The organism is Gilliamella sp. LMG 34362, assembly GCF_984569125.1.
This window is the reverse complement of the sequence record NZ_OZ474902.1, coordinates 863,737-921,407: the sequence shown is the minus strand read 5'-3', so window position 1 is coordinate 921,407 and position 57,671 is coordinate 863,737. Positions and strand designations below refer to the sequence as shown.

Below are 57,671 nucleotides of genomic sequence, written 5' to 3'. Positions count from 1 at the left end.
CTTGCCACCATATTCACGCCAAAAAAGCCAGATTTGAGTGTGTTTAATTGCAGATAGTTAGCATCAATAAATTTTTTCATGGTTTTACTATAAAAACCATATCGAATAGACCCCCCAATCAATACCGCTTGGTAATTAGCAAGATCTATATGGCTATTTGGTAATAACTCAATCAAATCACAATCGCATTTACCAGCAAGCTGTGTTTTTATTCGCTGCATAATTTTAAGGGTTTGCTTTTCGTGAGTGGTATAAAGCAATAAAACCTTGATAATGCTATTCATAACAATGCTTCCTTTTATTAAAACTCTTGGTAAATATCAATAATTCTTTTTTTAGGATAAAAATTAACAATTTCGGGGTGATTTCATGGAAAACTTTGATTATAGTATTAGCCTTATTTAACCAGACCGGAACTGATTATGGCAATTTCACCTCCAAAACGTAGTGCTATTATTTTGGCGGCAGGAAAAGGCACACGGATGTATTCCAACCTACCTAAAGTTTTACATAAAATCGGCGGTAAGCCGATGTTACAACATGTTATTGATACAGTTCAACAACTTAATACTAATCGCATCAATATTGTTTATGGGCATGGCAAAAACGAACTTGAAAAATCGTTACAAAATCAGCCGGTGCAACTTGTTTATCAAGCAGAACAATTAGGGACAGGACATGCGGTACAACAAGCTATCCCTTACATTCAAGATGATGAAGATATCTTGATTTTATATGGCGATACGCCACTTATCTCAGTTGAAACTTTGCAAAATCTTATTGCTAGTAAACCCAAACAAGGTATTGCCTTATTAACAGTGATTTTAGATGACCCAACTGGCTATGGTCGAATCGAACGCAAAGATGGTAAAGTTGTGGCTATCGTTGAACAAAAAGATGCCAATGCCGAACAACAAAAAATCACCGAAATTAATACTGGTATTATGCTAGTTACAGGCAAATTACTTAAGCAGTGGTTAGCGCGTTTAACCAATAACAATGCGCAAAAAGAGTATTATTTAACCGATATTATTGCCTTTGCACATCAAGATGGTTATGAAATTTTAACTTCACATCCAATAAAGCAATTTGAAGTTGAAGGCGTCAACAATCGATTACAGTTAGCAACTTTAGAACGCCATTATCAACAGTATCAAGCCGAGCAATTGTTACTTGCTGGAGTAACTTTACTTGATCCAGCCCGTTTTGATCTACGTGGAAAATTAACTCATGGTAAAGATGTCATCATTGATACAAATGTGATTATTCATGGCGATGTGACATTAGGAAATAATGTCATTATCGGTGCAGGTTGTATTTTGAAAAACTGTACCATCGCCGATAACAGCGAAATTAGTCCATACTCGGTGATTGAAGATTCGATTATTGCTCAGCACTGTACTATCGGACCATTTGCCAGAATAAGACCGGGCAGCAAACTAGATGATCATGCCCACGTTGGTAATTTTGTTGAATTGAAAAAAGCTCATCTTGGCCATGCAACCAAAGCCGGACATTTAAGTTATTTAGGTGACAGTGAAATTGGCAGTAATGTCAACATTGGCGCTGGCACAATTACCTGTAATTATGATGGTGCTAATAAATTTAAAACAGTTATCGAAGATGATGTTTTTGTTGGATCTGACAGCCAACTTATTGCCCCAGTCAAAATAGGTAAAGGAGCAACTATTGCGGCTGGCACAACAGTTACTAACGATGTCAACGACAATGAATTAGTGGTTAGTCGTGTAAAACAAAAACAACTTGCGGGTTGGCAAAGACCAACGAAATCGAAAGAGGGATAAACGATGTGTGGTATTGTAGGTGCAATCGCTAAGCGTGATGTCGCAGATATTTTATTAGAAGGACTTAAGAGATTAGAATATCGGGGTTATGATTCTGCCGGACTTGCTATTATTTCACCAACAGGTGAATTGCAGCGAATAAGACGGGTAGGAAAAGTACAAGCGCTTAAAGATGCGGTAAACGAACAACCAGTTGCCGGTTCAACCGGTATAGCCCACACTCGTTGGGCAACACATGGTGAACCAGTTGAACATAATGCACACCCACATATATCCGACTTTATTGCCGTTGTGCATAATGGCATTATCGAAAATTTCGAACCACTTCGTGAAAAACTTATCGCGAAAGGTTACCAATTCCGTTCAGAAACAGATACTGAAGTCATTGCCCACTTAATTCATGACATCATCAGCACTGAAGAATGTTCCTTATTAGAAGCTGTGCAAAAAGCCATTCCACTCTTACGAGGTGCTTATGGTACAGTAATTATGGACACTCGAAATCCTGATATCTTAGTTGCCGCACGTTCTGGTAGCCCACTTGTTATTGGTTGTGGCATTGGCGAAAACTTTATTGCCTCAGATCAACTGGCTTTATTACCGGTAACTCGGCAGTTTATCTTCTTAGAAGAAGGTGATATAGCGCTTGTCACTCAACGTTCAGTAACGATTTATGACAAAAATTTTAATCAAATAAATCGCCCTTGCATTGAATCAGATGCCAAATATGATGCTGGCAGCAAAGCTGGTTTTAACCATTACATGCAAAAAGAGATTTATGAACAGCCGAATGCGATTAAAAATACCTTAGAAGGTCGCATGGCTCATGGCAAAGTAGATTTATCAGAACTAGGCCCAAATGCAGAAAATATTCTCAAGCAAGTTGAACACATCCAAATTGTTGCCTGTGGCACAGCTTATAATGCAGGCATGGTTGCTCGTTATTGGTTTGAATCCTTAGCCGGCATTCCTTGTGATGTGGAAATTGCCTCGGAATTTCGTTATCGAAAACCAGCTCGTCGCAAAAACAGTTTATTTATCACCCTATCACAATCCGGGGAAACTGCCGATACCCTTGCTGCTTTACGCTTAGCTAAACAGAACAATTACCTAAGTACTCTTGCGGTATGTAATGTGGCAGCATCGACTTTAGTTCGAGAAGCTGATTTGGTTTTACTAACCAAAGCTGGCGTTGAAATTGGTGTCGCCTCAACCAAAGCATTTACCACACAATTAACGGTATTATTACTGTTAGTGGCTAAGTTAGGCCGACTTAATGATATGGCAGAAATCACTGAACAAGCAATCGTCCATGCATTACAAACTTTACCAAACCGTATAGAACAAGTATTAATGGCCGAACCTGTAATCAAAAAACTTGCTGGTCATTTTGTCGATAAACATCATGCACTATTTTTAGGTCGTGGCGATGAATATCCAATCGCTATAGAGGCATCATTAAAGCTAAAAGAGATCTCCTATATTCATGCCGAAGCTTATGCAGCTGGTGAATTAAAACATGGGCCTTTAGCATTGATTGATGCAGATATGCCAGTTATTGTTATGGCGCCAACGAATGACTTACTTGAAAAACTCAAAGCCAATATTGAAGAAGTGCGTGCCCGTGGTGGTCAACTTTATGTGTTTGCTGAGCAAGATGCTGGTTTTGTTAGCGACGATACTATGCATATTATTAACTTACCCCATATTGAAGAACTTACTGCACCAATCTACTACACCGTACCGACGCAATTACTTGCTTACCATGTTGCCCTAATTAAAGGTACCGATGTCGACCAACCACGTAACCTAGCAAAATCAGTAACAGTGGAGTAATTTATTAGATTAAATGTGAGGACTTGCTTTAATAGTATGTTTAGCCAAAGTTCTCACATTTACTTATTAAAACCTCACAACAAGCATTTATAGTTTATAAAAATATTTGCATAGCTTCTCTTACTAATGAATTGCTAGTTGTTTAAATAGTTATCTTAACTTTATTGCCACCTTTCATCTAAAATGACTAAACTCTTTTTTATAATGTTGTTAGCAATAATAGATAATATTTTAAATATCAATAAAATAGTTAATTTATTCTCAATAAGGAATAAATTAACATTAATTAAGTTTTATTAAATTGGATTGATAAAAATAGAGTAACTATTAACTTTTACTAACTATTATTTAATAAAATTTATAAACTCATAGGGTTATTGAGCAAATTGATTTTTCATTCTAACCTGAGATTATGCCACACTGTTTTTTTTGCGGAAAATAAAATATAAAATAAATGCAACAAACATCAATACTACATGATATTTAACAAAAAATAGATAAGTATCAATTCCTGAATTTGCGGCTACAGAAGCTAATACTGGAGACAAAAATGCTGTGCTAAAGATATTAATAGCAAAAATAGCACCAGAAATAGTTGGTTGCTTAACGAATGTAATTAATGCTAATAAACTACATAACATGGCGATAAGTATACCAAATATAGGAATAAAAATAGATATTATAGCGAAAATTAATCCAACAATTGATAGTGCTTTCATTTTACCTCTATTCAAAAAGATGCTTAATTAAAATCTATTAATTAAATAATTTATTATAAAATTAATCTGAAACCAAAGCCTGTGCATATTAACAAATTATGGTATAGAGATAAACATTTCCACTTGTCCTAATTAAATATTGTGTTTCAAATGCAAAATATACATTATGCTAAAAGTCACATATTTTTTAAAAGTACTCATTGATGATTAACCGTAAGTTTATGATTTAAAAAGCTAGCGAATAATACAATAATTGATTAACACTACATGATTTACATATAGTGTCTAAATTTGTGTATTAAGGGGTGACACATGCAACACGACGTATATAATTCGGACTAGCATCATATAAAACTGGACGACCATATCCTGAAAACACTAATAAACCTTTACCATAATCATTAGAATTTAATGCTGTACTTTTAGTCCAGTAATAATAAGAGTCCCAATTAGTAGAAGGATAACCTGAACATAAACCATTTGTATATTTATCTTTACCTATAATACTAGCTCCATTCGCTAAACAACCCCATTCATTAAATAATCCGCCAATCCACCTCGCGTTATCTTGATAACTTAATTGACGCGCAGACTTATCGCCTTGTCCAGGAAAACCATTCGACCAACCAACATTAGTTTCATTAGCATTAGTAAAGTCATTTACATCAGGCAATCTATAATTGACGCCTAATTTTTGACAATAATTGATCGCTGCCATCTGATTTTCATATTCAACTTCAGGTTGCACTATGTACCAACGCATTAATCTAAATTCGTATAATAACTGACTTTTCGCTTTATCGGCATAAATTTTAAATGTAACAGGTTTAAAATCTTTATTTGTCGAATCGAATTTTGGTCCATTTAAAGTTACCTTTACAGCTGGCTCAATACCTTTATTCCAATGAGTTCCAACAAATTTACCTTTTGTGTTTTTAGAGCCTGCTCTCCATTTACTTGCAGACCAGTAACTTGTTTTGCCTGCATTTAGAACTAGACTTATGTTACTATTCTCATCAGATCTAATAATATTACCATTTATCTCTACCACTTTTTCAGGGATAATGCCGGCTAAAGTCAAATAAAAATACAGACCATCAGCACCAGTAGATGGAAAATTATTTTTAGTTATACTTGATTGACCAGAATAATTTCCACTATTAGAAGGACTAAATACTCTATAACCTTGGTAATTTGTCCAGGTTGTTCCATCATAAAATCCTGGTTCAAAACCTGAATGATAGACTATATTAGGTTGGGCATAACATACAAAAGCTTGTTCAGCATTAGGTTTGATATAATAAGTATGGTTTCCATCACTAAATTCACTATAATTTGGTAACCCATATTTAGTTTTAATATAACCATTGGTTGTATTTATAATAAGCTTATAGATACCATTACAAGGATTAAGTTTCATTTTAGGGTTATTTTTGACTAAATCAGTGATATCTCGCTCCTCTATTTTATATGGATATATTGGACTTGATTGATAATTTTTCCATTTAATCGAAATATTTCCGGTTACTTTTGCACCACTATCACCATCTTCATCAATAAAATAATTATAAGGTTCATCAATAAGAGTATTAAGGTTTACATTTGGATAGTTATTATTTCCTTTGTTTGCCAAAGGTACGATAGTTTGTATATTTTCAAATGTATCAGCTGTATTGGGTAAAATTATTGGATTATCTTCACTAGATACATCTTTACTTGGCCTAATAATTGTATTATCAGATAGAGTTATGCCAAGCAATGAATCTGTATCATTAATTTTAGTAATTCCATTATCAAAAGTTAAATACGGCAAATGTCCATGAATTGATTTTACTGATGATGAACTCAAAGCATTAACATCATTAACATTTATTGTTAATGATAAAGTGATAGCAACAAACAAAATGATTAATGATGTAACAATAATATTGCAGAGTTGTTTATTAAAAATTAGCATAAATAGATTTCTTGATAAGAATTTAAATTATAGATAGCATTTGAACAACTATCTTTTGACATAACAATATAGTTAATTATTTTAACTATTTGTTTTATTTATAAAAATTATATGTTTTTTGTTATAAAGCAAAAAATTATAAAGAAATAAGCATTATTTAGCAAACCTTGTTCGAGAGGATTTTGTTAAGAATCGTAAGCATAAGCAAAAGATATTTTCGATGTTTTAACTTTATATCTATTATTTGCAAATTTTTTATTCTTATTATTTTTGTTTATAGATTGTTTAATTTGACCATTTCCCACAATTGCAATTAGTCGGTATAATGCCTGCAATTTTATTGTTAAGTGGATTATGCATGAAAACGCTATTTGCCAGCACCTCTCGCGGGCTTGAAGAGTTATTAAAAAAAGAGTTAGAAAATATTGGCGCGATAAATTGTAAAGTGTCGCAAGGTGGTGTCTACTTTGATGCTGCTCAATCAACCATGTACCAATCATTATTATGGTCGCGTTTGGCTTCTCGGATCCTATTACCTATTGCCGAGTTTGATATCTATAGTGACCTAGATCTCTATTCATGTGTGATGAATATCAAATGGAACGATATTTTTGCAGTCGATAACTCATTTATTATCAACTTTGTTGGCGTTAATGACTTTATCCGTAATAGCCAATATGGAGCGCTAAAGATCAAAGATGCAATTGTTGATCATTTTATGCGTCAAACCAATCAACGCCCAAATGTTGCCAAACAAAATCCAGATATTCGTTTACATGCTTATCTAAATAAAAATCGAGTTACCTTATCATTAGATTTAAGTGGTGAAAGCCTACATCAACGTGGTTATCGTCAGCAAACAGGTCAAGCACCGTTAAAAGAGAACTTAGCTGCAGCAATTATTCTCCGTTCAGGCTGGCAAACAGATGAACCTCTTATCGATCCAATGTGTGGTTCAGGAACCTTACTAATTGAAGCTGCGATGATGGCCTCTAATATTCCACCTGGACTTTTACGTAAACAGTGGGGATTTTTTGCTTGGCAAGGATTCAACCCAACACTTTGGAATGATTTACTCTTTAAAGCTAAGCATAATGTCCAAAAAACAAAAACTACTTTTATCGGTTATGACAATAATCCTATGGTATTAGAACGTGCCAAACAAAATGCTATCTATGCTGGTGTTGGTGATTTAATTACTTTTACTTTGCAGGACGTAACCCAATTAACCAATCCACTTGATCGTAATATACATGGTATGATCATTAGTAATCCACCTTATGGTGAACGGTTAGAAAGCGAGCCAGCTTTAGTTGCTTTGCACTCAGCCCTAGGTCGACAAATTAAACAACAGTTTGGGGGGTGGCGATTATCGTTATTTAGTGGTACACCACAACTATTAGATTGTTTACAAATGCGGGCTGATAAACAATTTAAAGCCAAAAATGGACCTTTAGATTGTGTACAAAAGAATTACTCAATTGCTGATCGCCAATCTGATCAACCACTCACTAAGCAAAATTTACCCGCAGCCGATTTTGCCAATCGTTTACGTAAAAATTGCCAAAGATTTGAAAAATGGGCTAGTCAAGAACAACTTGAATGTTATCGTCTTTATGATGCAGATTTACCTGAATATAACGTGGCAATCGATCGTTACAAAGACAAAATTGTGGTACAAGAATATGCTGCACCAAAAAATATTGATCCACAAAAAACTCGACAAAGACTTTTTGATATTATCAATGCGACCATGTCTGTACTAGAACTAACCGCTGATCAGCTGGTACTAAAAACTCGCGAAAAACAGAAAGGTAAACAACAATATCAAAAACTCGGACAAAAACAGGATTATTTTTTAGTCCATGAATATCCAATTAACAATAAACAAACACAGTTTTGGGTTAACGTAGTGGATTATTTAGATACTGGATTATTTTTGGATCACCGCTTAGCCAGAAAAATGATTGGCCAAATGAGTGCCGGAAAAGACTTTTTAAATCTATTTGCTTATACAGGTAGTGCTACAGTTTATGCTGGTCTTGGTAAAGCTAAATCGACCACAACTGTTGATATGTCTCGTACCTATTTAGAATGGGCTGATCGCAATTTAAAACAAAATGGCTTAACCGGTAAAAATCATAGATTAATACAAGCAGACTGCTTGCTCTATTTATCTCAAGCAGATGAACAATTTGATCTGATTTTTATCGATCCACCAACATTTTCTAATTCTAAACGAATGAACGATACCTTTGATGTTCAGCGTGATCATCTAAAATTAATGAATGATTTAAAACGTTTACTCAGACCAAATGGTGTAATAGTATTTTCAAACAATAAACGTGGGTTCAAAATGGATGCCGATGGTATGCAAAAACTAGGGCTAACCTTTCAAGATATCACCGATAAAACTTTATCGCTCGATTTTAAACGCAATAAACAGATCCACTGCTGTTTTATTGTTAAACATCAATAATAAATAAAATACCGCCGCAAGGCGGTAACTTCTTACCTCTTTTATTATTACTTAAATCAAATTGATCTTTGCAATCTACTATTGATTATTCTGCTTGTTTTAATTAATATGATAAAATAGTTAAACAACTAATGAACTATTAAACTATAAATCAAAAAAAGTTAGTTTACACATAGGCCAATACATTAAACATATACATTGACAGTCCTATTTTAGCTAAGTATAGCAAAGCAAAAGGTTAATAAAATGCAAGAAAAAACGGTCAATTCATCAGCTATTATTATTTTAACTTCATTAGGATTTTTCATGTCAATGATAGATTCAATGATAGTCACCACGGCTACTACCGCAATACGGAATAATTTTCAAATATCAGTTAATTTATTACAGTGGTTGTTGAATATTTATAATATAACCATAGCGGCATTATTACTTGTTGGTGTCTCACTAGGCGAAAAAATAGGCAGAAAAAAAGTCTATCTTGTTGGTATCGCTATTTTCACTATCGCTTCCATATTTTGTGCTTTATCGAATAATATTATTGAATTAATCATTTCTAGAATGATACAAGCTGTTGGTGCTTGTGTTATGACACCAATGTCAATGGCTATTTTAACCCATTCATTACCCGCAAATATACGTGGAAAAGCATTGGGAATATGGAGTGGTATTGGTGGTTTAGCGCTTATTGTTGGGCCTGTTTTAGGTGGGTTTATTGTCGCTACATTATCTTGGCAATGGATATTTTGGATTAATTTACCTATAGGTATAATAACAATCTATTTTGCCCATATATTATTACCTGAAAGCAAAGGCAAAGAAGATAAATTGAACTTTACTGATTTTCTACTTATCACCATCTCTTCAGCGGGAATAATATGGTCATTATCAGAGATAACGACACAAACCTCGCACGTTATAACGACTATTACCGGCTTATCTTGTCTAGTACTTGGTATTTTATTTATCATTAGACAAAAAATGACTACTACCCCTATGATTCCGTTGATATTATTTCATTCAAAAGTATTCACTAACGGTAATATCGCAACTTTTTTATTATATGCATCTATGTTTGGCGTATTATTCTTTTTACCTCAATATTTCTTAGTATTTGAAAAAACTAATCCACTGATAGCTGGGTTACAATTATTACCATGGACAGCAACATTAGTAGTAATAGCACCATTTGCTGGCAACGCAGTAGATAAATTTGGTGAAAAGATTATTGCAACATTAGGATTATTTTTACAGGGAATAGGTTATTTGCTAATTATTCTTTTAGTTAATGTAACTAATTCATATATAGCTATGGCAATACCTTTAATGATCGCCGGTATGGGACTTTCAATGGCTGGACCAGCTCTGCAAAAATCAGTGTTAAGTGCTGTCGAGCCAATATATTTAGGGAAAGCATCTGGAATATACAATATATTTCGCTTATTTGGTGGTGCCATAGGTACAACAATATCAGTAATTATATTCAATATTTTTGGCGGAATAACTAATTCGACAGCTTTTGCCCACGGATTCGATGCGGTACTTATCACAACAGGAGTGATATCATTATTAGGAATAGTTTTTTCACTCAAATTAACGAAAAGGCGCAAATTATAATAGTTAATAAACCTCCAGTAGTAAACTCAAGATTAAATCAACATTTAAATATATTAAAGACTATCAAAAAAGCCTGTAACATATTTATCAAATGTTGATTTATTCAGTCCTATATATTTTTCTCTAGCACTTTTTCTTACATTAATTAATTCAGCTTGTTGCAATAACCTAAAATGATAAGTTCCCGAAGGTTTACTGATACCAACCACTTGGCCTATTTCACCACAAATGACCTCCGTTCTTATGTTTTTTAAGTATTTAATTATTTCAATTCTAACTGGATCAGAGAGTGCTTTGAAAATAAGCACCATTTTTTCATTTAGTTTGTTGTCAATTGAATTATTATTCACAATAGGTTAGGTATAAAGTTTAATTATGAGTGAAAACGATTATAGCATGTGATAAGTTTATTCACCTTAAAAAACTCCTTTGCTAAACGTTTCTAGTTTGGTGGATTTCGAGCGTTATAACTTTAACTAATTTTAATCTACCTACACGGCAGTGAACTGATATAGCTAAATGTCCTGCAATTTATCAGTTTTCTAAACTACCTACACGGCAGTGAGCTGATGCAGAAATGCAAGATGCAAAAGAAGAATTTTCTAAACTACCTACACGGCAGTGAGCTAGAACATTATACACAATAAACATTGTTCAGAAAAAGAATAATAATCAATTTGTAACTAAAAACCCTTTTTTTACACCTATTTATAACCATATGATTTTAAATGAATTATAAATATCAATAAAAAAAGGGGTGTCTGCCAATGATATCTAGTTGTAGGCAACACATTATTTCATTTATCAATATGGTTTTTGGAAGTAACCTGTTTTCTTAATTTTTTCTAGGCAATCATCATAATTATTGTCCAGAAATTGCTTTTCTTTAAGCGTATCACGCTTATCTGTTGCATAATTTAGTATAGTGTCTACAAATTATTACCAACGACATTACGAATTTCTGGAATTGTGTTTTGGGGGTCCCCGTTTGCTTTTAAATCGAATAATAATTCCCCCAAAACATAATAACTATGAAAATTAGAGCTAGCAGTTACGCCATTCTGAAAATTTATATCCTTTAACTCATCAGTTGCAACTTGCTCATCGTTAGCAAACGAATTTAATGAAATAAAAGTTAAAACAACTATTAAATAACATAATACTTTTTTCATAACATTTCCTTATTTTTGGGCAATGGTATGTTAGTCATAAAATTTGAGCAATAAAAACTATAATAAACTTACATTGATATAGCTCATCATTAGCGGCGATGTCATCAACTAATTCAAAATTCATATCGACGATTACATCAAGCTCATCTGTAGCTATACTGATGATACAATGTCTACCGGCTATAGTTTTTAATTTAAGTACACAGTTTTCTGATTATATTTTTTAACTCTTGGCTCCTCTTTTACACTCATATTAGTGTCAACATACCAATAATATGTTTCCATATTTTTTCAAGACATAAAGAAACCGCCAGAAGGCGGTTTGTTTGAATGTAATAGCTATCCACACTGCAGTGAACCACTCGGTTGGCAATAACATATATATTTATTTGATTTTTAATGGTTTTATTCCAATTAGAAAAGAGTTAGCCATTATAGTATTTTGGCTTTGTCACCCCATTTTCAAATATTTTATTTAAGTATAAACTTAGATATTATTTTTTTGCGCCACTGTAAATAACGGCTTAAATCAAACTCTCCAAGTATTTGAAATCCCCACTCAGTTTCAACCGCATTTGGAAAACGCTTTGTTACACTTGTTATGGGAATACCACAACTTATGACAACTTGATGATTCATTTTCTTTATCGCTTTAGCTCTTAACTTTAAATCATAGTGTAATAATTCAGTAACTATATAGGCTGACTGATTGTATAAACCACAAAATAGTCCACTATCTTTAATAAAACTAATCTGATTTGTTTGCTGACTGAATTTTAATTTCTGCTGTATATCCATAAGGTAACCTAAAGCATACTTATTAAAAAAACATTAATTGACTATATTTTATACGATTTTCGAATCTTATAGTGCAATGCACCTTAAGATTCGAATCCTTTTTTCCATTACCCTTTTTCGTTCAATTTAATTTTTCTAAGGTATAACACACGCTGTTCGATTCTGATTGCCATTAATAGGACTAGTACCTAAGTCACCATCCCCCGAATCGATTCTTATAATTTCCGTATCGTTCTTCACAAAATCAGTCGTCCAATACCAATCATCGGGATGATTTGGTTCCCATTTAGTGTTCGGATAATGTTCCGGATGACCAAATACCGTACCCCATTCGTTAAACAAACCACCTATCCAGCGTCCACTACTATCTCGATAACTTAATTCTCGTCGATAGCCATTAATGTTACGATTTGGGATCCCTCCTTTCCAAAAGTCTGTGTTAGCATTAGTATAATCTGACGTACTTGGGACCCGATAACCGATGCCTTTACAGTAATTAATCGCATCCTGGTAACTATCATCTATACCTGCACCTTTTGCAACAAACCAACGCTGCAAAAGAAAACTGTATAATATTTTCTTTTTGTCTTTATCTGCATATACATAATATCTTGATGGTTTAGTAAATTTTGGGTTAGGAGTTAATTCATTAAACTGTATCTTTAACGCTTTCTCTTTTTTACTTTTGCCCCAACCAGGTGTATCTTCAGCCGCTAACCTTAAAACAATAAGTGAATTATCTGCCGACGTAATAGTACGGCCATTAATATCAATAATTTCCTCTGGTGTTGTCCCTTTTAATATAAGGTAAAATTTCAAATTATTTGAAGCAACTGTCGGAAAGTTTTGTCCAGGGGAATTTACATTTTGTGGAATAAATCCCCTACCTTTCGCCCAATTAGGCCCATCTAAATCCTTATATTTGGTATTATTAGTCGAATCATTTGCTATATTTGGTTGAGCATAACAAACTTTTGGGTTTTTAGGTTGAAGATAAAAAATATGACTGCCACCTTTAAATGTTCCTATATCAGGAACGCCATATCTAGTAACTAAACTGCCACTGTCTGCACTTAATGACAATTTATAAGGACCTTTACATGAATCTAATTCATCATCCGGATTATTTTTTACCTGATTTGTAATATCTGTCCCATCTGACGTTTGCCATTTGATTTTGAAATAACCAGTAACAATACTTAAATCATCACCATCAGAATCAAACCAATATTTGTTCTTACTTATGATATTTAGCAATGTGGTTGAAGGGTAACTATCAAAAGGTATACTCGTTTTGATATCGTTAAAGGTTACCCACTGCTTGTTTGGTATAACCGGATTTGTAACACTTGAATTATCATTGACTGCCGCAATTCGTTCATCCGGTAACTTTAAAAATAATAAGGCTAATACACTGTCATTACTTGTTTTTCCATTATCAAAACTAATCACTGGCTGATGACCGTGGATAAAATTTGCTGTGGTCGCATCTAAACCATACGCTGAATTTACCGAAATAAATAATAAACCACTTAGACCCAATACACACGATAATATCGGTTTTAAACTCAAAAATCGTTGTTTTGAATTTGAATTTGAATTTGAATTTTTTGAATAAGATTTAAAAAAGAAAAATAATGGCTGATTCTGAAATAAACAACCTAACTCTCGTCGGCTAAATAATCCTAAATTATGGCTGGCTGGCTGGCTGGCTGGCTGGCTGGCTGGCTGGCTGGCTGGCTGGCTGGCTGGCTGGCTGGCTGGCTGGCTGGCTGGCTGGCTGGCTGGCTGGCTGGCCTCTAAACAACTGTATTTTAACATTTTTTCAATCCCTTGTCACGATATCCGATTGTTTTATTTCAGTAAAATTATATTTTACTAATTATAAAAGTATAAATAAACTTATTAAGTTTAGCAAATTATGACTTTGACGATTTTGTTAAGATATGTAAATTACTAAATATAAATAATTATGATTTGTTAAATAAAAGTATTAGACATAATAAGAAGAGCAATTTTTTTATACCATCTCTTTTTTGGTTAATGTTATTTTATTTAAGGATTAAGTCAATAAAAAACCGTTCGACGGTGGTTTGCGTGAATTTAATAACTACCTACACGGCAGTGAACCATGTTTTGCTATAGCCGCAATTATGGCTATTTTTCTAAACTACCTACACGGCAGTGAACTTGATTCAAAATTTCGTTGCGCCAATCCGTAATTTCTAAACTACCTACACGGCAGTGAACGCAACCGTTTATAGATGGCGCAAAATCAGCTTTTTCTAAACTACCTACACGGCAGTGAACAAAGTGGTGCAGAGGCTGCATATGTGCTTGCATTTCTAAACTACCTACACGGCAGTGAACTAGAACCCTATATACTATAAGTGTTGTTGGCAAAAAGGCAAAGTCTATTTTTACCAATAAAAACCCTTTTTTTGAGCTATTTTTCAATACATTGATTTTTAATAATTTTATTTTAAGTCAAAAAAAAGGGTTAGTGATTGGATATTTTTAGTCTTCAAAAACCCCGTTCCTCAAATTTTTTTATTCAGTGAGTTTCGGACGTTTTGTTGTTTGGTGGCTATTTCAATACAGAGGTTACGTCCGAGTAAAGAGGGTTTGCGCGAACCCTCTTTACCAACTCCCGCGACGACCACGCAAGTGGTCACAAGGTGACTGCCTTCCGCCTTCGTTCGCTGTTAACGCACCGGCTGTGATTTGTTCCTGACAAACTACAGCCTTGCCAAACATCCCTGTTTGCCATACTAATCTCTCTCAGTTGTCAGCACATTGCTCATGTCGCTAGATAAAATTCACATAAATGATTGATAAAAAAACTTTTATTATTGACCCTAGCTGATGTTATAACTGGTTTTAGTGATTTATCGGATGGATTTTAGTCTTCAAAAACCCCGTTCCTCAAATTTTTTTACTCAATGAGTTTCGGACGTTTTGTTGTTTGGTGGCTATTCCTATACGGCGATTACGTCCGAGTTAAGAGGGTTGGTGAGAACCCTCTTTACCCACTCCCGCGGCGACCACGCAAGTGGTCACGATGTGACTGCCTTCCGCCTTCGTTCGCTGTTAACGCACCGGCTGTGATTTGTTCCTGACAAACTACAGCCTTGCCAAACATCCCTGTTTGCCATGCTAATCTCTCTTAGTTGTCAGCACATTGCTAATATCGCGAAATGAGAAGCATCAAACTGATTGATAAAAATAAACTTTTATTATTGGCACTTGCCGATGTTCTAACTAACTTTAGCTATTTATTTGCTAGATTTAGTCTTCAAAAACCCCGCTCCTCAAATTTTTATTTTTAGATAGCCAATTATTTAAGTTTGGTCGATCAGTATTAACTTTAATTACAATAGTTAGCTAGTTCGACAAGATTTCCATCTGGATCTCTTAGATATAGACTTTTGATATTGCCTTTAGCACCGTGTCGTTCAACAATCCCTTCTACAAGGGGATAGCCCTTTTTTTCGAACTCTTTTTTTACGATTTCAATATCGTCTTCAACAATTAAACAAAAATCTTGGCTTCCATATTCTGGGGGGAATACCGCTGGTTGAAACTCGCCTTTTTTGGCATGAATATTGATTTTTTGATTGCCAAAAACAAAGGCATGTCGTCCGTCACGTTCGACATATTTCAATCCTAAAATATCTTAATAAAATACGATACTTTTACTGAGATCTTGGCTGGTAATAACAAAATGATCGATATTTTTAATTTTCATTTTTTCTCCTTAAGTTGAGATGAAAATTGTTAATAATAGGTAAATCGATAGATTTCGTGTCTAAATGAATAACAACATAATGCCCTCATTTAAAGGGCACTTTGATTATAACTGAATTAGCGAACTACTAACACTGATGTTTGTGCGCCTCGCACCACGCCTGAGGCATTTGATCCCAGTAAGTGTGTTGAGATATTAGGACGTCTTGAACCTAAAATAATAAGATCGGGTTCAATTTCTTCGGCTAGATGTAAGATCTCATCTCTTGGATTACCAAAAGCGATTGAAAAAGATAAATTTTCCCGAGGTAAATTAATCGTATCAATCAAACGATGTAACCACTGTTCTGTTTGTACAGTAGCTTGATCTTTAAACTCATCAAAACCAAATGAGTAAGCATTCACGATAGCCGATGCAACCGGTAAGGTATGAAAGAAGATAACTTGTGCATTAGATAATTTTGCTAAACACTCTACATGAGGGATCACTTTTTGAGTGAGTTCATCTTCAAGCACATCAATCGGAACTAATATTTTTTTGTACATAACGCCTCCTCACAATATTTAAACTTGGCTTTACCATTTTATTGGTGAAGGCCAACGGTATTGGTTCAGTATGATACTAATTTTAAATGAAATCCAGTCGTTACATGACTATCCTAACGCGAATTTAAAAGATTGAAATAATTTTTTTGCAAAACCATGATGGAGATCAACTATAACGAACATTATTTATCATCATGACCTCAAACCGACAGTAAAACAATATTTCTCTTAAATCGGTTATGAAACTAAAATCAGCGAGCGCTAATAATAAAAGTTTATTTTTATCAATTAGTTCGGTGAGTTCTATCTAGCGGCATTAGCAAAGTGCTGACAACGGAGTAAGATTAGCATGGCAAACAGGGATGTTTGCCATGCTAATCTTCGTCTGGAACAAATACAGCCGGTGCGTTAACAGCGAACGATGGCGGAATGCCGTCACATCGTGACCACTTGGTCGCCACGGGAGTTGGTAAAGAGGGGCGCGCAAATCCTCTTTACTCGGACATAATCTTGGTATTGAAATTGCCACCAAACAATAAAACGTCTGAAATTCAATGAACAAAGATTTGTTGCAATTACTTGTAGTTTAACAGATTTAGTAGTTAATAAAACTTATCGAAAAAGAGTGATTAATAAGCCTTTTAGACAATAGCCCCAAAATAACACTGACCATCGTTGCATAATAAATTTATAACATAAGAGACAGTTGATTATTACCGTCATATCGGTTTTAATGCTCATCTTTCCCCATGAATCTCAAGAGAATAGTTGCAATGAGAATTATCTTAGCATCGACATCGCTATCACGTAAAAAGGTATTGGAAAAATTAGCCATTCCGTTTGAGTGTGTACCACCCATTTGTGATGAAACGCCTTTGCTAAATGAAAGTGCACAGCAATTGGTGGTGCGTTTAGCTAATGCCAAAGCACAGTCGTTAGTGGCTAATTATCCTGATAGTTTGATTATTGGTTCTGACCAAGTAGGTGTATTGGATGATCAGATTGTTTGCAAACCACATACCGTTGAAAATGCCCAACAACAATTGAAAAATAGCAGTGGCAAAGCGTTTTACTTTTATACCGGAATGACCGTCATTGATACTCGTACTCGCCAATCGCAAACAATTTGTGAACCGTTTAAGGTTACTTTTCGCCAGTTAACTGATGCAGAAATTGATGCTTATATCGCTAAAGAGATGCCACTACAATGTGCTGGTAGTTTTAAATGTGATGAATTAGGTATCACCCTTTTTGATAAACTTGAAGGTGATGATATTAATTCATTAGTTGGATTACCGCTGATAAAGTTAAATAAAATTATGATCGATATGGGCTGTAATCCACTATTCTTATAATTAATAATAAAGCCATAAAGGTAAATTAATTAATCAATTAATCTACCCGAGGACATTTTTAACTTTCTTTGGCTATAATTTGCTACATCATTATCATGAGTAACAATTAATAGTCCTGTACCTTGTTGGTGAATCTCGGTTAATAATGCCATAATTTGTGCGGAGCTTTCTTCATCAAGATCGCTGGTAGGTTCATCGGCAATCACTAATTTTGGTCGACAAATCAGCGCACGTAAAATAGCAATTCGACGCATTTCACCGCCCGACATATTCGCGGGATAAGTATCTTTTAAGTAGCCAATTTTAGCCTTTTCAAGCAGCTCCAGTGCATAATTTAAGCTAGATTGGTTTTCCCGTTTAGTTAAATAAAATGGTAAGCGAATATTTTCCAGTGCGGTTAAATTGGGTAATAAACTACTACCTTGTGGAATGTAGCCAATATTTTGATTACGAAATGCTGATACCTGTTTATCATCAAGTTCAAATAAGTTGGTACCATTAATGGTAATTTTACCTTGAGTCGGGGTCAATAACCCAGCAATCATATTAAGTAACGTCGTTTTACCACTGCCTGATTTGCCCATAATAGTGATAAAGTCGGTTTGTGCCATTGAAAAACTAACATTATTTACCGCGGAGAAATGTTGCGAACCACGTTGATAATCTTTGCGAAGGTTTTTGACATCCAATAACATTATTCACCCTCTCTTAATGTTTGATAAGTATCAAATTTAGTCAACGATAATGCCGAATAAATACTAGACAGTGGACCAATAATTAACGTCAACATAAATACCATTAATGCATAAATAAATCCGTCAGTAATGGAAATGTTCATACATGGCAAACCTATCGACTGGCAAATCAATAAGCTAAAGGCATAAATCAATACACCAGCAATCACAATACCTGCAATACCACCTAAAGCGCTAATAATAAGCGATTCTCGCAGTAACATTTTAACCAGATCACTACGTGAAGCGCCTAAAATACGTAATAGACTTATTTCACGTTTACGTTCATTAAGTGATGATGAAAATATCACAAAGATGACAATAATTGCCAATACCCAGAAAATTGCCGATAAACTATAGACAATAGTTGAAAAACCATTTAGCCACTTGGAAATATTACTTAACATGCCTTTGGTCATCACAAAATCAATATTGTAGTCAATAGCATATTTCGGCATCATCTGATTAACAACATCTTTAGGCTGATAATCAGGATCGACTTTAACAAAAATCGATGATACATAGTTAGCAAAGTGTTCAGTATCGCCTTCAATTAGGTTCGCTTCTTTCATCAGTAACTGTGCCGTCGGGATTGTCATAAATACAGAGGTATCAAAGCCCATTCCGGTACTATCCATTTTGGCTGCGACTTTAAATGGATGATTAAAAAACTTAATTTCATCACCGACATTGGCGGTAATTTTGCTACCAACAACAACCTGATTATTGTTCAATGGTTGGTTTAACTGCGTTTGCAACCAAGGTTTGATTACAAAATCACTTTGCTGATCAAAACCAATTAGTTGTACTTTAGATGTACAGCAACCAGCATTCAATGAAGCGATAAACAGTTGGGGGGAGACAGCTTTAACCCCTTTGATTACTTTAATTTTATCCATCAAATCCGCTTTTAGATAAAAACTGCTTGGTTCACCACGTAACAATGCAACTTCAAGATTTTTTTCATAACCGTAAGGTACAACAAGAATATCCGCGCCTAAACGATTAGCCATACCGGAAATACCTAAACTCAGATTTTTCATTAACACGCTACCGCCAAATAGCGTAGCGGAAAACAGCATAATAATGATAATCAAACAACAACTCCGAAATGGTCGTCTTTGAATGTTTCGCCATGCTAAATTTGCTATAGTAATCGGTTTTTCTTGCATGTTTTAGTTCTCGTTTTCTATATCTTGTTGTATTAAGGCTGATATTGACTAATGTTGATTGTTGATACTTACTTAATACTGTTTATCTTATTTGTTTATTTACTTGTTTATTCAAATAGAGCACATTGCTAATTGCTGCAATTACTAAAACGATAGCTAATAAAATCAGTGCAGGTTTGGCACCCATATTACAACGCATCATCTCATTGCCACAGACACCGATTAAAATAGTTGGAATAGCTGCCGCTAAAACTGCAGTGCAAGCTAACGCCATACTCAATCCCATACGGACAAATAGTGAGCGACTAAATAGTACTAACGCACCAATGGCAATCACTAAACTACCAATACCAATTTCAGCCCTTGCAGTCCAAAAGCATTTCATGATTTTACCTGGAGTTGAATGCATATGCCCATCCCCTGCCATCGTTGTAGCAGGTATAGCTTGCGCATCAGGTAACGGGCAGACAGGTAAAATATAAAGCGGAAATAAAATAAGTAGCGCCCCAACGAATATAAACAATACAGATGAAACAATGCGATTTTTCATAAATATAGACCCTTTAATCATTAATTATTGATAATACTTGCTACCTTACCATGTTCAAGAACCACCGTAGTCTGCGCATGTTTTGATACTTCAGGCGAATGCGTAACAACGATGATTGTACTTCCTTCTTCGTGAAGTTGATGTAGTAAGTTCATAACCATTGCTTCATTACTTTCATCTAAGTTACCAGTTGGCTCATCAGCTAAAATTAGTTTTGGATAATTAATTAATGCTCTAGCAATACAGACCCTTTGCTGTTCACCACCAGATAATTGGCGCGGTAAATGTTTGGCCCGTGCCGCAAGTCCAACTCGTTCTAATGCCTGTAAGGCTTCTTTTTCATCTACCATACTGTGATAATATTGCGCCACCATTACGTTTTCTAATGCAGTTAAATAGGAAACAAGATGGAATTGTTGAAAGATTAGACCAATCTTATCACGGCGAATTTCCGTCAGCTGTGGTAATGACAACTGGGTAATATCTTGTCCATCTAAAATCACAGAGCCTAATGACGGTTTATCCATACAACCAATAATATTCATTAAGGTTGTTTTACCACTGCCTGATGGTCCCATAATAGATAACCATTTACCCTCTTCAACGGTTAAGTTAATTTCAGACAAGGCATGTAATGAGCCATAGATTTTAGAAACATTATTCACTTCGAGCATATTCATACTTTACTATCCTATTCGCCACGTAAAACTAATGCTGGTTCAACTTCAAGTGCACGTTTTACTGGAATCAAACACGCAATAATGGTTACCACAGCCGAAATAATAATCGTTGTTGGTATTAAATAAAATTCAATTACAATTGATCGCCCAAATACATTAGCACTGATTACTTGGGCAAAAATCAGACCACAAATTACGCCTATCACGCCACCAACAATACCTAAAATTAATCCTTCGGCTAAAAATTCTTTGGCAATACTTTTATTGGTTGCACCAATAGCCTTTTTCAGACCTATCTCTTTACGGCGCTCCATGACGACGGTCATCATAGTGGTGGCGACACAGATCATTGTCAAAATTAACACCACTAGTGTAACCAAATAGAGTAAAGATGACAGTTTACCGAGCACCGATGCTTCCGATTGTGTAACCCATTTTATAAGATGAGGTTCGACCGAGCTGGAATTATCTTTAATGGTTTGAATATAGCGCTGTAACTCATCTTGCGTTGCCGTAATACTTATTTCGACCACTTCGGCTTGATTATTTTCTTCGAGTAACGTTTCAAGATCATTGAGTTCAATAAAGATAAAGTTATCCTCAGCTCGACCGGTTTTAACGATGCCGGTAATAGTTAATTCTTCATCGAAGCGCGAATTTTGTTTAGATTTTCCTGAAATTGGTATGGTACTACCAATGCTAAGCTTAGCAAAATGGGCAATATCGGTACCGATCATAATTTCATTTGGATTTTTCGGCACTTCACCTTCTATTTTCCAATAAGGGCTAGTATTGATAACTTGATCAAACTGCGTGCCGACAATGGTATAAGGCTGTTGATTACTGCGGATAGAGTCATAACGAAATGGGGTAACCCCTAATAGCTTATCTTGCGGGAGTAAGCTAACGGCTTTTTTTACTTCCGCCATTGGCATGGTAGGTTGATTATTAGCCGGCATCAACAGCAGATTAGCACCATAAGAGCGAAACTCTTGTCCCATTTGTCTTGGGATATCATAACAAAGTGTAACCATACCAAGTAAAACCGTGGCTCCTATCGCTACACCGAGTAACGCAATAGCAATCCGGGAACGACGGCGAATTAACGAACTAAGCAGCGTTTTTAAAATAAAGCGTTGATTTTTATTCATCATCATTTAGCCTCACTTACCGACCATGCAACACATCGGTTGGGCGTAAAAACATCATAATACGTAATGCCGGTAAGCTACCTAATAATGTAATCATGCTTACCATAATTAACACCAGTGGAATAATTATCATCTTAGGTTCAACAAACGAACCAAATACCGTTTGCCCAATAATTTGCGCAAAGCCAAGACCGACAAAATAACCAACCATCCCCCCGAGTAAAGCAATGATCAGTATTTCAGTAAGGATTAACATCGCTACCGAAATATTTGTTGCTCCTAACGCTTTTAATAAACCAATTTCAGTACTACGCTCAATCACATTGGCAGTAACTAAATTGGATATTGCTAGCGCCGAGCAAATTAAGGATAAAACAGTTAACAATAGCATTAATAACTGCGTTTTTTGTAAGATTGATCCTTCTGATTCAGCGACTTGCATAATTGCTTTAACTCTAACATCGGGCATTAACTCCTCCAATTGATAGGCTATCGAACTAATATAAGCGGTACAGTACCATGTATCCCATTCAGTTCGTGATAAGCTATTAGGATCTTGTGCTGCTTTACGGGCTAAATCATTTTCAGGCGTGGTTAATGCACTCACTTCTACCCGTTCAACCAAACCGTCTTTATTAGCCAGATTTTGCGCAACAGGAAGTGACACATAAAGCTCAGCATCTTCGATTCCACCACTGTGGAAGATGTTATTTACAGTTAAAGTCACTTTTTTATTTGTTAATGGTGAAATTAGCTCAAGGCTATCGCCTAGTTTCAGATTTAATTGCGTGGCAATAGTCTCACCCACCATTACACCTTGCAAATTATCATCCTTCATAGTGTTGCCTTCAATTGACCACCATGACTTCATAGCTAACATGCCAGTGTCAACCTCATCACCAGTTGGAATAGTCAGATGTTTATTAAACCAAGTTCCAACGAGGGTAACTGGTTTATCATTAACTGTTACTTGTGTAGTAAGATAAGGTGCAAAATCAACAATATTATATGCCCAGAAGATCATCTTAATCTTTACTAAATCATCTTGCTTGATATATTGAATAGCAGCTTGTGTATCAGTATTATCCAGTTGATATAACTCATTAACTAATGCAGCCCCTTTGGGAACGATATTTAAGTTAGCACCGTAGGCTTTTAATTCCTGATTAACTTTATCACCGACATCAAACATTACATTTAACATGGCAGTCGCCAGCGACACACCTAAAGCAACAGTTAAGGCGATTAAAAATAGCTTCTTTTTTTGACGAACTAACACGCTAAGTAACATTCTACGAAACATATTTTCTTCCTTTTAAAACCATTTACTTAAAACGACTTTTTTCAGCTTCAAGATGCGTAGGTCGAATAATCATATTGCCATCTAAAATCTCATATTTAAGTGGAACGGGATTACAACCGCCAGAAAAACCAATAGTCGCAATATTCATCACGACATCACATAAAATACAGACAACTTGATTTCCTCGTTGATAATAACCACTTGCCCCACAAATATCACAAGCATCAAAACCAACCCCATAAGCATTTTCGCTTTTCTTAATCACAATAAATCTTACTAATGTGCCATCGGTTGTTTGATAACCATAACGATGCAAATTGCCGTCATTAACTTGTTCTAATGGAATAACAATTAAACCATCAGCATTTAGCGTAACCGGTTCAGCAGGGGTGAGTTCGACCCCTTTTTCAAATATATAACGAGCACGAGTAACGGTGTAGGCAGTAATAGCCACTCCCGCCATTAACAACAATGATGTACGACGATCACGACGTAAACTTGCTTTAAGTTTGCGTATTTGAGCGGGATTATTACCAACCAGCGAGGTGGTTTTTGCTTTGGTATATAATAAAACAGTGAGTAGTAATACCAACACCATAAAGATAAAAGTAAACAAATTGACATGAGCTAAAATAAAAATCACCAAATCCATCATCCATTGTTGCGGTGAGATAAATCGTCTGACAATTAATATTTGTAGTAGATTAATGGCATTTTGAATGGTAAAGATAATAATGGCAAATGTCGCGATCACCATCACCAATCGAGTTGATAACCTAGCGCAAAGGCGATAAATCAACCAGCCAATTAAACCACAAACTAATAGAGCAAAGCCATAACCAACCCATTTAAACAGATAATCATTATTGAATATTGACTCCATGCCAACATCAAATCCAAATGGGTACAGTAAAATATTCGGTAAGCATTGAGCTGTAATCAGCCCTATGGCAACTGCAGTTAATACAGCCAATAGAATCTTAATAATAGGTTGTTGAAACGAATTTCTGAGCGACCAACTGATAAGCAATGGAATGACAATGATGCACCAAGGAATAATCACACCAAGGTCATAGTACTCTCGAACAGCAATACCGGTATTACGCTTTAAGATGGCATAAATGATTGCCGCCAGCATTCCCAATAAAAAACCAATGATAAGATATTTTTTACCACTATAAAGGTTTGACTGAACAAACACTGCACTAACAAGTGCCAATATGATCACAGGTACAAAAGTATTATCGGTAATACTGATAAGATATTGGAGCATAACGATTGCCTAAAGATTACAACGTATATTGGCGAGTTGTTACACTCGCCAATGGTTTAGCTAAATATTTATTGAGTTAACTCATTTAAAAATAATCATTACCATGCACGAGGGATGTAGTCAAAGTCCCAAGAAACCTCGATTGGTTTAGACCAGAAACGACCTTCAACACCCGTTTCTTTATCTACATGCAATAAATAACCTTGTTTTTCAGGGTTTTCGATTGTGAATGTAACTTTATATTTACCAGCACCATCTAACTTAATATTGTTACCATAGTGTGGGCCGTCTGATGCATTCATCGGCATAAAATTACCTTCGATAGTTTTGTCACTACCTTGTTTTTGAATTTTATATTTTACAGTTAAGTAAGGGACAAAATCACCTACACCAAAACCTAATTTATTACCTTCGGCAGCAGAAATATCGGCTTCGATATGCATATCTGACTTAGAAGCAGGTAAGCCACCCATACCAGCAGGCTCCATATCTACAGGTTGGAAGTAAACCGCACCAATATGTAATGGACCAACAGTGACTTCTTCACCGATTGGAAACTCTTCAAAACCTTTTTCTTCACCTGGTGCTGGCGCAGCTGCATTTGCCATTGAAGAAAGTGCAAGTATTGACGAAATACCAGCAGAAATAATTAGTTTTTTCATTGAAAACTCCTTAATTTTTTTAACAACTTGTTTACTCTTTAATAATTAGTCAATAAATTAATAACTAATCAATTACAAATTACTGCCAATGTTTTCATTACTATTCAAGTTTAAATTACACCAAGAATAATAATATTATTTAATTTTTATGATATTTTTTGTAATACATAATAGAGAGCATCACGACAACTAGCATGACTAACTGTGGCACCAATGTTTCAACCGTTGGATAGATGCCTAATACCTCTACTGAATGGACAAAATCTACTGGGGTGACCGAAATAATATCCGCTTCTTGTAACTCTTTCACACCACCGCCTGCAAAGGCTATCGCCATAAGATACATTAATGCACTGGTACAAATAAAAAATGGTTTAAGCGGTAATTTAACACTGCCAAAGCGGATAACAATAAATACCAAAGTCAACACGATGGTACCAACACCTAGTCCATACCACACCATATCCATGTGATCTTTAGCATCCGCTAACATAGCTTGATAAAATATGATCGTTTCCGCTCCTTCACGAAATACAGCTAAAAAGGCAGCAAACCCTAACGCAAAACTGCTTCCGGTTGATACCGCACTTTGCACCTTACCTTCAACATAATTTTTCCATGCTTTCGATTCTGACTTAGATAGCATCCAGTTACTTATAAAAAACAGCACCACTGTTGCGAGTAACATGGCGGCACCTTCCATAATTTCTTGATTGGCACCACTTAAACCAACAATAGTATGCAAGGCGATAGCAGCTAACACGCTGGCAAACACCGCAAATAAACTGCTTAGATAGACGACTTTAAGCATTGGCTTATTATCTGAACGAACTAAATATGCAGAAATGGCCGCAATCACCAGTATCGCCTCTAATCCTTCACGGAAAATGATAATAAATGAGGCAAAGAAGACACTCCAACCACTCTCTTTTTTACCATCTAACTCGTTAGCATCCTCGTGGAGCATTTTCAAAATAACATCAATCTCGGTTCGCACGACTTTGTTAGGCGCGCCTTGACTCATTAATCGTTTAATTTTAGCAAATTGGTATTCGGTATCAGTGCCACGTTTACCGGAAATGTAAGACATTACCGCTCGTTCAACACCATGCTTTTCATAAAAGCCAAAATAAGCATTGTTTACTCGATCTTTGGCAGCCTCGCTGTCTTTCATGAAATAGATGTTATAAGCATCATTTAAAATGATATCCATCTCATCCACAATCGCATTCCAGCTTGCATACTTCTTTTCAGTTGCGTAAGAAGGGGAACTAAAAATCGCTAAACTGGCAATCAGTAGTAACATTAAAGTTAAATACCTTTTCACTGCTTACTCCTTATTTTGCTAACAACATTATCCCTATTGGTTTGCTGTTTTCTGGCAATTGTAACGATTGACTAATAATCTCAGGTTTAATTGAATGGATGTAACGAGTGCTAAGTTTTAATGCCGCCGCTGACAAATAGACGTTTTGACTCATAGCACCAACCGCAATTTGACTAAAATCATTGGCTTTTTGTGCATCAAAATCATTGAGATTCGCACCATCAGCTACAAAAATAAGAATATATGGTGCTCGCTTAGTAAAATTTTGCATGCCAATGTCAGCACGAATATCTTGCTTAGTTATCTCACGAAGATAGTGTCCTTCCCATTCATATAAAAAGGCACCTTTATCGCTTGCTACATAAAGACGAACATAAGGTTGCTTACCATTAGCCATTGGCACCGTCCAACCATTTTTACCTCGATTTAATCCCGTTGCCGACCAAAGCACACTTGATAGTTCATCATCAGAAACCATGCCGGTTGGAAACCCACCGCCTGAAGTTGAAGCACGTTTTTTAAGACTATCAAATAACCCCATGCCATCTTTCATTTGTGGCGAAGGTAAAGTAATATCAGCATAACTTATTGATAAAGAAAACAAAGACATTGATAAAGCAATTGTAACATTGCGTAACCAGCACAACATGGCATAGACCTTAAAATTGTTGCAAATATTTGTTAGCTATCTTATTGCTAATGCTTTCAATTATCAACAACAAACAATAATTATTATCATTAAGGTAAAATAACTTAAGTAAAATAGTTGATATAGTTGATAAAGTAGAAATCGACATTGACTGCAAAGGACTGGTTAAGGTATTAACCAATCAATGCCGATTTTTATTTTTCTGCTTATTAAGTATATACTGAGACAATTTTTAAATTTTAAAGTAAAAATGAGTATTGATTGTTATGCCATTATCGACGTTAATTGTTTTACCACTTTTTATCTTAACCATTAGTTTAGCTTCGTTTTTTAAACAAAAAAAATGGCAATTATTCACCATCATTTTAATGACAGTTATTATTGTGATGGAGCTTACCTCAATTTATTTTAGTGGTGGATTTATTGATTATCAGTTTTACGTCAATCTGAACGTGAATGATATTATTGAAGGATTATTCATCTTTAAACTGCAAGCGCTATTGGTGATTGTGGTATTTTTGGGATTAGTGGTTATCCTCAGCAAATTAGCTAACTGGTTTCGCCATAAATATAAATTACACTGGCGATTACTATTAGTCATCGTTGCCGTTGCCTCAATTAGTTATCATAACGGCCCGATTAGTCGTGCTTATGAAATCTATCAAGTTACTTGCGCCCCAAAAGCAACTTTTGCCCAAGCGTTACAAAACTTAAATATGAATGATTATGTTGAAAAATCACAACTTGATAGCCAAAAAGGCAAAAATGTTATTGTGTTGTCATTAGAATCTTTCGAACAAGGATTTTTGGATTTTGCAGATATCACGCCAAATTTAAGACAACTCAGGCAACAATACACTTTCTTCGCTAATATGCCAATGAGTGCAGGTAGTACATGGACAACAGCCTCTATGTATACTTATATGACTGGTGTGCCATTTTTAATCGGAGAACACTCAACTTCACCATTAAAAGGTGCAAATACCACCCAATTGGTTACTTTAGGTGATGTGCTAAAACAAGCCGGTTATCAAACTCGCTATGTTATGGCTGGTCCGGATTTCGCAGGAATTGGCCACACCGCCGAAGTAATAGGCATGCAAGTCGTTTCAGAAAAAAATTATGTAGGCAAATATCCAAATGCACCATTTGGATTGTATGATAAAGATATACTAGACATTGCTAAACAGCAAATACAAGAGTTGCAAAATGCAGATAAACCCTTTGCGCTATTTATCTCAACAGTCTCAACTCATGCTCCAAACGGTTTTAATGATGAGCGCATGACATCAGTAATCAGCCCAAAACCAGATAATATGTCTTTTGTAGCCGCTTCGCTCGATTATAATTTAGGGGAATTTATTAACCACCTAAAACAGCAAGGTATATTAGACAACACTGTGTTTTACATCTTCCCTGACCATTTAATGATGGGGGCAGGTACCGAAACGGTGAAAAAGTTATCAGAAAAAGAGCGCAAACTCTATTTGTTAACCAATGCAAATATTGATGATTTAAAAAAATCACCCAATCAAAGTATTTATCAAATTGATTTACCGAGATTGATTCTAAATGGTGCACAAATTAAAACCAATGCAAAATTTTTAACCGATTACTTAAGCGGTGAGAACGTTGATAAAAAACAGTTTATTGAACAACATAAATCGAATATCGCGACATTAAACAATGCGGCACAAGTACAAAAATGAGCGTCGATACCTTAATTTTAGTTATCACTATTAGCTGTTTAGGCATGATATCCCCTGGACCAGATTTTTTTCTGGTCTTAAAAAATAGCTTAAGTTATAACCGAAAAATGGCATTAATGACCTGTTTAGGGGTGATAAGCGCGATCGCCATTCATATGAGCTATTGTGTGGCAGGTATTGCGGTATTAATCACCGCTACCCCGTGGCTATATAATGCCTTGCGTTATGCAGGCGCCACTTATCTGCTATGGATAGGTATTAAAGCGTTATTGGCTAAAAGTAGTGCTACCACTTATGTCAGCAAACAAACTCAGCAGATTAATGTCACCGCAAAGGCGGCATTTATGCAAGGGCTATTATGTAACTTACTAAATCCGAAAGCGACACTGTTTTTTCTGGCTATATTTACCCAACTGCTCAATGCTGATTCAACTATAATGGACAAATTGCTTGTTGCATTTATTATTTGCCTTGAAGCCCTACTTTGGTGGCCATTGGTTGTATTTATCTTTCAAACCCAAATCGTCCAGCGACGTTATTTCAAACTTCAATTTATTATTGATAAATTATTAGGTGTAATATTGATCTTACTAGGGGTTAAAGTAGCGTTGGGATTTTAATACTTCAAAAAACCATTGCTGAATTTTTTCTTGAAAAATAACGTTCGGCAATAGTTAATCCGCCCAAGGGCGGAAATAGATTATCTAAATATTTTATCGTCATCACTATAAAACTACTTTAAGTTACTATTCAAATAGACAATAAAGCCAAAAATCATTACTAAGGATAAACACAAGCACCTGGCGCTCTACTGAATTTGATGAGATCAAAAGTGGCTACAATCGAACCAGAACCCGATCCTACATAGTGGAATGCTCTTTTGGTATCTGCTGTCGTGTAGGCTTCTCCGTGCTTTGCAATATCATAGTTATACAAATGGCCCCATTCCGAAAATAATCCGGCACCAATAACTCGCTGAAAAAAATTATTAGGTGATGAAGGCAAAGCACCGACTAGACCAGCAGAATATTTGTCACACAAATATTTACCAATCCCCTGACAAGATGCATTAGTATAATCACTAACATTTGCAAGACGATATCCTATTTTTTGACACCAATCTATGTGATTATTGGGAATATTACCACTCACAGTGTGTCTATCAATAAACCACTGCTTTAACTTAAATCCATATTTAACAACCTGATTACCACGACTATCTCTACCCACTAGTTCAAAAGTCTGGGGTAATGATGGTATAGCTACCTTACGAGGATTCTTTGACTCTCTCTCTTGACTACTCCGGGCATGAGGCCCTTTTAATTGAACGCGAACATTTGTATTTGATACATTCGAAAAGATAACGCTAATTCTGCCATCACCATCAGTAACTGAAGACCAAGATAAGGCTTGGTTACTACCACCAATTTCTAAATCAAAATATATATCATACATACCTGTTGTCGGGAAATTTAAATGGTAAGACGATGGGTCTGTAGACTGTGGAATAAACCCTCTATTTTCATTCCACATTGTGGGTGGCCCGCGGAAATCATGAACACCATCAGTAAAATTTTCTAGTTTACCAAATTCTAAATCAGGTTTAGCAAAACAAACCACGGGTGTTGCTTTAGGGTTAATGTAATAAGTCACACTACTGGCACTAAAATTACTACTATTTGGCACACCATAACGGGTTTGTAATATGCCTTTAGTACTAGTTAATTTGACTTTATAAGGTGAGTTACAAATTGTTAGTACAGTATTACGTGACACAGATTGATTAAACTTATCAACAATAGATAAACTTAGATCACCCGTAGCCGTAATACTAGCATCACCATCATCATCTCGCCAATAGTTATACGGTGAACCAATAAGAGAAGTTAACGAAATTGAATTGCTATTAGTTGGTATCATCATGCCAATATTGGCAAAACTTTCCCCTGCATTGGGTAACACAATAGGTGTTACCGAAGAATTATTTGTTTCTGGAGTAATTTTTTCACCATTCGATAACGTTATAGCTAATAAATTATTAGTATCAGTGACCCGTGTTTGTCCACCATCAAAAGTCAAATATGGCGCTGTACCGTGAATAACATTTGTCGTATGAGCCGACAACGCTTGACTATTAAATGAAAATGACAGGAATAGAATAAACAGAAAAGTTAACAAAAACGGCGAGAATAAAAATGACCTTAATAGTGATCTGAAATTTTGCTGATAAAACTGACTATGCAGAAATAATGAACTTGGCTTGTTAAAACTAAACCAATTTAAAGGATAAGTTTGGCAGGTTGGGTGTTGGGTGTTGGGTGTTGTAAATTATAATCCATTTCGACGCTCATTGTCAAGTAATCCTATGTTTTATTTAACTTTATCTTATTTAAACTGCCTAATTCCTCGTCGAATAGTGCGGTTTAAATCATCTATAAAGTATAGTAATAAAAAAGATCTACGCAACTTTATTTAACGATTAAATTGTTAAATTTTGTAAATATTATTACTGACTGAAGTCTAAAAAATAGAGTTTTAACCCTTTAAAAAACCCAGTTCCTCAATTTTTTTGCTATTAAAAAAACGTTCTTAAATATTCTTTCACTAATTTTGTTTTTTAATTCTAAAAGCTTTTTGAATATTCAATAGTTAATTGTTAGACTATCTAACATAATCTGATTAAATATAATCATAAAATTGATTATAAATTTAATTTTTGTGTAAATTTAATTCTATAGGCAAGTAAACATGGATAAATTGTTACAATATGGTCGAGAACTTCTTGAACTTGAACTTCACGAAGCACAAAAGTTACCAGCACGGCTTGGCAAAGACTTTATTAAAGCTTGTCAGTTCATCTTGTCCACCAAGGGAAAAGTTGTCGTGTCAGGTATTGGTAAATCAGGACATATTGGAAAAAAAATCGCCGCTTCATTAGCTAGTACTGGTAGTCCAGCTTTTTTTATGCATCCCTCTGAAGCTTTACACGGTGATTTAGGCATGGTAACCGAAAACGACGTAGTAATTTTGATCTCTTATTCTGGTCGAGCAAAGGAGTTTCAATTTATTTTACCAATCCTTGCAGCCATGAATATTCCGGTTATCGCTATTACTGGTGGACTTGATTCGCCACTTGCGACAGCAGCACAAGCTGTATTAGACATTTCAATTGAGAAAGAAGCATGCCCAATGGGACTTGCACCAACCTCAAGTTCAACCAATACATTATTAATGGGTGATGCATTGGCTATTGCCGTTATGCGAGCTCGTGGTTTTAAAGAAGAAGATTTTGCTCGTTCACATCCTGCTGGTAGTCTAGGCGCTAAATTGTTAAATCACGTAAAAGATATTATGCGAAAAGGCGATTTAATTCCTAAAGTTTCACAATCAGCAACGGTACTCGATGCGATGTTAGAATTAAGTCGAACGGGTGTAGGATTAGTGGCAATATGCCGAGATGATAATAAAATTGTCGGCGTTTTTACTGATGGGGATTTGCGTCGATTACTATTAAAACATGGTACACTACAAGACAATATTATCGAAGTAATGACCAGTCCAGGATATCAAATACCGGAAAATTGGAAAGCGGTCGAAGCCTTAAAAACATTTAATGATCATAATATTACAGCTGCGCCAGTAGTCAATAATCAAGGTGAATTAGTTGGAGCACTTAATATTCATGACCTACATCAAGCGGGGATAAGTTAACTGATTAGTAAATACCTGTTGCAAAATAGGGCTATCTATTGAGATAATTACCGACCTAAATTTTTGTCGTTAGACGGAGATCCAAGAAAGTTACACAATTCAAAGGTAAAATGATGATAAAAATCATTGAAAATTGATATTGTGTTGTAAATTTTAACCAAAATTAATAGATGATGAAACTACAATGGCAGAAAAGCGAAATATCTTTCTAATTGGCCCAATGGGGGCAGGAAAAAGCACAATAGGCCGACAAATTGCACAACAGTTAGGCATGGAATTTTTTGACTCTGATCAAGAGATTGAAAAACGTACAGGTGCTGATATTGCATGGATCTTTGACTTAGAAGGTGAAGACGGATTCCGAGCCAGAGAAGAGAAAGTCATTAATGAATTGACTGAAAAACAAGGTGTAGTACTTGCTACCGGTGGTGGTTCAGTACTATCGAAAGAGACGCGTAATCGTTTATCAGCACGCGGTATTGTCGTTTATTTAGAAACAACAATTGAAAAACAAATGGCAAGAACACAAAAAGATAAACGTCGTCCTTTATTACAAGGTGGCAATACCCCTCGCGAACTTTATGAAGAATTAGCTCAGGAACGAGATCCTCTTTATGAAGAAATTGCTGACATCACAATTAAAACCGATGAGCAAAGTGCTAAAGGTGTTGCTGGATATATCATTGATAAAATAGAACAAATTTAAATCATTGATCGATAAACCATGGTTGGTTATAAGGCATTAAACCTATTAATAGGTTAAGGAGTTAATATGCGTGTAGATAAAGATGATCGTTATATATCAGAACAATCCAATAAGCCGTCTACGCCCTCATTTAGTATTGCCAATTTTTTTCAGCATTATTCGAAAAAGAAATTGATAATTATGGGGTTAACTATTGTTATTATTGTCTTATTAATTAGCGCAATGTTATTGCGTTCGTCAAAACCCAAAACACCTACCCCACTAACTCCACCTGAAGTTAGCGGTGTTTCGACGACACAAGAACCTGAACCAACCATAACAACGCAAGCCAATGACGTTGCAACAGATACAACTCAAGGTCAAGCATCTAGTACGGTACCAGCGCCTATGGCGCCGGCACCAATTACCGATGTTAATGAACAACAAAACAGTAGCGAATTGACCGGTAATAATGGTAATGGAGCCAACAGTCAACCTTTACCAGAGAGTAAACCTGAGTCACAGATTGACCAGAATACTCATCAGGATAATAATTTATCGCATAATAATGTGAATAATAGACCAACCTCGCCGAACAAGGTTGAATCTAAAGCAAATAATAACCTGACTAAAATTGACAAAATAAAGAGTAATCAGTTTTCGATTCAACTTAGTGCATCAACTTCGCTTGAAGGTTTAAAAAAATTAGCAAAAAAACATAATTTAACCAATTACCAAATTTATGAAACTAAACGAAATAATGCCAAATGGTTTATTTTAGTTAATGGTACGTATGATTCTGCTGCTGAAGCTAAAAAGGCAATCAACTCTTTACCTGATGCACTAAAAAAAGATAAACCTTGGGTTAAATCTGGCGCAACGATTAATAAAGAAAAATCGGCAAAATAGTAAAGGATATCGTTCATATATCCTACCAATGACAAAATAGGAGTTTCCGTTGAAGAAGCGACGAGCCTTTTTAAAGTGGGCTGGAGGAAAATATGAGCTTGTAGACACTATAAAACGGTATCTACCGGAAGGTGAACAACTCATTGAGCCCTTTGTAGGCGCTGGTTCCGTTTTTTTAAATACTAACTTCAAAAGTTATATTTTAGCTGATATCAATCATGATCTAATTGCACTATTTAAGTTATTACAATCCAATCCGGAGCAGTTCATTAATGATCTTAAATTACTATTTAATGATCAAAATAATCAGGCTGAAGCATTTTATCAACTACGTGACGTGTTTAATTATAGCAAAGATCAATATTTGCGATCGCTTTTATTTGTCTATTTAAATCGTCACTGTTACAACGGCCTATGTCGTTATAATAATAGTGGTTTATTTAATGTGCCATTTGGCCGTTACAAGACTATTTATTTCCCGGAAAGGGAACTCTATTTCTTTGCCAAAAAGGCACAAAATGCTGAGTTTGTCTGTACGCCTTATCATAAAGCGATGAAAATGGCGAAACGTAACTCAGTTATTTATTGTGATCCACCTTATTTATCACCTAATGAAACAGCAGGTTTTACCGCCTACTATTCTAATAATTTTGGGTTTGATGAACATCAAAGGTTGTCACAATTAGCGGAGCAAATTGCCTATAAAAAAGAGATTCCAGTTCTGGTATCAAATCATGATACTCACTATACCAGAACGTTATATAGTAAAGCGCGCCATCTTTACCGAGCAGAAATGCGGCGCTCAATTAGCTGCGCTGGCGAAGGACGCAAAAAAATTGATGAAATATTGGCCTTGTACCAAAAATCCTAAGCTATTTTTAAGTATAAGGTGTTTATGAGTAGAGGTATGTTATGAATGAATTTATTATTGCACCATCAATACTATCCGCCGATTTCGCTCGTCTTGGTGAAGATACCCAAAAAGTATTAGATGCAGGAGCGGATGTTGTCCATTTTGATGTGATGGATAATCATTTTGTTCCCAATTTAACAATGGGTAGTATGTTTTGTAAGGCATTGCGAGACTATGGAATTAGTGCACCAATTGATGTCCATTTAATGGTTTCTCCAGTTGAAGAGCTAATTACCTCTTTTGCCAAAGCTGGAGCAACAAACATATCTATTCATCCGGAAGCGACAATTCATCTAGATCGTTCATTACAATTAATTAAAGATCATGGTTGCAGTGCCGGTATTGTGCTTAATCCGGCAACACCACTTGACCATTTAGACTATGTGATGGATAAAGTTGATATTATTTTATTGATGGGTGTTAACCCAGGTTTTGGTGGTCAATCATTCATCCCAGCAACGCTTAAAAAGTTGCAGCAAGTTAAACAACGCATTATTGATTCAGGTAAAAATATTCGCCTAGAAATTGATGGCGGTGTAAAAGTAGATAATATAGCTGAAATTGCCAAGGCAGGAGCCGATATGTTTGTTGCTGGCTCAGCGATATTTGGTCAACCTGACTATAAAACGGTAATTGATGCAATGCGTAAAGAGTTAGCAGGAGTAAAACATGGCTAAATTAGATGATATTCAAGCTATCGCTTTTGATTTAGATGGAACATTAGTAGATAGCGTACCTGGACTTGCTTTAGCAACCCAGAAAATGTTGGCAGATCTAAACTTACCAACAGTTACCAATGAACAAGTTAAAAACTGGGTAGGTAATGGTATTGATGTGATGCTTGAACGCGTTTTCAAAGCTATTGATATTAATCCGTCAAAAGAATATTTTGCTGAAGCTAAACAAATATTTAGTCAGCATTATGATAAGGTTATGGATGAGCAGACAACATTGTTTCCTCATGTAAAACAGACCTTAAAAGCTCTTTATGAAAATCATTACCCTTTAGCGCTTGTAACTAATAAACCGGCACAATTTTTACCGGGATTACTAAGCTCATTAGGTATCAAAGAGTATTTTTCATTAGTACTCGGCGGTGGTGATGTAATTAAATTAAAACCACACCCTGCTCCGCTTTATCAAGTCATGGCAACATTGGGATTATACAATGATCAGTTATTATTTGTTGGTGATTCGAAAAATGATATTACCGCTGCCAAAAATGCTAATTGCCCTACTGTTGCGTTAAGTTATGGTTATAATTATGGCGAATCAATTGCAACAAGTGAACCCGATTTTTTATTTGATGATTTTCAAGATATATTAACCCTACTACCTCAGCCAAAAGCTGATGCAAAAAAATAATAAGTTAAAATTAGGAATAAATTATGAGTAAACCAATTGTATTTAGTGGCGCTCAGCCATCAGGAGAACTAACATTAGGCAACTATTTAGGTGCTTTAAAGAATTGGGTGTCTTTACAAAATGAATATGATTGCGTTTATTGTATCGTCAATCAACATGCGATCACGGTACGCCAAGATCCTAATAAGTTACGTAAAGCAACACTTGATACATTAGCACTTTATCTAGCCTGTGGTATTGATCCACAAAAAAGTACTATTTTTGTGCAATCCCATGTGCCTGCACATGCTGAATTAGGTTGGGCATTAAACTGTTATACCTATTTTGGTGAACTTAGTCGTATGACACAATTTAAAGATAAATCTTCTCGTCATTCAGAAAATATAAATGCTGGGCTTTTTGATTATCCAGTGTTAATGGCTGCCGATATTTTGTTATATCAAGCTAATTTAGTTCCTGTTGGTGATGATCAAAAACAACATCTTGAACTTTCTCGCGATATTGCTATGCGTTTTAATGCCCTTTATGGCGATATCTTCACTGTTCCTGAACCATTTATTGCTAAAGTTGGCGCACGGGTTATGTCGTTACAAGATCCTAGCAAAAAAATGTCTAAATCAGATGAAAATCGCAATAATGTTATTGGGTTACTTGAAAATCCAAAAGATGTTGAGAAGAAAATTAAACGGGCAATGACCGATTCTGATGAACCACCTGTCGTACGTTATGATTTAAAAAACAAAGCGGGGGTATCAAATCTGTTAGATATCTTAACCGGTATTACGGGTAAACCTATTGCTGAACTTGAGAAAGAATTCGAAGGTAAAATGTATGGCCATCTAAAAACCGAGGTCGCAAATCAAGTTATTGATATGTTAACTGGTTTACAAGCGAAATATCATCAGTATCGTGATGATGAAAATTATCTTCTGACAATTATGCAAGAAGGTGCACAAAAAGCTCGTGCAAAAGCAGAGCCAACGTTGAAAAAAGTTTATGACGCAATCGGTTTTGTATAATTAACCGTAAAACTAGATTGCAATTAACGCTAAACAATATCAATTGGCTTTAATGACTAAAAACATTATCGTTTTTATTAATGATAAATGCCATTGAAGCCTTTTTGATTATCATAGGTTAGTTATGAAAATTATCATTCTTGGTGCAGGTCAAACAGGTAGTGCTCTTGCCGAATATCTGGTTACTGAAAAACAGAACGATGTGACAGTTGTAGATGAAGATCATGACAAATTGCAATCATTGCAAGAACGTTTTGATTTACAAGTTATTTGTGGAAAATCATCTTATCCACAAGTATTAGAAAGTGCTGGTGCAGAATCTGCCGACATGTTAGTCGCTGTTACCAATTCTGATGAAGTCAATATGATGGCTTGTCAAATTGGGCATGTAATGTTCAATATCCCTCAAAAAGTGGCACGAATTCGAGCGCCTGAATATAATGATGAAAGATACTCGTTTTTTAATAAAGATTGTATTAATATCGACCATATTATTGCCCCAGAAAATCTAATCACCAATCATATCAGCCAGCTAGTGCAATATCCTGGCGCACTACAATTTGCCTCATTTTATGATAATCGAGTCTGCTTAGTTGCCGTCACAGCTTACTATGGTGGTGCATTGGTGGGTAGTGAATTATCAGAGCTAAAAGAACATTTACCTCATGTCGAAGCTCGCGTGGTAGCTATTTATCGTAAAAATCGTTTTATTCGTCCGATTGGTTCAACCTTGATTGAAGCTGGGGATATGGTTTACTTTATTACCCCACCGCTTAACATCAAAGCGGTAACCAGTGAATTACAACGGTTAGAAAAGCCTTATAAACGAATAATCATTAGTGGTGGTGGCGGCATTGCTGTTGCTTTAGCTAAGCGATTAGAAAACGATTATCAAGTTAAATTGATTGAACGTAATGCCGAAAAAGCAGAATTAATTGCCGAGCAGTTAGTTAATACTACCGTATTACATGGTGAATCATCGGATCAAGAGCTATTATCGCAAGAACAAGTGGAACTTACCGACCTTTTTGTTGCAGTGACGAGTGATGATGAATCAAATATTATGTCGTCAATGCTTGCCAAAAGAATGGGAGCAAAAAAAGTCATCGTACTTATTCAACGACAAGCTTATTTAGAGTTAATAAACGATAGCGTAATTGATATTGCCATTTCACCACAACATGCCACTATTTCAGAATTACTCAGTCATGTAAGACAAAATGGCGTAGTAAAAGTTGTCTCACTACGGCAAGGTGAATCGGAAATTGTCGAAGTGATTGTTCGTGGTGATACTGAAAATTCTAAACTAGTAGGTAAAAATATTAACAGTCTAAAATTACCTTCTGGGGCAACTATTGGTGCTGTAGTGCGTGGTGAAGATGTGATTATTGTTAATACCGATTTAATGATCGAAGATGGTGATCACTTAATCATTTTCTTACCAGATAGACGATCTATTAGCGATATCGAAAGATTATTACAATAGCTTGTATAAAATATAAACTCAGTACATAATAAAACTGTTTTTATTAATTGTTTTTTGACTCGGGGTGTTTTTTGTTACTACAAAAAACTGAGATTTTACCCGTTGAACCTGATCTGGCTCATACCAGCGTAGGGAAGTCTTCGTCTTAATTATTCGTTTTGACACATTCTTCCCTTAATATCAATAATAAATAAGGAAAGAATATGTCTACCATTCAGTTATTCCAAAACAATGATGCCATTCCCTTTATTGAGCAAGTTAAACAACAACGACCGTTAGTCCATTGCATTACCAATGATGTTGTACAGAATTTTACCGCCAATGTCTTATTAGCCATTGGAGCTTCACCAGCAATGGTCGTTGCGAAACAAGAAGTTGAGGACTTTGTAACTATTGCCAGTAGCTTATTAATTAATATTGGTACCATTGATGAGCACAGCGCAAATAGTATGTTGTTAGCTGCAGCAAAAGCTGAACAGACGCAGACACCGTGGGTACTGGATCCTGTAGCGGTTGGTGCGGCACTTAAATACCGTACTGAAGTTGCCAAACAACTGTTAACCTTTAGACCAAGTGTTATTCGAGGAAATGCCTCTGAAATTCTCGCATTGAGTGGTCAACAATCATCATCGAAAGGGCCTGATGGACTTGATTCTACCGATTCTGCATTAAATGCAGCAATACTATTAGCACAAAAATATCAAACCATTGTCGCAATAACAGGTGAGATAGATTATGTCACAGATGGTGAACAAATTTATAGTATTGTCGGTGGCGATATCGCGTTAACTAAAGTAACCGGCACAGGCTGTTCGTTATCTGCGATGGTAGCAGCATTTATTGCAACCACTAGTAATCGTTTAACCGCTACTGCAACAGCCTGTTTTATGATGAAAAAAGCAGGACAGCTCGCTAATAAACAGCAAGGGTTAGGTAGTTTCGCCATTGCTGTTATTGATCATCTTTCACGATTCAATCAAAACTAAAAATAAGGATGTTTGATGAAAAAGCAATTTGATTTAACTCTCTATTTAGTCCTCGATCCGTTATTATGTGACGGTATAGATGGCATGGTCACTACTACCAAAATTGCCGTTGAGAATGGTGTTACCGCCGTGCAACTACGTTCAGAACAAGAATACTCTGGTAAAAATTGGTATGACGCCGCACAAGCGCTCAAAGAAGTGTTAAGTCGTACCCAAGTTCCACTATTTATCAATGACCATGTTGATATTGCTTTAGCCATTGATGCCGATGGCGTTCATATAGGACAAAGCGATCTCCCGGTTGAAGTTACTCGACGTTTAATTGGCAAAGATAAATGGTTAGGACTTTCAGTTTCAAATCAATCACAACTAGAGAATGTTCCTTGGCATTTAGTCGATTATCTTGGCATAGGGCCTATCTATCCAACCGCAACCAAAAAGGATGCCGCAGCTGCGACTGGCATTGCTCAATTGAAAGAACTGGTTAAAGCGAAACAATGCCCTGCCGTAGCGATCGGTGGTATCAGCGTGAATAATTTAACCGAAGTAATCCAAACTGGCATTGAAGGTATTGCCGTTGTGTCGGCAATATGTGGACAAGCTAATCTTGCCAAAGCTACATCAGACCTAATCAGTAAAATAAAACAAGCAAAATAGGAAACCAAATCATGACAACAGTTGCATTAACAATAGCGGGCAGTGACCCTAGTGGTGGCGCAGGTATTCAAGCTGACTTAAAAGCATTTTCAGCACTTGGTGCTTATGGTATGTCAGTGATCACCGCATTAACCGCACAAAGTACGCAAGGCGTTAATGGTGTACATGCCATTCCCTCTCAATTTATTGAAGCACAGTTTAATACGCTGTATCAAGATATCTACATTGATAGTGTTAAAATTGGCATGCTAATGAATAAAGAGATTGTTACTTCGGTTGCTCAACTATTAAACGATAACCCTATTGCCAATATTGTGCTTGATACCGTAATGATTGCTAAAGGCGGACATCCATTGTTAAAAGCTGATGCCATTTCTGCTATTCGAGATCTATTATTACCATTAGCCACAATTATTACCCCAAATCTACCTGAAGCTGCTGCATTACTTGATTGTAGTGAGGCAAAAAACGAAGAGCAAATGCAACAACAGGGGTATGAATTACTTAAATTAGGTTGTCAGGCAGTATTAATGAAAGGCGGACATTTGCCAAGTCAAGAAAGCCCTGATTATTTAATCACTCGCAACAACATCATCAGAATGACATCACCAAGGATCGCAACGAGAAATACCCATGGTACAGGTTGTACCCTCTCTGCGGCAATTGCAGCCTTATTACCGAAACATCATTTAGAAGATGCAATAAAACATGCTAAAAACTACCTACAAGGGGCTATTGAGCATGCAGATAGTTTAAAAATTGGTAAGGGAATTGGACCTACTCACCATTTTTATCAATGGTGGTAACTGCAAATTTTTACATTGAATAATTAAATATTTATTTTTCTACAAATGGTTATCCAAAATAGTAATTAAAAATATGGTTAGAAAAATTGCTCAATAAGTTATATTTGATAAGAAATAATATATTTTTAAATCATTTTAAATTAATTTTTGATATGAATTAATTTAAGATATAAATAGGATTAAAAAAATAATATTAAAAACATTAAATGGAATTAGTTGGTTATAATATGATTTGTATAAAATATCTTATCTCAGTTGTTTTGTTTTTCCCTTGTTTAGTTTTAGCAATTGACTTAGATGTTCTTAAGGCGAACATTGATAAATATGATGTTGAATTAAATTTTAAAGATGGCGGTGATCTCGATATTCTTATTGAGAATGAAGAAATTAACAATATAGAGTTATTACAAAAAAGATCGACAGATGATTTTTATTTTAAAATGATACTTTCCTATAAAAAAGGTCAAGGATTGAAACCAACTAGTATAAATATTTATAGTAAGAAAAGTGGTCAATTACTTCAAACTATAACTAATTTACAAGGAATCGACTGGTTAATATCAGGAATTGAATCTGACTATTTTAAAGCAAATATTGATAAATATGATGTCGATTTAGATTTTCATGATTATGATTATCTCTCTTTTCCTATTAAGAATGAAGAAATTAACAATATAGAGTTATTACAAAAAAGATCGACAGATGATTTTTATTTTAAATTGATACTTTCCTATAAAAAAGGTCAAGGATTGAAACCAACAGGTTTAAATATTTATAGTAAAAAAAATGACCAATTATTTCAGACTATAGATAATTTGCAAGGATTTGACTTTTTGGGTGAATATTCAGTAGGTGCAGTTAACCATATAGATGATAGCTATCGTTTTGCACCAGATTTTTTTGATCACAATGGCATAGAAATAGACTACAATTTTGATGGTAATTATAATGATTTTTATATCGCCAGAGCCGTTGATGATATGGAAGATGGACCTATCATTTATCGGTACTATTCTTATGATGAGAAGAAAAAAGAGTTTATTTATCTCAATTTAGATGGTCGTTACATCGATTTTGATCCCCAAAAAAAAATAGCAAAAAGGAAAAAAATTTGCGAAATAAATAACTATTCTGCAGTTATTTTAAATGAAACTTATCGATTCAAAGCAGAAAACAGCAACTATACTTTAACGAATTCAACCTGTACTTATAAAGAATATGAGTCTTTTAGAGGTGTTGAAGGACAATCTTTTAAAATTTCTCGTCAATGTTCTCAGAAAGAAAAAAATTTTTGTATTAACGAAAATGAACTTGATAAAGATTTTGATTAATTGCTGCTTAAATATAACTGTGAACTAACTAAATTTTGATGAGCCACTTAATACTAAAATGTTTGGTAATAGTTTTTTTTTATAAGCTATAAATATCAACCTGAATTCACTTTTTATAAATACGAAAGACGAGCAAATGTTTTTTAGGTGAAGGATATACTAAATTGACACATAGATATACTTCATCAACAATCCAAGTCGATGAAGTATACAAAAACTGTTAATAGATGATTTGATAAAAATACTCTCTAAACTTTAGGCCGATAATCATAATCGTCTAAAATTTAATAACGCTAAATACTATTAATAAGCAATACCGACAAACTCAAATCCCGCTTCATTAATTGCCGCAATTGCCGCTTCTTGCGAGATAGTACCTCCGTCAATATCAACTTCATGCTTAGCTAAATCAACAGTAACTTTTGCTTTAGGATCAATATCATTAATTGCTTTAGTAATGGTTTTAACACAATGTTGGCAACTCATATTATCAACTATTAATTTCATCATTAACCCCTTTTGTTATTTAATCATTTATCGGTAAACTATCAATGCCAACAAAAAGCAAAATCAGATTATTCTTTAAATAAAACAAATTTGCTAGCTATTGCCATTAATTAAATAAAATTTGATCCTTATATTACGCCAAAACAAACGAAAACCAAGCCTACTAAAAAAATAAATTAACCTAATTTTAATAGTCTTACCAAGATTAAGTTAAACATATCATCCAGTTATACAGCTAATTATTATGATTGGAATTTAAAATAGAACGCTTAGCGATATAGTTCAAACCATGTTTTATAAGTTAAGAATTTATTTTGATCTATATTTTTTGTAAAAATAATTGAGAAGTCTATACCGTCTTATTGATATTTGTTCATTATAATCGAAAAGATAAGCATTTGATAGAGCATAACCAATTGAAATATCTTTAAATACTTCGGTTGAATCAAATAAACCAACGTAATGCTTAATGATTTGATTGTGATACCAAGCATGAGGATTACCTATTTTTTTGTTGATACCAAATTAGACATTCTATATTGGAATAGGTGGATGTAATTTTTAGTATTTCATAAGATTAAGACAAAAATATCATTAATTACTTCTTAAATTTATTTTTCCAATATGTCGTAGGGTCTATAGCAAATGCATTTGGCTTAATATTCACTATTTTCTTACCTTCTGTATTATCAAACCACCTATTTAATCCTTTTATCTGAGAAGGAGTTAATGCTAAATTTGCCACTAAATAACTTTTAATTTCTTTTACAAAAGATGTATCTTTATTGGCATTTTGCTTCAAAAATTGGTTTATCCAGAAATCACAAGCATAAATAGCTTGTAAATTTTGGTATGAAAATTCAGGATAAATTGAAGACTCTCATAGCATTAATAAAAAATTAATGTCGATATTGTCTAATTGGCCAGATAAATATTTGCCATATATATCACTAAGTTTTTTATATCTCATTTGAGGGTAATGTTTTAATTCGGCAAGGGAATAAACATCGTCAACAACTGTCGCAAGATTTAATTAGCCAAGTCGTTATAACTAGTGATAAAAAACGCTTTACTCTGTCCGAAGATGGCTTGAAAATACGCGCAGCTCAAGGACATTCGACTAATCAAGTAAATATAGTACATGTAGAAAAAATCCCACCTGAATATTTATATCATGGTACAGCAACCCGTTTTCTAGATTCAATCATTCAACAAGGTTTGATTGCAGGAGAACGTCATTATGTTCATCTTTCAATTGATAATAAAACAGCTGTAGCCGTTGGTAAACGTCATGGAAAACCAGTTGTATTAAGAGTTAGTGCTTTAACTATGTATCAACAAGGTATCAAGTTTTATTTAGCAGATAATGGCGTTTGGTTAACAGAGAATGTACCAAGCCAATTTTTAGAAGTTATTTAAATTAAATCTGCATCATTGAAAAAATAATTTTTAGTTTATGGTGTGAAAAAGTTAATTAGAGCATTACTGACACTCAGATTAATTAACTAAATTAATGAAAACATCTCTGTTAGTTAAAACTACTTTTCAAAATCGATAATAATACGATTAGTTTAACGTATTCTTTGTTCATTTTTTCGATCAAATCATATCTCAATGCTAGTTCAACACAACAATTTTCAAATATTACCGTATAGAAATTATCGACATTCACAAGAATAGCGGTTATTGTATATTTATTCATCTAAGCTGTTTTACTGATTAAGTTGTTTGCAGGTTTTACATTTAATCATAGTTTTAATCATAGTTTAGATGTGTAGTTCCCTTCTTTTTATTTTTTTCATAACGATATTCAGGTTAATTAGGAGCCTAAAATGCAGCATATTATGGAAACGATTAGAAAAACAGAGCAAGAGTTTATTGATATTCGCCATCAAATTCATCAACATCCTGAACTAGGTTTTGAAGAACATAAAACCAGCGATTTAGTAGCAAGTAAATTGGCTGAATGGGGCTATGAAGTACATCGTGGTTTAGCAAAAACCGGTGTGGTTGGTGTTTTAAAAAATGGCTCTAGTGATAAAAAAATTGGTATTAGAGCCGACATGGATGCACTACCTATTATTGAAGCATCAGGAAAACCGTGGAGCAGTCAAACCGATGGTAAATTCCATGGTTGTGGCCATGATGGTCATACCACTATTTTGCTTTGTGCAGCCAAATATCTTGCCGAAACCCGTCACTTTGATGGCACTTTGCATGTTATTTTTCAACCAGCTGAAGAGTTGTTATATGGTGGAAAAGTAATGGTTGATGACGGTTTATTTAAACAATTTCCTTGCGATGTTATTTTCGGTATCCACAACATGCCAGGTTTTAAAGAAGGTCATTTTTATTTCAAAGCCGGCGCACTTATGGCTTCATCCGATACGATCCATATTCATATTAAAGGTAAAGGTGCCCATGGTGCAATGCCAGAAAGAGGGATTGATGCAACGCTTGTCGCTTGTTATATCGGCACAGCCTTACAAAGCATTGTTTCTCGTAATGTGTCACCATTTGAGCAAGCCGTTATCACGATTGGTTGTATTCAATCAGGTGAAGCGCCGAATGTTGTTAATAGCGATGCACTAATGAAGTTAACGGTTAGAGCACTGGATAACGATACTCGTGCTTTATTACTTAAACGGATTAGCGAAGTTGCAACTGCGCAAGCAGAAAGCTTTGGCGCCTCAGTACAAATTGAGCATGTGAATGGTAGTCCGGTATTAAATAATGGTACAGATGCAACCAAATTTGCATTAGAAGTCGCACAAAAATTAGTCGGTGAAGATCGCGTGCATGATAATTGTCATCCTTTTATGGGCAGTGAAGATTTTGCTTTTATGTTAGAAAGTAATCCTAATGGCTGCTATATGATTATAGGTAATGGCGATGAACCCGGTTTTTGTAGTGTGCATAATCCTGGTTATGATTTTAATGATAAATGTATTGTTACCGCTGCATCATATTGGGTGGCATTAACTGAAAGCTATTTAAATATATAAGGATTAATGTGCAGCTATGTCAAAAATAAATATGTCAAATTCAAAAAATTCTCCAGCAAAGCAGTTTAAAGGTTATCACCGATTAACTTTAGGTATTGTATTAGGGGTGATTACTTTTTGGCTTTTTGCTCAGTCTATCGTCAATGTTGGGCCGGCTGTTCAACATAGTATCGGTATTACTCCTGCATCGTTCAATTTAGCCGTCAGTTTAACCGCGCTGTTTTCAGGTTGTTTTATTGTCGTTGCTGGCGGACTCGCTGATCGCTTTGGCCGAGTTCGTTTTACCTATTTAGGTTTTATTTTAAGTATTATTGGTTGTCTTTGTTTGATCTTAGCCCGAGGTGAAGTACTTTTTACCATTGGTCGGATTATTCAAGGCTTATCTGCTGCTTGTATTATGCCATCGACGTTGGCATTAGTGAAAACCTATTATGAAGGTAAAGATCGTCAACGAGCATTGAGTTTTTGGTCAATTGGCTCTTGGGGTGGTTCAGGAACTTGTGTACTTGCCGGTGGAGCAATAGCCACTTATTTGGGGTGGCAATGGATTTTTATTATCTCAATCATCTGTGCTGTGTTAGGTATGCTGTTATTGAAAGGGACACCAGAAACTAAAATTGACGATCCATCAAGTTTGCCCAAATTTGATTATGTTGGGCTATTCGTTTTTGTGATCACTTTAGTTACGTTAAACCTTGTCATCACCAAAGGATCTACTTTTGGTTGGACTAGTGTAATGACATTATCACTCGCTACGATATGTTTGGTTTTTCTGATTTTATTTTTTGTTATAGAAAATCGTAAAGCTAATGGCGCATTTATAGATTTTTCACTGTTTAAGAACGTCCCTTATCGTGGAGCTACCTTATCTAACTTTCTACTTAATTCTGTTGCTGGTACATTAATTGTAGCCAGTACTTATACCCAACAAGGAAGAGGCTTTACCCCTTTCGAAAATGGATTATTGACCATAGGTTATTTAGTTTCGGTTTTATGTATGATTCGAGTTGGTGAAAAGATCTTACAAAAAGTCGGGGCGAAAAAACCAATGTTACTCGGGCCGTTAATTACCGGTTCGGGTATTGCTTTGATGACGCTGACTTTCTTACCCGATATGTTTTATATTATTTCGGTGTTCGCTGGCTATATTTTATTGGGTCTTGGCTTAGGCTTTTATGCTACACCATCAATTGATACCGCAATAACTAGTGCTCCAGAAGATAAAGTTGGTGTTGCATCAGGAATATATAAAATGGCAAGTTCATTAGGTGGTGCATTTGGTGTCGCTATTTCAGCCTCAACCTATGCTGCAGTTATTGCCAGCGGTCAAAGTATCGCCACAGCAGCAGCAATTGGATTGTGGATTAATGTTGGCTTTTGTCTGTTATGTTTTATTTCGATTTTAATTTTAGTACCCAATAATGCCGGCAAAAATAAATAAGTCAGCATAACTTTTTTATCATTTTGAATTTTAACAGGGATAAATTTTTCCGCATCTATCCCTATTTTTTAATTAAAACTTTTATAAAAATACAATTTTTACAACTCTGAAAAATAAACCCATATAACTTAAAAAATTATATGGGTTTTGAAATAGAAAAATCTGTTTAAAATATTTAGTTATCTGTAGATAAAACTTATTTGCCAATACAGAATGAACTGAATATTCGTCCTAATAAATCATCAGAAGTAAATTCACCTGTAATTTCACTTAGCGCTTCTTGAGCTAATCTTAGTTCTTCTGCCAATAGTTCGCCAGCATGGAATGTGGTAAGTTGGTATTGACCATTGTTCAAATGCTCTGCTGCTTTCTCAAGTGCCTGTAGATGTCGACGACGGGCCAGAAAACCACCTTCAGTACTACTAGTAAAACCCATAACCTGTTTGAGATGATCACGTAATAATGTAATACCTTCACCTGTTCTTGCTGATAATTGAATAAGACAATAGCCATTTTGTTCACTATAACCTAATGGTTCACCAGTTAAATCAGCTTTGTTGCGAATAACTGTGACTGGCATGTTTTTCGGTAAACGTTCAATAAATTCTGGCCAGAGTTTTTCAGGATTTGTCTCATTAGTTGTTGTACTGTCGACCATAAATAACACTCTATCGGCTTGATCAATTTCTTGCCATGCTCGCTCAATACCAATACGTTCAACCTCATCACTAGCTTCACGTAAGCCGGCAGTATCGATTATATGTAAAGGCATTCCATCAATATGGATATGTTCACGTAAAACATCGCGCGTTGTTCCAGCTATATCCGTTACGATAGCTGCATCCCGTCCAGCTAATGCATTAAGTAAACTTGATTTACCGGCATTAGGCCTACCCGCTATGACGACTTTCATGCCTTCACGCAATAATGAACCTTGTTTAGCTTCTTGACGGACTTCATTTAATCGTTGTATGACTTGCTCAAGTTCTGCCTCTATTTTCCCATCAGATAAAAAGTCTATCTCTTCCTCTGGAAAATCAATAGCAGCTTCAGTAAAAATACGTAGGTGAATTAATGATTCAACCAGTGTATTAATTTTTTTAGAAAATACCCCTTGTAAAGATGATAAGGCTGATTTTGCTGCTTGCTCTGAGCTGGCATCTATTAAGTCTGCGATAGCTTCGGCTTGTGCTAGATCCAATTTATCATTTAAGAAAGCTCGCTCTGAAAATTCACCCGGCCTTGCAATCCGCACACCAGGAATATCTAAAATACGTTTTAATAGTAAATCTAAAATAACTGGACCACCATGCCCTTGTAGTTCAAGCACATCTTCACCAGTAAATGAGTGTGGATTGGGAAAAAATAAAGCAATCCCTTCATCTAAGGTTGTACCATCCGATGCTAAAAAAGGTAAATAATGAGCATAACGCGGCTTAGGTAAAATACCTAAAACGGCTTTAGCAATATCTTGCGCTTTAGGGCCCGAAACACGCAATATTCCGACACCACCACGACCTGGCGGTGTCGCTTGTGCAACAATTGTATCTGTATTCATATTTATCAATTTTAATTTAAATAGCAATGGTTAATCATACCACGACAACCATTAAAAATCTGTAAAGTGAAATAGTCTGAAGCAATAAGACCAATTAATTATCAAGTTTAGTTTCAACATAATCTAAGGGATGATCAAATAGCCATGAGTTAAGTAAAGCTAATGGTTCTCTTATCATGGCAATATATTTATCAAAATTACTATAACTTAATGGTGCTGACAAACCTGAAATATCACCAATATTGGATCGTTTAGCTAACATGATTGAACGTAAAATATGGAAATCATTAGTTACCACAACGGTCTTTCCTAATGGCAAAACTTGATTAGCATACACAAATTGTTGTGCTGTTCGCCTTGATCTATCTTCTAAATAGACCCTTGAAGGTTCAATACCTTTTTGGATTAAATAATCAGCCATCACGCTCGCTTCAGTCGCCGATTCATCACTACCCTGCCCCCCACAGACAATCACTTTTGTATTGGGATTAGCTTGTAAATAATTGATCGCGGTATTCAAGCGAATTTGTAACGTTAAAGGAGCTTGTGCTGGTGTACCAACAACTTGTGAACCTAATACCACCAGAGTATCAGCATTAGCTGCTGGTTTTTGGTGAGCAAAAATAAAAATAATAATATTACAAATAATAAAATAAAATAGTATTAATATCAGTAACCATCTAATTAATTTCGTGATTATCATCTAATGCCTCTCATTTTTTAAAACAAGTTTCAAAATGGTCATCAACTAATCCCATTGATTGCATAAATGCATAACAGATCGTTGATCCCACAAAAGAAAAACCTCTCTTTTTTAATGCTTTTGACATTCTATCTGATATTTCGGTGCTAACTGGAACTTCACTTATGTCATTAAAGTGGTTAATGATTGGTTTACCATTAACAAAGGACCAAATAAATTGAGAAAAATCCTCATTATTGTTTTGCATTGCTAAATAGGCATGAGCATTTTTTACAATGCTATTAAGTTTTAGACGATTACGAATTAAGCCTTCATTTTCAAGTAATGATTCTATATCAGTCGCCGTTAATTGGATAATTTTTTGCGGATCAAAATTGAAAAAGCATCGACGATATTCATCTCGTTTTTTTAGAACTGTAATCCACGATAATCCTGCTTGTTGACCTTCAAGACAGATTTTTTCAAATAGTTTTAAACTATCATATTGTGGATGCCCCCATTCTTTATCATGGTAATCAATATATAACGGATCATTGCTAACCCAACTACAACGTTTTGGTTGGTTATTTTTCATAGTTATTCTAACTTAATATTTTGAGATTATTATACTTGATAAATAAATTGAGTGTTTATTTAAATCATCCCTAAATTTATATTATAAATCTAACCAGCAGATAATTACTGTTGATTAAATTTTTTTATGATTAAAAAAATATCTATTTTTTATGGCAGAATGACCATTCACCATTAAGATTTAGTCAAAATACAATTATTTTCTCAATTGACTATATCTGTTTAACTATAACAATAAGGTTTTTTCATGAGTCAGTCTGAGATTAATGCTGAATGGCAACCAGTGGCACGTCCATTGAACAGCAAGGATTTAAAAACATTGATATTATCCTCTTTAGGGGGAACATTAGAATTTTATGATTTTGTTATCTATGCACTCTACATTGATACCATTGTCAAACCGTTATTTTTACCCCATACCTTATCACCGTTAACGTTAGATTTATTTGCTTGGGGAATTTTTGCAGCCGGCTACTTGGTCCGCCCTGTTGGTGGCATTATTATGGCGCACTTTGGTGATAAAGTTGGTCGTAAAAGAATGTTTACCTTAAGTGTGGCGATGATGGCTCTACCTACTTTTATCATTGGTATTTTGCCTACTTATGAAACAATTGGTATTGTAGCACCATTATTATTGTTACTGATGCGGATGCTACAAGGCGCGGCTATCGGTGGTGAAATGCCTGGCGCATGGGTATTTATCGCAGAACATACCCCAAAACAACGTTATGGTTTAGGTGTCGGCACTTTAACTTCAGGCATTACTGGTGGTATCTTACTTGGCTTTTTCGTTACAATCATTATTGATCTCTATTTTACTAACCAAAATATTTTGGATTATGCATGGCGTATTCCTTTTATTATTGGTGGTATTTTTGGGGTTATTTCAGTATATTTACGCAAATTTTTATCTGAAACGCCAATTTTTAAAGAGTTAGCTGCACGTAAAGCTTTAGAAAAAAGTATACCTGTGGTTACCGTATTAAAAAAACACAAAACAGCATGTTTGATTGTCGCATTATTAACTTGGTCTTTATCCACCGCTATTATGGTCGGTATTTTAATTACTCCTGGTCGCATTATTGGCGGTATGTACCATTTTGCAAATCTTGATTGGCGTATTGGTGGTTGTATTGCCGCTTTAACCTTATCTATTGGTTGTGTTATTGCTGGTTGGTTAGATGATAAATTAGGAACAGCAAAAACCGTTATCATCACATGGGGTGGCTTAGCAGTAGTCAGTATCTATTTTTATAGTTCTTTAACTGCTGATATCTCATTAACTAAACTTTATTCTATTTGGGCTGTATTTGGTTTATTTATTGGCTCGATAGCCATGACACCAATTATCGGCACTAGAACATTTCCACCGGCAATTCGTTATTCTGGATTATCGTTCTCTTATAATTTGGCCTACGCACTATTTAGTGCAATTACCCCAACGTTAACTATTTATTTATTAAGCCCAGATCACTTATTAGGCGAATTTAGTTATCTTGGCGCCGGTATTTATATTTCAGCTGTCGCTTTAATAGCTGTTGTTGTTGGCTTTACTTCATTAGCCCAAAATGGCTGGCAAAATAAATCAGATCATTAAACAATATTAATAAAAAACAGGGCTATCGCCCTGTTTTTGGTAAAAAGTAAGATAAATGATAAATATTAACGCATTGTAACAAATTCTTCCGCTGCAGTTGGATGAATGGCAATAGTATTATCAAAGTCTTTTTTGGTTGCTCCCATTTTCAATGCTACAGCAAACCCTTGTAATATTTCGTCCATACCATAACCAATGCCATGAATACCAACAATTTTTTCTTGCTCGCCAACACAGACTAATTTCATTCGGCAAGGTTGTCGATGCGATGTAACCGCGGTATACATAGCAGTAAAAGTAGATTTATAAACTTTGACGTTTTCTGGGCCATATTGCAATATAGCTTGCGGTTCACTTAAACCAACCGTACCAATCGGTGGATGAGTAAACACCACTGTTGGAATATTAGAATAATCTAGATGTTCATTTGGTTTATTGTTAAATAGTCGTTCCGATAAACGGCGACCGGCAGCCACCGCAACAGGGGTTAATGCAGCGGCGCCTGTATCATCCCCGACCGAATAAATGCCGGCAACATTAGTATTTTGAAACTCATCCACAATAATAAATCCACTGTTATCAACGTTAATACCGGCAGCAGATAAATTCATTTCTTTGGTTGCTGGTTCACGACCGATTGCCCATATTAAGCAATCAACTGTATAACTCTCACCATTTTCTAATGTTAACGTCAATGATTTATCATCATTTTTAGTAACAGAAGAAGGGATTGCAAAAGTGTGCAAATGTTGACCTTCATTAGTTATCACTTCCATTAATGTTTCCACAATAAGTGGATCGAAAGCACGTAAAGGTGTACCTTGGCGAACAAATTGATGTGTTTCTGCGCCAAGTGAATGTAACACGCTGGCTATTTCACAAGCTATATAACCAGCCCCAACTACTGCTACTCGTTTAGGAAGTGCTTTTAACTCAAAAAATCCATCAGAAGTGATACCATATTGCGCTCCAGGTATATTTGGAATCGTTGGCTTTCCACCTACAGCAATAAGTATATGATCGGCACTATAATGTTCGCCATTAACTTCAATCGTTTTTGCATCAACAAATTTGCCATAACCATGGATCACATCGACATTATTATTGTTTAAAACACGATCATAAGATTGATGGACACGATCAATATAAGCAGTTCGACTTGCAATAAGTTTGTCCCAATCAAAATGGTTAATAGTGGTATCAAATCCATAATCAGGGCCATAATGGTTAATTGCTTCAGCAATTTGTGCACCATACCACATAATTTTTTTCGGTACACAGCCAACATTTACGCAAGTTCCACCAAGTAACTTAGCTTCAATAATTGCACATTTTTTACCATATGATGCAGCACGATTAATAGAGGCGATACCACCACTACCACCACCGATAGCAATATAGTCATAATGTTTAGTCATAAAAAATCCTTTAAATAAATTAGCAAATAATGATTAATAGCTTTGCACAAAGCGGACAATAAAAAAAGTATTAAATATGAAATTTAATGATAGTTATTAACTATTGATTGGTCTTATTCATTAATATAATCGTATTAATGATTTTTTTAATAGTTTCTGACTTACTAAAAACATCTATTTAAAGCCTGAGAATTAACCGGTTTAGAATTCAATTTTTCGCTAATCTCAAGATAACATTTATTATTTTCAAGTTTGTAAAGAATACTATATATTTTCCCCAATTCTGGAGTGAACTGCTGATATTTTGTTGTACAGACGAATTTATCATCTCTTGATTTGCCAATAACAGTAACGATTTGATTACTAGGAGTTTTCACTTCTACCGAAGGAACATATTTAGGATAAATATTAAATGGTACAATTTTATGGCGAAAAACATAGCCAAGACTCTGATAATTAGAACATGTGTTACTTTTACCATCATAAATATTTAACGAAAAATAGGTTGGATAATCAGTTTCTGTAGTGAAAACAAGTTGAGGATCATTGATATTTGCTTCATAACGATATTTGTGTTGCGGTACTCGGTGACAAGCGACAATCAGAAAGCCCATTAACAATAAAGTCACTTTTGTTTTCATTATCCTATTCCTTATTAATTATTTAAGATTTTATTTTTCAAAACTCAAATAACTATTTATTTGAGTGAATTAAATATCAAATAATGAAAAATTTGAACACCAATTATTGTATATTTGAGTAATTGGCTACCCAATTAAATAGCCAATTACCGAAATACATTATTCTTGTTGTTTAATCCTATCAATAATATTCGTGGTTGAACAACCATCTTCAAAATTCAGTACTTTAACCTCACCACCAGCTTCAATAACCTCTTTGCCACCAGCGATATCTTCTGGTTTATAATCGCCACCTTTAACTAGTACATCTGGTAATATGCTAGCAATTAATCGTTGCGGTGTCTCTTCCTCAAAAGGAACAACCCAATCAACAGAATCAAGCGCACCTAAAACAATCATTCTTTGCATTAATGGATTGATCGGACGTGATGGTCCTTTAAGCTGTTTTACCGAAGCATCGCTATTTACCGCCACAATCAAACGATCGCCAAGTTTACGAGCATTGGCAAGATAAGAGACATGCCCGGCATGTAAAATATCAAAACAACCATTAGTCATGACAATTTTTTCACCACGAAGACGCGCTTTGCGAATTTCTTCTTTTAGTGTGTCTTCTGTCATCACACCGAAACCATCATCAGCACGAGCACGGATAGCGTTACTTAATTCAACTTGAGATACCGTAGATGTCCCTAACTTACCAACCACAACACCTGCCGCTGCATTAGCTAAAAAACAGCTTTCTTCAAGAGATTGTCCTGCGGCTAATGAAGCCGCTAAAGTCGCTATTACTGTATCACCAGCACCAGTAACATCAAATACCTCTTTGGCTTGCGTAGGTAGATGATAAACAGGTTTATCTAACTGTATTAACGTCATCCCTTTTTCACTACGAGTGACAAGCAGTGCTTTGAAATCGTATTGTTTAATCAGTTGATAGCCCTTTTCGATAATTTCTTGCTCTGTTTTGCAAACACCAACAACTGCTTCAAATTCAGACATATTTGGCGTTAATAATGTTACCCCACGGTAACGCTCAAAATCAGTACCTTTCGGATCAACCAATATTGGGACATTTGCTTTTTGAGCTTGTTTAACCATTGCTTGTACAGCAGTTAAAGCACCTTTGGCATAGTCAGATAGTACTAATACTTTAGAGGTTGAAAGTGCACTTTCAATACGTTCTAAAATAGGTGTATGATCAACATTATTAAAACCTTCTTCAAAATCAATTCTAATGAGTTGTTGATTTCTAGATAAAACTCTTAATTTGGTAATTGTTGGATGAGTTGAGACTGATACAAAATCACAATGGACATTACGTTTAGTCAGTTGTTCATCAAGTACTTTGGCTGGTTCATCAATACCGGTAAAACCAATTAATCTTGCGCCCCCCCCTAAAGAGGTTATATTCATAGCGACATTGGCTGCACCACCAGCGCGTTCTTCTAGAGCATCAACTTTAACAATTGGCACTGGTGCTTCTGGTGATATACGGTTAGTACCACCATACCAATAGCGATCTAACATAATATCGCCAACTACCAGAACTTTTGCTTGATTAAACTCAGGAAGTGAAGTTTTCATTATGGTTATATATCCTTTACTTGTTATTCAGTAAATCACTTATCAATTTATTATTAATTCCCAACAGATTCATCTTCTGGTTGGATTTTTTTTCTGGGTTGATAGAAACGGGCAAAAAATGTCCCAATTTCAAATAATAAACAGATAGGTACAGCTAATAAAATTTGAGAAAATACATCCGGTGGTGTTACAAACATCGCTACAGCAAACACACTGACAATAATATAAGGTCTTTTTTTACGTAAATTTTTAGGAGTAGTAACGCCAGTCCAACAAAGCAAAATAATCGCCACAGGCACTTCGAATGCAAAACCAAATACAATAAATAGTGTCATGACAAAATCAAGATATTTTGTAATATCAGTATTTATCGCGACATCAACAGGTGCTGTATGGATAAAGAAATAAAATGCCAAAGGAAATACAGCAAAATATGCAAACGCAATACCGATATAAAAAAGTACCGTACTAGAAACAATTAATGGCATAATCAGCCGTTTTTCATGTTGATATAGAGCCGGAGCAATAAATCCCCAAACTTGATATAAAAGATAAGGAATAGAAATAAATATTGCAACAACGGCCGTCAGTTTAATTGGTGTAAAAAAAGGGGCGGCAATATCGGTGGCAATCATACTGCTACCTTTAGGTAATTGACTGATAAGCGGATTAGCAACAATATGATAGATATCATTTGAGAAATAAAGCAAACATGCTAATACTAGTAATATACAAATGATACAGCGTAAAAGTCTTGTTCTAAGTTCGACCAAATGTCCAATAAGTGGTTGAGTTGCGTCGTCTGTCATAATTTATCTTTATCTGAATGAATTGTTGTATCGATTTGACTGACTGAATTAATCTCATTTTGCAGTGATTCGGTTACCCGTTTTAATTCATCAATTGATGCTTGCAATTCTGGGGTAAGAGAATTCAAACCACTTTGTTCGGCTTTTTTTAAGCTATCTTGTAATTCCTGCAGTTTGAGTTCTTTATTCAATTCTAACTGGACAGTTGCTGACATGCGACGGAGTACTTTAATCCATCCGGCAACAGTTTTAATCGCAATAGGCAAACGTTCCGGTCCTAATACAACCAGTCCAATAATTAATACTAATAGTAGCTGACCAAAGCTAATATCGAACACAGGTTACTCTTTATCGGCGTGGTTATTAGCCGAGGAGTCAAGATGTTCAACTTTTTGTGAATCATCAGTCTCTTTTTTGTCATCATCGTCATTCATGGCTTTTTTAAAACCTTTAATTGAAGCCCCAACATCAGAGCCCAATGAACGCAATTTTTTTGTTCCGAATAATAGTACGATAACAGCAACAAATATCAGTAGTTTGGGCAAACTAGGCATATGATAACTATCTCCAATAGCGTTAGGTAGTCAAATTATACACTTAAATGGTGATATTCCCAAAAATAACTATTTCAATGTACTAGCAGCGTTACAATAGATAAAACACAAACTAGACTAAGAATGGCCAACGACCAACGATAGCGTTTTTGGCTTCGTTGTAATTCTT

52 protein-coding genes, 3 pseudogenes, 1 CRISPR repeat array and 1 riboswitch (2 of these 57 only partly in view) are annotated in these 57,671 nt (G+C 35.1%); of the genes and pseudogenes, 23 read left to right on the top strand and 32 right to left on the bottom strand.

Translation table 11 applies throughout. The annotated features are described in order from the left end of the window. Positions 1-275: the 5' portion of a menaquinone-dependent protoporphyrinogen IX dehydrogenase gene (hemG, locus tag AC5LWZ_RS04350; RefSeq protein WP_110448395.1), read on the bottom strand. It extends 262 nt beyond the left edge of the window; 275 of the gene's 537 nt are visible here — the first part of the coding sequence; it begins with the start codon at positions 273-275; the stop codon falls past the left edge of the window. 147 nt (positions 276-422) lie between these two features. Between hemG and glmU the strand changes: the two genes are divergently transcribed. Together glmU and glmS are read left to right on the top strand one after the other, a co-directional pair. After that, positions 423-1,805: a bifunctional UDP-N-acetylglucosamine diphosphorylase/glucosamine-1-phosphate N-acetyltransferase GlmU gene (glmU, locus tag AC5LWZ_RS04345; protein WP_279085060.1), complete on the top strand. Its 1,383-nt coding sequence runs from the start codon at positions 423-425 to the stop codon at positions 1,803-1,805. Between the two features lie 3 nt (positions 1,806-1,808). Continuing rightward, positions 1,809-3,641 carry a glutamine--fructose-6-phosphate transaminase (isomerizing) gene (gene glmS, locus AC5LWZ_RS04340; RefSeq protein WP_065614054.1) on the top strand — a complete coding sequence of 611 codons (1,833 nt, stop codon included), beginning with the start codon at positions 1,809-1,811 and terminating at the stop codon, positions 3,639-3,641. Between the two features lie 410 nt (positions 3,642-4,051). Here the strand turns inward: glmS and AC5LWZ_RS04335 are convergent, their stop codons facing one another. Together AC5LWZ_RS04335 and AC5LWZ_RS04330 are read right to left on the bottom strand one after the other, a co-directional pair. Beyond that, complete coding sequence (locus tag AC5LWZ_RS04335; RefSeq protein WP_294892419.1) at positions 4,052-4,360, bottom strand: hypothetical protein; 309 nt, start codon at positions 4,358-4,360, stop codon at positions 4,052-4,054. Between the two features lie 298 nt (positions 4,361-4,658). After that, positions 4,659-6,317, bottom strand: coding sequence for a hypothetical protein (locus AC5LWZ_RS04330; RefSeq protein ID WP_198221949.1), 1,659 nt, complete (start codon positions 6,315-6,317; stop codon positions 4,659-4,661). Between the two features lie 358 nt (positions 6,318-6,675). Between AC5LWZ_RS04330 and rlmKL the strand changes: the two genes are divergently transcribed. Further along, positions 6,676-8,796, top strand: a complete 2,121-nt coding sequence (rlmKL, locus tag AC5LWZ_RS04325) for a bifunctional 23S rRNA (guanine(2069)-N(7))-methyltransferase RlmK/23S rRNA (guanine(2445)-N(2))-methyltransferase RlmL (protein ID WP_493464033.1) — start codon at positions 6,676-6,678, stop codon at positions 8,794-8,796. Positions 8,797-9,042: 246 nt separating this feature from the next. Continuing rightward, positions 9,043-10,413, top strand: a complete 1,371-nt coding sequence (locus tag AC5LWZ_RS04320; protein ID WP_294892423.1) for an MFS transporter — start codon at positions 9,043-9,045, stop codon at positions 10,411-10,413. A gap of 53 nt (positions 10,414-10,466) precedes the next feature. Here the strand turns inward: AC5LWZ_RS04320 and AC5LWZ_RS04315 are convergent, their stop codons facing one another. From AC5LWZ_RS04315 to AC5LWZ_RS04290, 6 genes and pseudogenes are all read right to left on the bottom strand, one after another. Beyond that, entirely contained in the window at positions 10,467-10,724 is a 258-nt protein-coding gene (locus AC5LWZ_RS04315) for an ArsR/SmtB family transcription factor (RefSeq protein WP_366939973.1), read from the bottom strand. A gap of 618 nt (positions 10,725-11,342) precedes the next feature. Then, positions 11,343-11,585, bottom strand: coding sequence for a hypothetical protein (locus tag AC5LWZ_RS04310; RefSeq protein ID WP_493464032.1), 243 nt, complete (start codon positions 11,583-11,585; stop codon positions 11,343-11,345). A gap of 471 nt (positions 11,586-12,056) precedes the next feature. Continuing rightward, positions 12,057-12,383 (bottom strand): hypothetical protein, encoded by a 327-nt coding sequence (locus tag AC5LWZ_RS04305; RefSeq protein WP_493464031.1) that lies wholly within the window; start codon positions 12,381-12,383, stop codon positions 12,057-12,059. Between the two features lie 135 nt (positions 12,384-12,518). Continuing rightward, entirely contained in the window at positions 12,519-14,204 is a 1,686-nt protein-coding gene (locus AC5LWZ_RS04300) for a PT domain-containing protein (RefSeq protein WP_493464030.1), read from the bottom strand. A 281-nt stretch (positions 14,205-14,485) separates the two neighbouring features. Continuing rightward, a CRISPR array of direct repeats spans positions 14,486-14,753; the repeat unit is 28 nt; unit sequence TTTCTAAACTACCTACACGGCAGTGAAC. A gap of 997 nt (positions 14,754-15,750) precedes the next feature. Continuing rightward, a pseudogene (locus AC5LWZ_RS04295) lies at positions 15,751-16,131 on the bottom strand (VOC family protein). 116 nt (positions 16,132-16,247) lie between these two features. After that, complete coding sequence (locus AC5LWZ_RS04290) at positions 16,248-16,676, bottom strand: universal stress protein (protein WP_144188959.1); 429 nt, start codon at positions 16,674-16,676, stop codon at positions 16,248-16,250. Between the two features lie 773 nt (positions 16,677-17,449). On the opposite strand from AC5LWZ_RS04290, the gene AC5LWZ_RS04285 reads away from it, so the two are divergent. Next, entirely contained in the window at positions 17,450-18,031 is a 582-nt protein-coding gene (locus tag AC5LWZ_RS04285) for a Maf family protein (protein ID WP_294892428.1), read from the top strand. Between the two features lie 29 nt (positions 18,032-18,060). Here AC5LWZ_RS04285 and AC5LWZ_RS04280 read toward each other — a convergent pair whose 3' ends face one another. From AC5LWZ_RS04280 to AC5LWZ_RS04235, 10 genes are all read right to left on the bottom strand, one after another. Continuing rightward, entirely contained in the window at positions 18,061-18,726 is a 666-nt protein-coding gene (locus AC5LWZ_RS04280; RefSeq protein ID WP_294913189.1) for an ABC transporter ATP-binding protein, read from the bottom strand. Continuing rightward, positions 18,726-19,937: an ABC transporter permease gene (locus AC5LWZ_RS04275; RefSeq protein ID WP_086320505.1), complete on the bottom strand. Its 1,212-nt coding sequence runs from the start codon at positions 19,935-19,937 to the stop codon at positions 18,726-18,728. The genes AC5LWZ_RS04280 and AC5LWZ_RS04275 overlap by 1 nt, the downstream gene beginning before the upstream one ends. An 82-nt stretch (positions 19,938-20,019) precedes the next feature. Next, a complete protein-coding gene (locus tag AC5LWZ_RS04270; protein WP_198199122.1) occupies positions 20,020-20,487 on the bottom strand; it encodes a DUF4418 family protein in 468 nt (155 codons plus the stop codon). Positions 20,488-20,507: 20 nt separating this feature from the next. Continuing rightward, positions 20,508-21,167 (bottom strand): ABC transporter ATP-binding protein, encoded by a 660-nt coding sequence (locus AC5LWZ_RS04265; RefSeq protein ID WP_065614032.1) that lies wholly within the window; start codon positions 21,165-21,167, stop codon positions 20,508-20,510. 11 nt (positions 21,168-21,178) lie between these two features. Then, on the bottom strand, positions 21,179-22,324 hold the full coding sequence (locus AC5LWZ_RS04260) for an ABC transporter permease (protein ID WP_493464029.1): 1,146 nt from the start codon (positions 22,322-22,324) through the stop codon (positions 21,179-21,181). Positions 22,325-22,334: 10 nt separating this feature from the next. Beyond that, positions 22,335-23,621, bottom strand: a complete 1,287-nt coding sequence (locus AC5LWZ_RS04255) for an ABC transporter permease (RefSeq protein ID WP_198199120.1) — start codon at positions 23,619-23,621, stop codon at positions 22,335-22,337. Between the two features lie 22 nt (positions 23,622-23,643). Continuing rightward, complete coding sequence (locus tag AC5LWZ_RS04250; protein ID WP_198246914.1) at positions 23,644-24,894, bottom strand: Fe-S-containing protein; 1,251 nt, start codon at positions 24,892-24,894, stop codon at positions 23,644-23,646. Positions 24,895-24,992: 98 nt separating this feature from the next. Next, positions 24,993-25,556, bottom strand: coding sequence for an iron transporter (locus AC5LWZ_RS04245; protein WP_065578501.1), 564 nt, complete (start codon positions 25,554-25,556; stop codon positions 24,993-24,995). A 139-nt stretch (positions 25,557-25,695) separates the two neighbouring features. Then, positions 25,696-26,883 carry an FTR1 family iron permease gene (locus AC5LWZ_RS04240; RefSeq protein WP_306245062.1) on the bottom strand — a complete coding sequence of 396 codons (1,188 nt, stop codon included), beginning with the start codon at positions 26,881-26,883 and terminating at the stop codon, positions 25,696-25,698. 10 nt (positions 26,884-26,893) lie between these two features. Further along, a complete protein-coding gene (locus tag AC5LWZ_RS04235; RefSeq protein ID WP_493464028.1) occupies positions 26,894-27,532 on the bottom strand; it encodes a nitroreductase family protein in 639 nt (212 codons plus the stop codon). A gap of 266 nt (positions 27,533-27,798) precedes the next feature. On the opposite strand from AC5LWZ_RS04235, the gene AC5LWZ_RS04230 reads away from it, so the two are divergent. Both AC5LWZ_RS04230 and AC5LWZ_RS04225 read left to right on the top strand, forming a co-directional pair. Further along, on the top strand, positions 27,799-29,241 hold the full coding sequence (locus AC5LWZ_RS04230) for an LTA synthase family protein (protein ID WP_493464027.1): 1,443 nt from the start codon (positions 27,799-27,801) through the stop codon (positions 29,239-29,241). Further along, a complete protein-coding gene (locus AC5LWZ_RS04225) occupies positions 29,238-29,861 on the top strand; it encodes a LysE family transporter (protein ID WP_198246910.1) in 624 nt (207 codons plus the stop codon). The genes AC5LWZ_RS04230 and AC5LWZ_RS04225 overlap by 4 nt, the downstream gene beginning before the upstream one ends. 160 nt (positions 29,862-30,021) lie before the next feature. On the opposite strand, the gene AC5LWZ_RS04220 is transcribed toward AC5LWZ_RS04225, so the two are convergent. Further along, a complete protein-coding gene (locus AC5LWZ_RS04220; RefSeq protein WP_493464026.1) occupies positions 30,022-31,365 on the bottom strand; it encodes a hypothetical protein in 1,344 nt (447 codons plus the stop codon). Between the two features lie 624 nt (positions 31,366-31,989). On the opposite strand from AC5LWZ_RS04220, the gene gutQ reads away from it, so the two are divergent. From gutQ to AC5LWZ_RS04160, 12 genes are all read left to right on the top strand, one after another. Continuing rightward, on the top strand, positions 31,990-32,952 hold the full coding sequence (gutQ, locus tag AC5LWZ_RS04215; RefSeq protein ID WP_294883610.1) for an arabinose-5-phosphate isomerase GutQ: 963 nt from the start codon (positions 31,990-31,992) through the stop codon (positions 32,950-32,952). Between the two features lie 184 nt (positions 32,953-33,136). Continuing rightward, the gene (aroK, locus tag AC5LWZ_RS04210; protein ID WP_034901329.1) at positions 33,137-33,658 is read left to right on the top strand and encodes a shikimate kinase AroK; all 522 of its coding nucleotides are present in this window, start codon (positions 33,137-33,139) and stop codon (positions 33,656-33,658) included. A gap of 66 nt (positions 33,659-33,724) precedes the next feature. Then, entirely contained in the window at positions 33,725-34,546 is an 822-nt protein-coding gene (locus tag AC5LWZ_RS04205) for an SPOR domain-containing protein (protein WP_198221976.1), read from the top strand. Between the two features lie 49 nt (positions 34,547-34,595). Then, positions 34,596-35,417: a Dam family site-specific DNA-(adenine-N6)-methyltransferase gene (locus AC5LWZ_RS04200; RefSeq protein ID WP_110448378.1), complete on the top strand. Its 822-nt coding sequence runs from the start codon at positions 34,596-34,598 to the stop codon at positions 35,415-35,417. A 41-nt stretch (positions 35,418-35,458) separates the two neighbouring features. Continuing rightward, positions 35,459-36,136, top strand: a complete 678-nt coding sequence (gene rpe, locus AC5LWZ_RS04195) for a ribulose-phosphate 3-epimerase (RefSeq protein WP_110448379.1) — start codon at positions 35,459-35,461, stop codon at positions 36,134-36,136. After that, a complete protein-coding gene (locus AC5LWZ_RS04190) occupies positions 36,129-36,824 on the top strand; it encodes a phosphoglycolate phosphatase (RefSeq protein WP_493464025.1) in 696 nt (231 codons plus the stop codon). The genes rpe and AC5LWZ_RS04190 overlap by 8 nt, the downstream gene beginning before the upstream one ends. A 23-nt stretch (positions 36,825-36,847) precedes the next feature. After that, entirely contained in the window at positions 36,848-37,843 is a 996-nt protein-coding gene (gene trpS, locus AC5LWZ_RS04185) for a tryptophan--tRNA ligase (protein WP_110448380.1), read from the top strand. A 124-nt stretch (positions 37,844-37,967) separates the two neighbouring features. Then, positions 37,968-39,329, top strand: coding sequence for a Trk system potassium transporter TrkA (gene trkA, locus AC5LWZ_RS04180; RefSeq protein ID WP_086363737.1), 1,362 nt, complete (start codon positions 37,968-37,970; stop codon positions 39,327-39,329). A 50-nt stretch (positions 39,330-39,379) separates the two neighbouring features. Then, positions 39,380-39,481, top strand: a riboswitch (TPP riboswitch). A 60-nt stretch (positions 39,482-39,541) separates the two neighbouring features. After that, positions 39,542-40,315: a hydroxyethylthiazole kinase gene (gene thiM, locus AC5LWZ_RS04175; protein WP_493464173.1), complete on the top strand. Its 774-nt coding sequence runs from the start codon at positions 39,542-39,544 to the stop codon at positions 40,313-40,315. Between the two features lie 15 nt (positions 40,316-40,330). Further along, entirely contained in the window at positions 40,331-40,972 is a 642-nt protein-coding gene (thiE, locus tag AC5LWZ_RS04170) for a thiamine phosphate synthase (protein WP_493464024.1), read from the top strand. A gap of 11 nt (positions 40,973-40,983) precedes the next feature. Then, complete coding sequence (gene thiD, locus AC5LWZ_RS04165; RefSeq protein WP_110448383.1) at positions 40,984-41,778, top strand: bifunctional hydroxymethylpyrimidine kinase/phosphomethylpyrimidine kinase; 795 nt, start codon at positions 40,984-40,986, stop codon at positions 41,776-41,778. Positions 41,779-41,984: 206 nt separating this feature from the next. Next, positions 41,985-43,109 (top strand): hypothetical protein, encoded by a 1,125-nt coding sequence (locus tag AC5LWZ_RS04160; protein ID WP_110448384.1) that lies wholly within the window; start codon positions 41,985-41,987, stop codon positions 43,107-43,109. A gap of 303 nt (positions 43,110-43,412) precedes the next feature. On the opposite strand, the gene AC5LWZ_RS04155 is transcribed toward AC5LWZ_RS04160, so the two are convergent. Both AC5LWZ_RS04155 and AC5LWZ_RS04150 read right to left on the bottom strand, forming a co-directional pair. Further along, on the bottom strand, positions 43,413-43,619 hold the full coding sequence (locus tag AC5LWZ_RS04155; RefSeq protein ID WP_065614003.1) for a heavy-metal-associated domain-containing protein: 207 nt from the start codon (positions 43,617-43,619) through the stop codon (positions 43,413-43,415). A gap of 595 nt (positions 43,620-44,214) precedes the next feature. Beyond that, the gene (locus AC5LWZ_RS04150) at positions 44,215-44,418 is read right to left on the bottom strand and encodes a hypothetical protein (protein WP_493464023.1); all 204 of its coding nucleotides are present in this window, start codon (positions 44,416-44,418) and stop codon (positions 44,215-44,217) included. 215 nt (positions 44,419-44,633) lie between these two features. Between AC5LWZ_RS04150 and AC5LWZ_RS04145 the strand changes: the two are divergent. The 3 genes and pseudogenes from AC5LWZ_RS04145 to AC5LWZ_RS04135 form a co-directional block, all read left to right on the top strand. Then, positions 44,634-45,035: pseudogene (locus tag AC5LWZ_RS04145) on the top strand (RNA 2'-phosphotransferase); the annotation flags it as partial. A 413-nt stretch (positions 45,036-45,448) separates the two neighbouring features. Next, on the top strand, positions 45,449-46,621 hold the full coding sequence (locus AC5LWZ_RS04140) for a M20 aminoacylase family protein (RefSeq protein ID WP_493464022.1): 1,173 nt from the start codon (positions 45,449-45,451) through the stop codon (positions 46,619-46,621). A 16-nt stretch (positions 46,622-46,637) separates the two neighbouring features. After that, a complete protein-coding gene (locus AC5LWZ_RS04135) occupies positions 46,638-48,062 on the top strand; it encodes an MFS transporter (protein ID WP_493464021.1) in 1,425 nt (474 codons plus the stop codon). 196 nt (positions 48,063-48,258) lie between these two features. Here AC5LWZ_RS04135 and mnmE read toward each other — a convergent pair whose 3' ends face one another. From mnmE to AC5LWZ_RS04120, 3 genes are all read right to left on the bottom strand, one after another. Next, entirely contained in the window at positions 48,259-49,620 is a 1,362-nt protein-coding gene (gene mnmE, locus AC5LWZ_RS04130) for a tRNA uridine-5-carboxymethylaminomethyl(34) synthesis GTPase MnmE (RefSeq protein WP_493464020.1), read from the bottom strand. Positions 49,621-49,714: 94 nt separating this feature from the next. After that, on the bottom strand, positions 49,715-50,323 hold the full coding sequence (locus tag AC5LWZ_RS04125; RefSeq protein ID WP_294910236.1) for a YdcF family protein: 609 nt from the start codon (positions 50,321-50,323) through the stop codon (positions 49,715-49,717). Between the two features lie 10 nt (positions 50,324-50,333). Beyond that, positions 50,334-50,897, bottom strand: coding sequence for a DNA-3-methyladenine glycosylase I (locus tag AC5LWZ_RS04120; RefSeq protein ID WP_493464019.1), 564 nt, complete (start codon positions 50,895-50,897; stop codon positions 50,334-50,336). A 246-nt stretch (positions 50,898-51,143) separates the two neighbouring features. On the opposite strand from AC5LWZ_RS04120, the gene AC5LWZ_RS04115 reads away from it, so the two are divergent. Then, complete coding sequence (locus AC5LWZ_RS04115; protein WP_493464018.1) at positions 51,144-52,493, top strand: MFS transporter; 1,350 nt, start codon at positions 51,144-51,146, stop codon at positions 52,491-52,493. A gap of 65 nt (positions 52,494-52,558) precedes the next feature. Here AC5LWZ_RS04115 and gorA read toward each other — a convergent pair whose 3' ends face one another. The 7 genes and pseudogenes from gorA to ubiB all read right to left on the bottom strand — a co-directional run. Then, positions 52,559-53,911 (bottom strand): glutathione-disulfide reductase, encoded by a 1,353-nt coding sequence (gorA, locus tag AC5LWZ_RS04110; protein ID WP_493464017.1) that lies wholly within the window; start codon positions 53,909-53,911, stop codon positions 52,559-52,561. Between the two features lie 164 nt (positions 53,912-54,075). After that, positions 54,076-54,552, bottom strand: a complete 477-nt coding sequence (locus tag AC5LWZ_RS04105) for a hypothetical protein (protein ID WP_110448403.1) — start codon at positions 54,550-54,552, stop codon at positions 54,076-54,078. Positions 54,553-54,711: 159 nt separating this feature from the next. Next, a complete protein-coding gene (gene hldE / locus AC5LWZ_RS04100; RefSeq protein ID WP_198201211.1) occupies positions 54,712-56,139 on the bottom strand; it encodes a bifunctional D-glycero-beta-D-manno-heptose-7-phosphate kinase/D-glycero-beta-D-manno-heptose 1-phosphate adenylyltransferase HldE in 1,428 nt (475 codons plus the stop codon). A gap of 53 nt (positions 56,140-56,192) precedes the next feature. After that, a complete protein-coding gene (gene tatC / locus AC5LWZ_RS04095) occupies positions 56,193-56,948 on the bottom strand; it encodes a twin-arginine translocase subunit TatC (protein WP_493464016.1) in 756 nt (251 codons plus the stop codon). A gap of 14 nt (positions 56,949-56,962) precedes the next feature. Further along, a pseudogene (gene tatB / locus AC5LWZ_RS04090) lies at positions 56,963-57,286 on the bottom strand (Sec-independent protein translocase protein TatB); the annotation flags it as partial. A 3-nt stretch (positions 57,287-57,289) separates the two neighbouring features. Further along, the gene (tatA, locus tag AC5LWZ_RS04085) at positions 57,290-57,502 is read right to left on the bottom strand and encodes a twin-arginine translocase TatA/TatE family subunit (protein WP_493464015.1); all 213 of its coding nucleotides are present in this window, start codon (positions 57,500-57,502) and stop codon (positions 57,290-57,292) included. A 74-nt stretch (positions 57,503-57,576) separates the two neighbouring features. Beyond that, positions 57,577-57,671, bottom strand: the end of a protein-coding gene (gene ubiB, locus AC5LWZ_RS04080; RefSeq protein WP_493464014.1) for a ubiquinone biosynthesis regulatory protein kinase UbiB. It continues 1,447 nt past the right edge of the window; 95 of the gene's 1,542 nt are visible here — the last part of the coding sequence; its start codon lies off the right edge, out of view; it ends in the stop codon at positions 57,577-57,579.

Bases quoted from the DNA above. Each gene is read 5' to 3' on its own strand.
- AC5LWZ_RS04255 (WP_198199120.1), bottom strand. From the start codon at position 23,621: ATGTTTCGTAGAATGTTACTTAGCGTGTTAGTTCGTCAAAAAAAGAAG.
- hldE (WP_198201211.1), bottom strand. From the start codon at position 56,139: ATGAAAACTTCACTTCCTGAGTTTAATCAAGCAAAAGTTCTGGTAGTT.
- thiD (WP_110448383.1), top strand. From the start codon at position 40,984: ATGACAACAGTTGCATTAACAATAGCGGGCAGTGACCCTAGTGGTGGC.
- AC5LWZ_RS04225 (WP_198246910.1), top strand. From the start codon at position 29,238: ATGAGCGTCGATACCTTAATTTTAGTTATCACTATTAGCTGTTTAGGC.
- AC5LWZ_RS04270 (WP_198199122.1), bottom strand. From the start codon at position 20,487: ATGAAAAATCGCATTGTTTCATCTGTATTGTTTATATTCGTTGGGGCG.
- AC5LWZ_RS04320 (WP_294892423.1), top strand. From the start codon at position 9,043: ATGCAAGAAAAAACGGTCAATTCATCAGCTATTATTATTTTAACTTCA.
- AC5LWZ_RS04265 (WP_065614032.1), bottom strand. From the start codon at position 21,167: ATGAATATGCTCGAAGTGAATAATGTTTCTAAAATCTATGGCTCATTA.
- AC5LWZ_RS04245 (WP_065578501.1), bottom strand. From the start codon at position 25,556: ATGAAAAAACTAATTATTTCTGCTGGTATTTCGTCAATACTTGCACTT.
- AC5LWZ_RS04290 (WP_144188959.1), bottom strand. From the start codon at position 16,676: ATGTACAAAAAAATATTAGTTCCGATTGATGTGCTTGAAGATGAACTC.
- AC5LWZ_RS04230 (WP_493464027.1), top strand. From the start codon at position 27,799: ATGCCATTATCGACGTTAATTGTTTTACCACTTTTTATCTTAACCATT.
- gorA (WP_493464017.1), bottom strand. From the start codon at position 53,911: ATGACTAAACATTATGACTATATTGCTATCGGTGGTGGTAGTGGTGGT.
- AC5LWZ_RS04330 (WP_198221949.1), bottom strand. From the start codon at position 6,317: ATGCTAATTTTTAATAAACAACTCTGCAATATTATTGTTACATCATTA.
- aroK (WP_034901329.1), top strand. From the start codon at position 33,137: ATGGCAGAAAAGCGAAATATCTTTCTAATTGGCCCAATGGGGGCAGGA.
- glmS (WP_065614054.1), top strand. From the start codon at position 1,809: ATGTGTGGTATTGTAGGTGCAATCGCTAAGCGTGATGTCGCAGATATT.
- glmU (WP_279085060.1), top strand. From the start codon at position 423: ATGGCAATTTCACCTCCAAAACGTAGTGCTATTATTTTGGCGGCAGGA.
- AC5LWZ_RS04275 (WP_086320505.1), bottom strand. From the start codon at position 19,937: ATGCAAGAAAAACCGATTACTATAGCAAATTTAGCATGGCGAAACATT.
- thiE (WP_493464024.1), top strand. From the start codon at position 40,331: ATGAAAAAGCAATTTGATTTAACTCTCTATTTAGTCCTCGATCCGTTA.
- AC5LWZ_RS04310 (WP_493464032.1), bottom strand. From the start codon at position 11,585: ATGAAAAAAGTATTATGTTATTTAATAGTTGTTTTAACTTTTATTTCA.
- AC5LWZ_RS04305 (WP_493464031.1), bottom strand. From the start codon at position 12,383: ATGGATATACAGCAGAAATTAAAATTCAGTCAGCAAACAAATCAGATT.
- rpe (WP_110448379.1), top strand. From the start codon at position 35,459: ATGAATGAATTTATTATTGCACCATCAATACTATCCGCCGATTTCGCT.
- tatA (WP_493464015.1), bottom strand. From the start codon at position 57,502: ATGCCTAGTTTGCCCAAACTACTGATATTTGTTGCTGTTATCGTACTA.
- AC5LWZ_RS04260 (WP_493464029.1), bottom strand. From the start codon at position 22,324: ATGATGATGAATAAAAATCAACGCTTTATTTTAAAAACGCTGCTTAGT.
- AC5LWZ_RS04115 (WP_493464018.1), top strand. From the start codon at position 51,144: ATGAGTCAGTCTGAGATTAATGCTGAATGGCAACCAGTGGCACGTCCA.
- AC5LWZ_RS04160 (WP_110448384.1), top strand. From the start codon at position 41,985: ATGGAATTAGTTGGTTATAATATGATTTGTATAAAATATCTTATCTCA.
- AC5LWZ_RS04235 (WP_493464028.1), bottom strand. From the start codon at position 27,532: ATGTTGTGCTGGTTACGCAATGTTACAATTGCTTTATCAATGTCTTTG.
- trpS (WP_110448380.1), top strand. From the start codon at position 36,848: ATGAGTAAACCAATTGTATTTAGTGGCGCTCAGCCATCAGGAGAACTA.
- AC5LWZ_RS04335 (WP_294892419.1), bottom strand. From the start codon at position 4,360: ATGAAAGCACTATCAATTGTTGGATTAATTTTCGCTATAATATCTATT.
- AC5LWZ_RS04120 (WP_493464019.1), bottom strand. From the start codon at position 50,897: ATGAAAAATAACCAACCAAAACGTTGTAGTTGGGTTAGCAATGATCCG.
- AC5LWZ_RS04105 (WP_110448403.1), bottom strand. From the start codon at position 54,552: ATGAAAACAAAAGTGACTTTATTGTTAATGGGCTTTCTGATTGTCGCT.
- AC5LWZ_RS04280 (WP_294913189.1), bottom strand. From the start codon at position 18,726: ATGTTATTGGATGTCAAAAACCTTCGCAAAGATTATCAACGTGGTTCG.
- AC5LWZ_RS04205 (WP_198221976.1), top strand. From the start codon at position 33,725: ATGCGTGTAGATAAAGATGATCGTTATATATCAGAACAATCCAATAAG.
- trkA (WP_086363737.1), top strand. From the start codon at position 37,968: ATGAAAATTATCATTCTTGGTGCAGGTCAAACAGGTAGTGCTCTTGCC.
- gutQ (WP_294883610.1), top strand. From the start codon at position 31,990: ATGGATAAATTGTTACAATATGGTCGAGAACTTCTTGAACTTGAACTT.
- AC5LWZ_RS04300 (WP_493464030.1), bottom strand. From the start codon at position 14,204: ATGTTAAAATACAGTTGTTTAGAGGCCAGCCAGCCAGCCAGCCAGCCA.
- AC5LWZ_RS04190 (WP_493464025.1), top strand. From the start codon at position 36,129: ATGGCTAAATTAGATGATATTCAAGCTATCGCTTTTGATTTAGATGGA.
- mnmE (WP_493464020.1), bottom strand. From the start codon at position 49,620: ATGAATACAGATACAATTGTTGCACAAGCGACACCGCCAGGTCGTGGT.
- tatC (WP_493464016.1), bottom strand. From the start codon at position 56,948: ATGACAGACGACGCAACTCAACCACTTATTGGACATTTGGTCGAACTT.
- AC5LWZ_RS04135 (WP_493464021.1), top strand. From the start codon at position 46,638: ATGTCAAAAATAAATATGTCAAATTCAAAAAATTCTCCAGCAAAGCAG.
- rlmKL (WP_493464033.1), top strand. From the start codon at position 6,676: ATGAAAACGCTATTTGCCAGCACCTCTCGCGGGCTTGAAGAGTTATTA.
- AC5LWZ_RS04285 (WP_294892428.1), top strand. From the start codon at position 17,450: ATGAGAATTATCTTAGCATCGACATCGCTATCACGTAAAAAGGTATTG.
- AC5LWZ_RS04155 (WP_065614003.1), bottom strand. From the start codon at position 43,619: ATGATGAAATTAATAGTTGATAATATGAGTTGCCAACATTGTGTTAAA.
- AC5LWZ_RS04250 (WP_198246914.1), bottom strand. From the start codon at position 24,894: ATGCTCCAATATCTTATCAGTATTACCGATAATACTTTTGTACCTGTG.
- AC5LWZ_RS04315 (WP_366939973.1), bottom strand. From the start codon at position 10,724: ATGGTGCTTATTTTCAAAGCACTCTCTGATCCAGTTAGAATTGAAATA.
- AC5LWZ_RS04140 (WP_493464022.1), top strand. From the start codon at position 45,449: ATGCAGCATATTATGGAAACGATTAGAAAAACAGAGCAAGAGTTTATT.
- AC5LWZ_RS04125 (WP_294910236.1), bottom strand. From the start codon at position 50,323: ATGATAATCACGAAATTAATTAGATGGTTACTGATATTAATACTATTT.